53 protein-coding genes, 4 tRNA genes and 8 pseudogenes (2 of these 65 cut by a window edge) are annotated in these 55,861 nt (G+C 62.3%); 31 read left to right on the top strand and 34 right to left on the bottom strand.

Features of this window, described 5'->3' with window-relative positions; translation table 11 throughout:
* Positions 1-357 carry the beginning of a LysR substrate-binding domain-containing protein gene (locus ACIPR8_RS19140; protein ID WP_446542034.1) on the bottom strand. It extends 579 nt beyond the left edge of the window, so only the first 357 of its 936 coding nucleotides appear in the window; it begins with the start codon at positions 355-357; the stop codon falls past the left edge of the window.
* A gap of 85 nt (positions 358-442) precedes the next feature.
* Here ACIPR8_RS19140 and ACIPR8_RS19135 point away from each other — a divergent pair, with 85 nt between their 5' ends.
* Complete coding sequence (locus ACIPR8_RS19135) at positions 443-1,420, top strand: alpha/beta hydrolase (protein ID WP_446542033.1); 978 nt, start codon at positions 443-445, stop codon at positions 1,418-1,420.
* A gap of 398 nt (positions 1,421-1,818) precedes the next feature.
* On the opposite strand, the gene ACIPR8_RS19130 is transcribed toward ACIPR8_RS19135, so the two are convergent.
* Complete coding sequence (locus ACIPR8_RS19130; protein ID WP_446542032.1) at positions 1,819-2,118, bottom strand: PPC domain-containing protein; 300 nt, start codon at positions 2,116-2,118, stop codon at positions 1,819-1,821.
* A gap of 7 nt (positions 2,119-2,125) precedes the next feature.
* Here ACIPR8_RS19130 and ACIPR8_RS19125 point away from each other — a divergent pair, with 7 nt between their 5' ends.
* Both ACIPR8_RS19125 and ACIPR8_RS19120 read left to right on the top strand, forming a co-directional pair.
* Positions 2,126-2,746 carry a Mu transposase domain-containing protein gene (locus tag ACIPR8_RS19125; RefSeq protein ID WP_446542031.1) on the top strand — a complete coding sequence of 207 codons (621 nt, stop codon included), beginning with the start codon at positions 2,126-2,128 and terminating at the stop codon, positions 2,744-2,746.
* Positions 2,719-3,753 (top strand): fimbrial protein, encoded by a 1,035-nt coding sequence (locus ACIPR8_RS19120; RefSeq protein WP_446542030.1) that lies wholly within the window; start codon positions 2,719-2,721, stop codon positions 3,751-3,753. The genes ACIPR8_RS19125 and ACIPR8_RS19120 overlap by 28 nt, the downstream gene beginning before the upstream one ends.
* 97 nt (positions 3,754-3,850) lie before the next feature.
* On the opposite strand, the gene ACIPR8_RS19115 is transcribed toward ACIPR8_RS19120, so the two are convergent.
* From ACIPR8_RS19115 to ACIPR8_RS19085, 7 genes and pseudogenes are all read right to left on the bottom strand, one after another.
* Positions 3,851-6,433 (bottom strand): fimbria/pilus outer membrane usher protein, encoded by a 2,583-nt coding sequence (locus ACIPR8_RS19115; RefSeq protein ID WP_446542029.1) that lies wholly within the window; start codon positions 6,431-6,433, stop codon positions 3,851-3,853.
* 11 nt (positions 6,434-6,444) lie between these two features.
* Positions 6,445-7,239 carry a fimbrial biogenesis chaperone gene (locus tag ACIPR8_RS19110; protein ID WP_446542028.1) on the bottom strand — a complete coding sequence of 265 codons (795 nt, stop codon included), beginning with the start codon at positions 7,237-7,239 and terminating at the stop codon, positions 6,445-6,447.
* Between the two features lie 87 nt (positions 7,240-7,326).
* Complete coding sequence (locus tag ACIPR8_RS19105) at positions 7,327-7,863, bottom strand: fimbrial protein (RefSeq protein ID WP_446542027.1); 537 nt, start codon at positions 7,861-7,863, stop codon at positions 7,327-7,329.
* A gap of 478 nt (positions 7,864-8,341) precedes the next feature.
* A pseudogene (locus ACIPR8_RS19100) lies at positions 8,342-9,222 on the bottom strand (IS110 family transposase).
* Positions 9,223-9,288: 66 nt separating this feature from the next.
* Positions 9,289-9,534, bottom strand: coding sequence for a PsiF family protein (locus tag ACIPR8_RS19095; RefSeq protein ID WP_446542026.1), 246 nt, complete (start codon positions 9,532-9,534; stop codon positions 9,289-9,291).
* Between the two features lie 538 nt (positions 9,535-10,072).
* Positions 10,073-10,264: an ATP-binding protein gene (locus tag ACIPR8_RS19090; protein WP_446542025.1), complete on the bottom strand. Its 192-nt coding sequence runs from the start codon at positions 10,262-10,264 to the stop codon at positions 10,073-10,075.
* Positions 10,243-10,467, bottom strand: a complete 225-nt coding sequence (locus ACIPR8_RS19085) for a leucine zipper domain-containing protein (protein WP_446542024.1) — start codon at positions 10,465-10,467, stop codon at positions 10,243-10,245. The genes ACIPR8_RS19090 and ACIPR8_RS19085 overlap by 22 nt, the downstream gene beginning before the upstream one ends.
* 176 nt (positions 10,468-10,643) lie before the next feature.
* Between ACIPR8_RS19085 and ACIPR8_RS19080 the strand changes: the two genes are divergently transcribed.
* Positions 10,644-11,726, top strand: coding sequence for an IS630 family transposase (locus ACIPR8_RS19080; protein ID WP_446542023.1), 1,083 nt, complete (start codon positions 10,644-10,646; stop codon positions 11,724-11,726).
* Here ACIPR8_RS19080 and ACIPR8_RS19075 read toward each other — a convergent pair.
* The 3 genes from ACIPR8_RS19075 to ACIPR8_RS19065 form a co-directional block, all read right to left on the bottom strand.
* Positions 11,649-12,458: an FAD:protein FMN transferase gene (locus ACIPR8_RS19075; protein WP_446542071.1), complete on the bottom strand. Its 810-nt coding sequence runs from the start codon at positions 12,456-12,458 to the stop codon at positions 11,649-11,651. The two genes, ACIPR8_RS19080 and ACIPR8_RS19075, sit on opposite strands and share 78 nt — an antisense overlap.
* Before the next feature lie 323 nt (positions 12,459-12,781).
* A complete protein-coding gene (locus tag ACIPR8_RS19070; RefSeq protein ID WP_446542070.1) occupies positions 12,782-13,045 on the bottom strand; it encodes a Rap1a/Tai family immunity protein in 264 nt (87 codons plus the stop codon).
* 164 nt (positions 13,046-13,209) lie between these two features.
* Positions 13,210-13,467 (bottom strand): Rap1a/Tai family immunity protein, encoded by a 258-nt coding sequence (locus tag ACIPR8_RS19065; protein ID WP_446542069.1) that lies wholly within the window; start codon positions 13,465-13,467, stop codon positions 13,210-13,212.
* A gap of 429 nt (positions 13,468-13,896) precedes the next feature.
* Here ACIPR8_RS19065 and ACIPR8_RS19060 point away from each other — a divergent pair, with 429 nt between their 5' ends.
* On the top strand, positions 13,897-14,343 hold the full coding sequence (locus tag ACIPR8_RS19060) for a hypothetical protein (RefSeq protein ID WP_446542022.1): 447 nt from the start codon (positions 13,897-13,899) through the stop codon (positions 14,341-14,343).
* Between the two features lie 231 nt (positions 14,344-14,574).
* Entirely contained in the window at positions 14,575-14,754 is a 180-nt protein-coding gene (locus ACIPR8_RS19055; protein WP_446542021.1) for a hypothetical protein, read from the top strand.
* Positions 14,755-14,982: 228 nt separating this feature from the next.
* Here the strand turns inward: ACIPR8_RS19055 and ACIPR8_RS19050 are convergent.
* Positions 14,983-15,417: pseudogene (locus ACIPR8_RS19050) on the bottom strand (transposase); the annotation flags it as partial.
* Positions 15,418-15,969: 552 nt separating this feature from the next.
* Here ACIPR8_RS19050 and ACIPR8_RS19045 point away from each other — a divergent pair.
* Positions 15,970-16,767 (top strand): hypothetical protein, encoded by a 798-nt coding sequence (locus ACIPR8_RS19045; RefSeq protein WP_446542020.1) that lies wholly within the window; start codon positions 15,970-15,972, stop codon positions 16,765-16,767.
* Positions 16,768-17,401: 634 nt separating this feature from the next.
* Here the strand turns inward: ACIPR8_RS19045 and ACIPR8_RS19040 are convergent.
* On the bottom strand, positions 17,402-17,584 hold the full coding sequence (locus tag ACIPR8_RS19040) for an integrase core domain-containing protein (RefSeq protein ID WP_446542019.1): 183 nt from the start codon (positions 17,582-17,584) through the stop codon (positions 17,402-17,404).
* On the bottom strand, positions 17,569-17,712 hold the full coding sequence (locus tag ACIPR8_RS19035) for a hypothetical protein (RefSeq protein ID WP_446542018.1): 144 nt from the start codon (positions 17,710-17,712) through the stop codon (positions 17,569-17,571). Before ACIPR8_RS19035 ends, ACIPR8_RS19040 begins: the two co-directional genes overlap by 16 nt.
* 74 nt (positions 17,713-17,786) lie before the next feature.
* On the opposite strand from ACIPR8_RS19035, the pseudogene ACIPR8_RS19030 reads away from it, so the two are divergent.
* Together ACIPR8_RS19030 and ACIPR8_RS19025 are read left to right on the top strand one after the other, a co-directional pair.
* Positions 17,787-18,380: pseudogene (locus ACIPR8_RS19030) on the top strand (Ca2+-dependent phosphoinositide-specific phospholipase C).
* Positions 18,326-18,448, top strand: a pseudogene (locus tag ACIPR8_RS19025) (hypothetical protein); the annotation flags it as partial. The pseudogenes ACIPR8_RS19030 and ACIPR8_RS19025, both read left to right, overlap by 55 nt.
* A 36-nt stretch (positions 18,449-18,484) precedes the next feature.
* Here ACIPR8_RS19025 and ACIPR8_RS19020 read toward each other — a convergent pair.
* A pseudogene (locus ACIPR8_RS19020) lies at positions 18,485-19,300 on the bottom strand (IS3 family transposase); the annotation flags it as partial.
* Positions 19,301-19,753: 453 nt separating this feature from the next.
* Here ACIPR8_RS19020 and ACIPR8_RS19015 point away from each other — a divergent pair.
* From ACIPR8_RS19015 to ACIPR8_RS19005, 3 genes are all read left to right on the top strand, one after another.
* Positions 19,754-20,239 carry a hypothetical protein gene (locus ACIPR8_RS19015; RefSeq protein WP_446542017.1) on the top strand — a complete coding sequence of 162 codons (486 nt, stop codon included), beginning with the start codon at positions 19,754-19,756 and terminating at the stop codon, positions 20,237-20,239.
* An 82-nt stretch (positions 20,240-20,321) separates the two neighbouring features.
* The gene (locus ACIPR8_RS19010) at positions 20,322-21,893 is read left to right on the top strand and encodes a pre-peptidase C-terminal domain-containing protein (RefSeq protein ID WP_446542016.1); all 1,572 of its coding nucleotides are present in this window, start codon (positions 20,322-20,324) and stop codon (positions 21,891-21,893) included.
* Between the two features lie 467 nt (positions 21,894-22,360).
* The gene (locus ACIPR8_RS19005) at positions 22,361-23,278 is read left to right on the top strand and encodes an IS110 family transposase (RefSeq protein ID WP_446542015.1); all 918 of its coding nucleotides are present in this window, start codon (positions 22,361-22,363) and stop codon (positions 23,276-23,278) included.
* A 404-nt stretch (positions 23,279-23,682) separates the two neighbouring features.
* Here the strand turns inward: ACIPR8_RS19005 and ACIPR8_RS19000 are convergent.
* From ACIPR8_RS19000 to ACIPR8_RS18990, 3 genes and pseudogenes are all read right to left on the bottom strand, one after another.
* Positions 23,683-23,940 (bottom strand): annotated as a pseudogene (locus tag ACIPR8_RS19000) (transposase); the annotation flags it as partial.
* Positions 23,941-24,239: 299 nt separating this feature from the next.
* On the bottom strand, positions 24,240-24,992 hold the full coding sequence (locus tag ACIPR8_RS18995; protein WP_446542014.1) for a GntR family transcriptional regulator: 753 nt from the start codon (positions 24,990-24,992) through the stop codon (positions 24,240-24,242).
* 12 nt (positions 24,993-25,004) lie between these two features.
* Positions 25,005-26,693 (bottom strand): sigma 54-interacting transcriptional regulator, encoded by a 1,689-nt coding sequence (locus tag ACIPR8_RS18990; RefSeq protein WP_446542013.1) that lies wholly within the window; start codon positions 26,691-26,693, stop codon positions 25,005-25,007.
* A 320-nt stretch (positions 26,694-27,013) separates the two neighbouring features.
* Between ACIPR8_RS18990 and ACIPR8_RS18985 the strand changes: the two genes are divergently transcribed.
* From ACIPR8_RS18985 to ACIPR8_RS18895, 19 genes and pseudogenes are all read left to right on the top strand, one after another.
* A complete protein-coding gene (locus tag ACIPR8_RS18985; protein WP_446542012.1) occupies positions 27,014-27,229 on the top strand; it encodes a phenol hydroxylase subunit in 216 nt (71 codons plus the stop codon).
* A 36-nt stretch (positions 27,230-27,265) separates the two neighbouring features.
* Entirely contained in the window at positions 27,266-28,267 is a 1,002-nt protein-coding gene (locus ACIPR8_RS18980) for a phenol hydroxylase (RefSeq protein ID WP_446542011.1), read from the top strand.
* 13 nt (positions 28,268-28,280) lie between these two features.
* The gene (locus tag ACIPR8_RS18975; protein ID WP_446542010.1) at positions 28,281-28,577 is read left to right on the top strand and encodes an MmoB/DmpM family protein; all 297 of its coding nucleotides are present in this window, start codon (positions 28,281-28,283) and stop codon (positions 28,575-28,577) included.
* Between the two features lie 45 nt (positions 28,578-28,622).
* Positions 28,623-30,224 (top strand): aromatic/alkene/methane monooxygenase hydroxylase/oxygenase subunit alpha, encoded by a 1,602-nt coding sequence (locus ACIPR8_RS18970; protein ID WP_446542009.1) that lies wholly within the window; start codon positions 28,623-28,625, stop codon positions 30,222-30,224.
* On the top strand, positions 30,221-30,577 hold the full coding sequence (locus tag ACIPR8_RS18965) for a phenol hydroxylase subunit P4 (RefSeq protein WP_446542008.1): 357 nt from the start codon (positions 30,221-30,223) through the stop codon (positions 30,575-30,577). Before ACIPR8_RS18970 ends, ACIPR8_RS18965 begins: the two co-directional genes overlap by 4 nt.
* Positions 30,578-30,612: 35 nt before the next feature.
* Positions 30,613-31,731: a 2Fe-2S iron-sulfur cluster-binding protein gene (locus ACIPR8_RS18960; protein ID WP_446542007.1), complete on the top strand. Its 1,119-nt coding sequence runs from the start codon at positions 30,613-30,615 to the stop codon at positions 31,729-31,731.
* 7 nt (positions 31,732-31,738) lie between these two features.
* A complete protein-coding gene (locus ACIPR8_RS18955; protein WP_446542006.1) occupies positions 31,739-32,095 on the top strand; it encodes a 2Fe-2S iron-sulfur cluster-binding protein in 357 nt (118 codons plus the stop codon).
* Between the two features lie 11 nt (positions 32,096-32,106).
* Positions 32,107-33,051: a catechol 2,3-dioxygenase gene (locus ACIPR8_RS18950; RefSeq protein ID WP_446542005.1), complete on the top strand. Its 945-nt coding sequence runs from the start codon at positions 32,107-32,109 to the stop codon at positions 33,049-33,051.
* 25 nt (positions 33,052-33,076) lie between these two features.
* On the top strand, positions 33,077-33,988 hold the full coding sequence (locus ACIPR8_RS18945; RefSeq protein WP_446542004.1) for a SphA family protein: 912 nt from the start codon (positions 33,077-33,079) through the stop codon (positions 33,986-33,988).
* Between the two features lie 11 nt (positions 33,989-33,999).
* Positions 34,000-34,470, top strand: coding sequence for a GlcG/HbpS family heme-binding protein (locus tag ACIPR8_RS18940; RefSeq protein WP_446542003.1), 471 nt, complete (start codon positions 34,000-34,002; stop codon positions 34,468-34,470).
* Positions 34,467-35,921, top strand: coding sequence for a 2-hydroxymuconic semialdehyde dehydrogenase (locus ACIPR8_RS18935; protein ID WP_446542002.1), 1,455 nt, complete (start codon positions 34,467-34,469; stop codon positions 35,919-35,921). The genes ACIPR8_RS18940 and ACIPR8_RS18935 overlap by 4 nt, the downstream gene beginning before the upstream one ends.
* On the top strand, positions 35,902-36,774 hold the full coding sequence (locus tag ACIPR8_RS18930) for an alpha/beta fold hydrolase (RefSeq protein ID WP_446542001.1): 873 nt from the start codon (positions 35,902-35,904) through the stop codon (positions 36,772-36,774). Before ACIPR8_RS18935 ends, ACIPR8_RS18930 begins: the two co-directional genes overlap by 20 nt.
* Entirely contained in the window at positions 36,771-37,553 is a 783-nt protein-coding gene (dmpE, locus tag ACIPR8_RS18925) for a 2-oxopent-4-enoate hydratase (RefSeq protein ID WP_446542000.1), read from the top strand. The genes ACIPR8_RS18930 and dmpE overlap by 4 nt, the downstream gene beginning before the upstream one ends.
* Before the next feature lie 17 nt (positions 37,554-37,570).
* Positions 37,571-38,485: an acetaldehyde dehydrogenase (acetylating) gene (locus ACIPR8_RS18920; RefSeq protein WP_446541999.1), complete on the top strand. Its 915-nt coding sequence runs from the start codon at positions 37,571-37,573 to the stop codon at positions 38,483-38,485.
* 14 nt (positions 38,486-38,499) lie between these two features.
* Positions 38,500-39,534: a 4-hydroxy-2-oxovalerate aldolase gene (dmpG, locus tag ACIPR8_RS18915; RefSeq protein WP_446542068.1), complete on the top strand. Its 1,035-nt coding sequence runs from the start codon at positions 38,500-38,502 to the stop codon at positions 39,532-39,534.
* Positions 39,535-39,547: 13 nt separating this feature from the next.
* On the top strand, positions 39,548-40,336 hold the full coding sequence (gene dmpH, locus ACIPR8_RS18910; protein ID WP_446541998.1) for a 2-oxo-3-hexenedioate decarboxylase: 789 nt from the start codon (positions 39,548-39,550) through the stop codon (positions 40,334-40,336).
* A gap of 63 nt (positions 40,337-40,399) precedes the next feature.
* Positions 40,400-40,591 (top strand): 2-hydroxymuconate tautomerase, encoded by a 192-nt coding sequence (locus ACIPR8_RS18905; RefSeq protein ID WP_446541997.1) that lies wholly within the window; start codon positions 40,400-40,402, stop codon positions 40,589-40,591.
* A gap of 186 nt (positions 40,592-40,777) precedes the next feature.
* Positions 40,778-41,031 (top strand): annotated as a pseudogene (locus tag ACIPR8_RS18900) (IS256 family transposase); the annotation flags it as partial.
* Positions 41,032-41,089: 58 nt separating this feature from the next.
* Positions 41,090-42,016 (top strand): LysR family transcriptional regulator, encoded by a 927-nt coding sequence (locus ACIPR8_RS18895; RefSeq protein ID WP_446541996.1) that lies wholly within the window; start codon positions 41,090-41,092, stop codon positions 42,014-42,016.
* A 298-nt stretch (positions 42,017-42,314) separates the two neighbouring features.
* Here the strand turns inward: ACIPR8_RS18895 and ACIPR8_RS18890 are convergent, their stop codons facing one another.
* The 15 genes and pseudogenes from ACIPR8_RS18890 to ACIPR8_RS18820 form a co-directional block, all read right to left on the bottom strand.
* Positions 42,315-44,249 (bottom strand): tyrosine-type recombinase/integrase, encoded by a 1,935-nt coding sequence (locus ACIPR8_RS18890; RefSeq protein ID WP_446541995.1) that lies wholly within the window; start codon positions 44,247-44,249, stop codon positions 42,315-42,317.
* 226 nt (positions 44,250-44,475) lie between these two features.
* Positions 44,476-44,551, bottom strand: a tRNA-Gly gene (locus ACIPR8_RS18885).
* A 41-nt stretch (positions 44,552-44,592) separates the two neighbouring features.
* A tRNA-Cys gene (locus tag ACIPR8_RS18880) sits at positions 44,593-44,666 on the bottom strand.
* Positions 44,667-44,737: 71 nt separating this feature from the next.
* Positions 44,738-44,813: transfer RNA gene (locus tag ACIPR8_RS18875), tRNA-Gly, on the bottom strand.
* A gap of 170 nt (positions 44,814-44,983) precedes the next feature.
* Positions 44,984-45,059, bottom strand: a tRNA-Gly gene (locus ACIPR8_RS18870).
* 29 nt (positions 45,060-45,088) lie between these two features.
* Complete coding sequence (pgsA, locus tag ACIPR8_RS18865) at positions 45,089-45,715, bottom strand: CDP-diacylglycerol--glycerol-3-phosphate 3-phosphatidyltransferase (protein WP_446541994.1); 627 nt, start codon at positions 45,713-45,715, stop codon at positions 45,089-45,091.
* 7 nt (positions 45,716-45,722) lie between these two features.
* Entirely contained in the window at positions 45,723-47,570 is a 1,848-nt protein-coding gene (gene uvrC / locus ACIPR8_RS18860) for an excinuclease ABC subunit UvrC (protein ID WP_446541993.1), read from the bottom strand.
* Positions 47,567-48,988 carry a hypothetical protein gene (locus tag ACIPR8_RS18855; protein WP_446541992.1) on the bottom strand — a complete coding sequence of 474 codons (1,422 nt, stop codon included), beginning with the start codon at positions 48,986-48,988 and terminating at the stop codon, positions 47,567-47,569. The genes uvrC and ACIPR8_RS18855 overlap by 4 nt, the downstream gene beginning before the upstream one ends.
* Positions 48,985-49,470, bottom strand: coding sequence for a low molecular weight protein-tyrosine-phosphatase (locus ACIPR8_RS18850; RefSeq protein ID WP_446541991.1), 486 nt, complete (start codon positions 49,468-49,470; stop codon positions 48,985-48,987). Before ACIPR8_RS18850 ends, ACIPR8_RS18855 begins: the two co-directional genes overlap by 4 nt.
* Positions 49,467-50,240, bottom strand: a complete 774-nt coding sequence (gene kdsB / locus ACIPR8_RS18845) for a 3-deoxy-manno-octulosonate cytidylyltransferase (RefSeq protein ID WP_446541990.1) — start codon at positions 50,238-50,240, stop codon at positions 49,467-49,469. The genes ACIPR8_RS18850 and kdsB overlap by 4 nt, the downstream gene beginning before the upstream one ends.
* A 69-nt stretch (positions 50,241-50,309) precedes the next feature.
* On the bottom strand, positions 50,310-51,332 hold the full coding sequence (lpxK, locus tag ACIPR8_RS18840) for a tetraacyldisaccharide 4'-kinase (RefSeq protein WP_446541989.1): 1,023 nt from the start codon (positions 51,330-51,332) through the stop codon (positions 50,310-50,312).
* Complete coding sequence (gene msbA, locus ACIPR8_RS18835; RefSeq protein WP_446541988.1) at positions 51,332-53,077, bottom strand: lipid A export permease/ATP-binding protein MsbA; 1,746 nt, start codon at positions 53,075-53,077, stop codon at positions 51,332-51,334. Before msbA ends, lpxK begins: the two co-directional genes overlap by 1 nt.
* Positions 53,074-53,496 carry an ExbD/TolR family protein gene (locus tag ACIPR8_RS18830; protein ID WP_132864328.1) on the bottom strand — a complete coding sequence of 141 codons (423 nt, stop codon included), beginning with the start codon at positions 53,494-53,496 and terminating at the stop codon, positions 53,074-53,076. The genes msbA and ACIPR8_RS18830 overlap by 4 nt, the downstream gene beginning before the upstream one ends.
* Before the next feature lie 6 nt (positions 53,497-53,502).
* Positions 53,503-54,168, bottom strand: coding sequence for a MotA/TolQ/ExbB proton channel family protein (locus tag ACIPR8_RS18825; RefSeq protein ID WP_192286179.1), 666 nt, complete (start codon positions 54,166-54,168; stop codon positions 53,503-53,505).
* A pseudogene (locus ACIPR8_RS18820) lies at positions 54,062-55,861 on the bottom strand (DNA internalization-related competence protein ComEC/Rec2) (it continues 710 nt past the right edge of the window). The gene ACIPR8_RS18825 and the pseudogene ACIPR8_RS18820 overlap by 107 nt, the downstream one beginning before the upstream one ends.

Below are 55,861 nucleotides of genomic sequence, written 5' to 3'. Positions count from 1 at the left end.
AACCAAGGGCCTCAGAATCATCCGAACGGCCGCGTCGCTTGCATTGATTCGGACCGTGCCGCTCGGCGTATCGCGAAAATCATTCGCTTCCCCCAGGGCTTCGGCAATCGATGTCACGGCAGGACGGAGTTTCACCGCGAGCCGCTCTCCGGCTTCGGTCAGCGAGACGCTTCGCGTCGTTCGATGCAGCAGTCGGACGCCCAGCCTGCTTTCCAACCCCTTCACCGAATGGCTGACCGCCGAACGAGTCACGTTGAGCTCGACCGCGGCCGCCTGAAAGCTGCGATGGGTGGCCACCGCCAGAAACACGGACAGCGAGAAAAGGTCGCAGCCTTTCAATTGGTGAGCATTTTTCATCTTGGCGTCAAATATACGCCTTATTGTTGAGTTCTTCTAGGTACACTACAGTTCTAACTCCCTGTCTTGTATTGGAGCATTTGCGATGGCTAGCCACGGCAACTACACGGCGGAAAAGGTCGCCTTTCCCTCCCACGGCGAGACCCTGGTCGGCGTGGTCTATCGCCCCAAGGGCGACGGCCCGTTCCCGACAGCGGTTCTGTTGGGGCCCTATTCCTTCGAGAAGGAGCAGGCCCCAACCCATTACGCCACACGCTTGGCAGACGAAGGATTCCTTGCCTTGGCCTTTGACCCGCGCACGGTGGGCGAGAGCAGCGGCGAGCCGCGCCGGCTTGAGAACCCGAAGATGAAGAATGAAGACGCCGTTTCGGCGTTGGACTACCTGCTAACGCGGCCCGACGTTGATGCCGAGCGAGTGTTCGGCCTTGGCATCTGCCAAGGCGGCCCCGAGATGCTCGACATCGCGTCCTACGATGCCCGGATCAAGGCGGTCGCCGCAGTCACGGGCTACTACCGTGACCGCGAAACGGACCTGTTCATGATCGCCGCGGGCGTCTCGGAAAATCCGTTTGATGCGGCAACCGCACCGACGAGCGAAGAACTGGAAGCCTTGTTGGCGGCCAGACTTGAACGCGCACGGCAAGCCAAAGCGCTTTACGAAAAGACAGGCGAAGTCATCTACAAGCCCCTCGTGGATCCCAATCTGGGCGACCGGAAAACGGGGTCGGAAGCGGGACTGCCCGGTCCGTTGGTGTGGAGCTGGTATGGCTCCTGGACGCTCAAGGGCTGGGAAAACCGCTACGCGATTATGAGCGACCTGGATCATTTCGATTATACGACTGTGCCGGGGGTGGCCAGGCTGGACAAGCCGGCACTTGTCGTCCATTCCGATAGCTGCATGAATCCGGCAGCGGCGCGCCGGCATTTCGAGTCGATTCCGACCGCTGACAAGAAGCTGATCTGGGAGAATGGGACCAACCACTTCCAGTATTACGACCAGCCCGATGTCGTAGACCGTACAGTCGGGCATGCTGCAGATTGGTTCCGTCAGCACATAAGCTGAATCACTGCCACGCCGGCAGGCATCCTGGATGCGATTGAGCCGCCCAAGCCGCGATGCGGCAAGATGGGCCCGTTCCGTCCCTGCCAGCGTCGGCGACTCGAACCAGCGTCTCGTCTTGTCGCGAAGATCCCCCCATGGCCGTCTCAGACCTCTGTGGGTTGACATTGGGGTTTGAGGCGCAGTGGAACGGAAAGTGCAAATAGTCCTACGCGGCGGCCAATCGTTGCTGCAATGCACCGATCCCCAGCCTCATGCACATGACGCGACACATACCGCGCCGCGCCCAGGGTGCAGCCAGGCTTCAAGGGGCCCCTCTTGTTCTCAGCCGTCTGCAGTGAGCGCGCGTTTGGCGCAACAGGCGACCGAGCCTTTGGCTCGGTCGCCTCCTCAACGAATTGCTATTGCCCCAGATGTAAGCTGATTGACGCGTTCGCGAACGCCGCCGCGCCGACCACCGTCACGTAGTAGGTGTCTGCAGGCGGTGCCGGAATCTGGACCGTCTCGCTATTCCCTGGTCGAGTAGAGAATGCGCCATGGCGCGATTCGGTCGCGACTGCTCCCTTGCGCAGATAGAGCGAGAGATTGCCCGTTCCGCCATAGGGATGCTCTGAACAACTACTTCGGTAGTGCCGGCCGCTGGCCAGCAGCCTGAGAGACAATGGCGGCACACGTTGAGAAGCTATCGATGCAGCTGACATTTTGCTGGTGCAGCGCTGGGTCCTGGCTCGCCTGCGCAACCGGGTGTTCTTCTCCCTGGACGAGCTGAACCTGGCTATCGCCAGACTGGTCGAGCACCTGAATGACCGGCCGATGCGGGGCTGTGGCGGCAAATCCCGCCAGCAGTTGTTTGAAGAACTGGATGCCCCCGCCCTCTACGAGTACGCCGAGTGGAAGCTGAAGGTGCCGGTGGGGCAGGACTATCACGTCGCTTGGGAAGGCCATTTCTACTCCGTCCCGCATCGACTGGTAGGGAGCAAGATCAGCCTGAAGGCCACCCGGGACGGCGTACTCGCCTTCCATCGTGACAAGCGCGTTACACTTCATGTGCGTAAGCAGGAAGTGAGCGGCTGCAGTATGCTTCCCGAACATCAGCCGCCGGCCCATCGGGCCTACTCGCAAGACACGATGGAACACCTGATGGAGTGGGCCAAGCAACAGGCCGACGCGCTCTTTGTAATCGCCGTTGAAGAGTTGCCACATACCGCCACCGGCAAGTTGCTCAAAACCGCGACTCGCCAGATCATCCTTGATGAATATGCCCGACGAATGCTCGAGGGAGATCGATCTGCGCAACGTCGATGCGTTCGATCCTCGAAGACAGGATGATCCATTTTGGAAGCCACATGCGAATGCAACAGAGCCAAAAATGGCGCTCACTACTGCGCACCCGATGTGCACTCGCATGCGGGTGGGGATTTGTCGCGATTTCCCTGTCGTTTCATGTGCATGCCGCCGATTGTGATGGCAATAGGACGCTCATTACGCTGCCGCCCATTGCTATCGCATCTGACGCGCCAATAGGAACGGTATTGTGGAGCCAAAAAGGAATTCCTTTTAATTCCTATTGTTATATGCCGACTTTGTTGCATACCCGTCAGATTTACCTATGGCGCGCAGATTTGAGTTCGGCATTGCGTAAATATGGGTTGACGTTCTGGCTAGTCTATGCGGGAAATGGCGGCAACACCCCGTCGCAGATCAAAAATCCGATAGTACTTGATATTCCATGGAATCAGTCGAGCGGCTATGCAAGCGGCGTGGTGGACCTGGAACTGCGCAAGATCAGCGACACACCAGAGGCAGGCTCGCTGGTAGGCGTAGCGGATGTTACCGCCTTCTACCTGGACGGCAATACGAACTACCAAAAGGGGGCGCAATATATTCGGGGGCTGCGCGACATTTCGTTCATTTCCTACACGTGCGATATTGACACGGGCTCACGCGACATGACGGTACCTCTGGGTAAGGTGCGCGTAGACCGATTTTCCGGGTACGGCTCCACATTGGCAGAGCAGAGCTTCAATCTCAACTTGAGTTGCTCGCAACCCGCAGGAGCCTACACTGTTGCTGTGACATTTTCCGCAATGGCCGACAGCTCCAGGGCACCGGGTGTACTGGCGTTGGCGCCGGGGCCCAATACTGCCGCGGGTGTTGGCATCCAACTGCTGAAGGATGGTTCACCTGTCGCATTTGAGCGCGAACTCGCCGTGGGCTCCGCGACGGGAAGCGTGGCGCTCGCCATTCCCATGACCGTGCGCTACTACCAAACTGGTCACACCGTGGTTCCCGGAGAGGCGAACGGCATCGCCACATTCGTTCTCACCTATAAGTGACAGGGCAGAGCGTGTGCCGGTTTGCTGGTAAATGACGCGGGCATACTCGTCGGTCAGCATGAGGAACTGGCCCGTGTGGATTGAGGCGAGGACATGATTACCTGCACACTGCCTCCACGTAGGGATACACATCATCTGGGTCGCTCAGCAGCAGCGCGTAATGGACCCGGCAACGCTGTTCGTCCGCCCCCCCCCAGCGCACCAGAAAGCTACCGGGGGATTTTTGCAGCCCTCCCACGAATGCCAGACCACCCGTACCGACCACGCCCAATACTTGGCCTTCATCGTTTTCCGCCATGGCGCCCAGCGGCAACGGGGCGCCATGGGCATCGATCAGCGCAAACGCAGCCTGAACGCCGACGATGGCATCGAAATCTGCGCGCACGACCGCCCCTCGGGTCGGGACGACCTCTGTCACCGGGTTGCGGATTTCAACGCCCCTAGGCAGCCGACCCGTTTCGATGGCAATTCGGTTGATGCGATACGGATTGAGATGCGGAATGACCGCCTTGCCGTCACGATTGGTACTGACGCCCGGGTACCGCTCGAAGTGCACACCCTTGGCGTCAGGCACCGTTGCCACGGCCACGGTTTCCCCCATGGGCTGGGTAAGGAGCAGTCCATCGCCACTCCACAGGACCCCGCCGGCAGCCGCCAGTGTTGTCTGTGTATAGCCTGGGCCGGTAGCCGCCGAGGCATCGAAGCGCCCGGATGAGGCCAGATAGCTGAGCGAGGCCGACCGGCTTGCGCTGCCCTGATTGGCATGCGTCGCGTTCATGCTGTAGCTGAGCAGCCCATCCGAGCCTGCGCTGCCCGAGACGCCCATTTGCTGGTTGAGTCGGTTTTCATGGTCGCGGCTGAGGAAATAGGTCAGATTGGTGGGAGCTGCCTTGCGCCCCGAGCCTGAACTGCCACCCCATAGCGCCTCCAGCGGTACGGAGATGCTGAGTGATACATTCCATCGAGAAGGCACCCCGCCGCCCGGAGTGTAATTGCCGTAAAGGCCGACGTTGGCCGTTCCCACTCTGCTTGAATATCCGATCTGGTACAGCCTGTTGACGTTCGCCGTCCAGTGGGTTTGAACGCCAACCGTGGCATACAGCGAGCTTCCCTCTCCCAGACGCTGGCTGATCGTGCCTTCGATCCGGTTACGCCCAGCACCCAGTACAAGCGACTCGGCGCCTTGACGCACGCGCGCGGCATCGTCAAAGCTCCGGTAGTTTCGCGAAAAATGGTGTTCGCCCGATATCCTGAGGTCCGTGCCCGTGTCCGGCAGGGATTTGGCATAAAGCACCCGCACGGCCCGGCCACTCACGATCTGGTCATCGGCCAGGTGGGTGCGGCTGCGTGAGTGCGACACATCGACAGCGACGCCGCCCAGGCGCCCTAGGTTTTTCCCTATACCCAGCCGGGCGGACTGGTACGTGTCCGCAGCAATGGTGCCACCGTACAGAGACAGTTCACCGGGAAACCCGCGCGCAACGCTCGCCATGCCGAAGGTCGGATTCGGATCGGACAAGCCGTTGCGGTACTGTCCGAGGGTCACGTTGTAGCGCCACACGCCTTCTCGCAACAGCGCCGGTACGGCCGCATAGGGCTGGATAAAGCGGGTTTCATGCCCATCGGCTTCCGTGATAGTGACTTCCAGGTCGCCGGACGATGCGGTGGGATACAGATCGTCGAGGGTAAACGGCCCGGGTGGCACAAAGGTGTTGTAGATGGCAAAGCCATTTTGGCGGATGGTGATCTGAGCGTTAGTCTGCGCGACCCCATGGATCACGGGGGCATAACCCCGCAGGCTGTCGGGCAGCATACTTTCGTCGCTGCCAAGCTGAATGCCCCGAAATGGGAAGCCATCGAAGATGTCAGACGGTGTGGTGCCCTCGCCAAGCAACAGGCGGCTCTTCCAAGGCACGATGTCGCGCTGTGCAAACGCATCAATGACTTGGAAACGGTCACGGCCGTTGAGGCCACGCAAGAATGATGCGGCATGAGAGAGCCGCCAGCTTCCAAGGCTGGCGCTGCCACGCAGGCTCGCGTAAAGCGTGTTACGCGTCTGTGCCTGACCGAAGTCGCTACCGCCGTGGCGCGTGGCACTGAACTGGTAGCCCAGCCTCGCTGTGTTGATGCCACGCTCCCAGTACTGCGGATCGACCGCGCCACGAGCGCGGCGTTTCATGGCCGCTTGGGGCACATTGACAGCAAGCAGATGTCGGTAGCTGTCGAACGCAACCCGCGCCTCGGCGATGGCGGCCGGCAGATTCACGCAAGCATCTGGTTCCCCGGCCAGCACCAGTGCGGGAAAAGCGAGGGTATGTACGCCCCATTCTTCCAGCATGGGAAGAGTGAGACATGGAAGGGCATCGCTACCCCGCTCACCATCGGACGTGGCATCGAAACGCATCTCGCGCTTCTCGACGAAAACGTCGTTGACAAACACGTCAACGACATAACGTCCCGGCAGCAGCCGGTTGGAGGTGGCAAAAACAGACAGATCAGCGCCACCGTGCCCCCCGCCGAGCTCCAAAAATGCCAGATCGAATTCCAGCGGTGGCTGCGCATGCGTTACCGTTGCTGCCTGTATCAACAACACCGCTAGCCCCCATTGCAGAAGGCCTTCCTCGAGCGGCCGCGCCAAACCATCGGGCTGCCGGCCACCGACGTCCCTGCAACGGACCATATTGGCAGACCTTATTGCGCCGGCAGCTCCCGTGAGGTCGTCGCAGCGGTCACGGCGCTTGGAGAAGACTGCGCGCTCACGCTGATAGCCGGGGTCACGGCGCCATGATCATTGATCGTGGTATAGGTGAACTGGATTGGTCCACTCGACGGCGCAGAGCGGACAGGAATCACCAGCTCGCTGCGCGGCGCCACCATGTCGGCATTTATGGCCTCGCCTGACGAGCCGGAAATATCGATGCGTGAAAAGGTGACATAGTAGGGTGTGGGATTGCTCACCTTCAGCGCACGACCACGCCCCATCGGCCCCGGGACCACCGACCATCGCAACTGTGCGGGCGCATCGGTTGCGCTGCCAACAAGTCCGGCAGGACGGTAGAACAGCTTGATGCGCGTGAGCACGGCAATCTGCAAGGTATTGTTGTCACCCTCGGCGCGTGCCTTAGGGGGAATCTCCTTGATGTTGAGCCAGTACACCGATTCGCGGTCCTCGGGCGGCCTCACTTGAGTGGCAACGTTGCGCACCTGCACGAGCTGCTCCTTTCCACCATCCAATCGGAAAACCCCCGGTGTGACGACAAACGGCGTCCTGGCCCCGCCGTGTACACCATCATCGGCGAATGCTTGGATAACATAGGGCGTTTCCCCTTTATTGCGCACCGGCAATGAAGTCTCGCGCTTGTCCTGACTGGCATCGAAAATCACGCGGGTACCACCGACTTGGATGCCGGCATGGGCGATACCGAACAGTGCCCCATAGGACAATAGGCCAACCACTGTCAGGGAGAAAATGGAAGCGCATCGCATGATCACCCCCTCCCTACCCACATCAACACCGCACATCGCAGCGGCCTCTCATGAACTTGGACCAAGTTCGTATTGATCAGAACGGGATCACTTGTAGGTCAGCGCGAATAGCGCCTGAGCATTTGCACCGCCACCCTGGACGACTGCAGCAGTCGCGATATAGCGCGCCTGGAAGTTGAACGTGTTGTTGCCTTCACTGATGACATAGACCTTGGAGTCCGATCCGATGTCGATAGGCGTACCGGTATCATCCACCAGTTGCAATGCGACTCCGCCGGCCGCGTTGCCGGCTTCCGCCGTCACTTGAAGCGCTTCCGGTCTGGACGTATCGGTCACGCCGGTGAACCTGACTGTGGCGCCATCGGTGGAGGAGCCGCACCCTTTGAGGGCAATCTTGAAATTGGTCGCGCCAGCCACCGACCCCACTCCGCCAAAATCGTTGGCAAAGACCTTTCCCATGGGGACATTGCTGCTCGTTGCTGCCGAGTCTATCTCGCAGGGCACGTCAATGATTGACCCCGTGAAACGAATAGTACCCGTGGTCGAAGTCTGCGCTTGCGCAAAACCAGCGGCCAGACTGACGACCACCGCGCTCAAGCCTGAGAGGCTGAAAAGTGTTTGCATGGCGCGCCTCCATCGTCACTAAGAGCCTCAGTGACCTGAATTTAATCTGGCGGGAGTATAACAATTGAAGTGTAAAAACCACATGAAAGACCATTCCTTGGCCATGGTCTTCGATGTCTGGAGCTATGACTCTCTGCTCATCTCCCAATTAGCTATTTGCGCCCAACGCCGATAGTGTAATATAGATGCTGCAACTATTTGAATATGAGAATCGCGCTGCCATCAGTGGCGCATCTTCTTGACCGGGGTGGTTCGCTGGACCATGCATTTCAAGTTCGCCGTCACGAATTCCGCCACCGCCAGTAGACCAGCCACCTACACGGCGGCCATGAGGTGCTGCACTTGATTGATCGCATCTAGCGAGGGTGCAGTGCCTCCAAAGCAACTGTGTTGCAGGAGGAGCTTCGGCCACTCCTGCAGATGGACACGGTAGTGCCGGCCGCTAGCCGCCAGCTCTGGATGTATGCACGCACTGACTTCAGGCGGGGTTCGGCCCGCTCTGAGCGTCGCGTACGCGGGCGTTGAGGATCGCCAGCATCTTCCGCATCACCGCCACGATGGCCACTTTGCCTTCCTTGCCGCGAGCGCGCAGCGATTGGTAGAAGTCCCGCAGTCGAGGCTCATGTCGCATGACCGACATGCCGGCCATGTAAAGCGCTTGGCGGATCTCGGCTCTACCGCCATGGATGCTTCGTTTCCCGCGCATTGTCCCGCTGTCGTGGAACATCGGCGCTACTCCGACCAGGCTGACAATGGCCTTGCCGCTGATCCTGCCCAGCTCCGGCAGGTAGCGACTGCCCGGAGCATCGGCCCCACGCCTTTCATCGATTTCAGTACAGCCAGTTGAGGCTGCTGGGAAACCTGCTCGGCAATCCGCTTTCCCAGGCGTTCAACCAGCCTCTGCAAGCTGGCGATGTTGATCTGAAGCAGCCGGCGCAACTCACAATTCCCCACCATTTCCTGCTGCTGCCGCGCGACGGTCGGCGCGTGCATCGCCTGTCGACGTGCCCGCACGAACTCACGCATTTCCTGCTGCCAAGGCTCCAGTGGCTGATAAGAATGCAGCTTCACCAGCGCGGCCATCTTCGCCAATGCATAGGCGTCCAAGCGGTCGGTCTTGGCCATCCGGCCCAGTCCCTGGCCCTGGGCCAGCTTCCGGGCCCGCAGCGCATTGGCGCGGACCACCGGATGACCAGCTTTGTGCAGGAAATCCAGCACAGGCTGTTCATAGCCGCAAGTGGCCTCCAGCATGATCTGGGCGACCGGATGCTCTTGCAGCCAAAGGTCCAATTCAGCAAAGCCAGAGCGAGGGGTAGGGGCAGCGTACGCAGACTCCCCATAGAGTTGAGTGCTACTTATCGCATGGCCGGGCCCCTTCCATATTCCCACGGGACCCGGCCCCGCTATCGGCGATGAGTGGCTGCGTTAGCGTGCTTTCAGGCAGTTGGCCACTAGTTTCTTGCGTGCATCAGGGGACGGTTTCTTCGCGTCCGCCTCGGCATTGCACTTGCGTGCGCGATCCTTCTCCGCGTTGACGGAGGCGGCGCGCGGCTGAGGGGTGGCTGCAGAGGTGTCAGGTGGTCGGCGAGGGGTGGCGCTTGCGGCCAGCGGCAGGTTTGTGAGCAGGGTGACAGCCAGCATGATGGCAGCCGGCAAGAAGGAGACTTTCATGAGTAACTCCTAGTAGTGAGGGAAGTGCAAAGAAGTGATGATATGAAGCAGCGATGCTGGATGCGGTCCTCAGAGGGAAGCCCCAAGTAAGGTCTTGAGCCGGTGGTTGTGGGGCGCCGCACCACCAACCTGCGGGGAGTACAAAATCAACTTCGCCGTGTGCGCGTAGGGCTGCAGACCCCACAGCCCCCACTGTCCACCTGCCCTCCCTATTGTTCAATGCAAGCTTTGTGACGGATTGATACGCTTTGTGACGGCAAGTTGTGCATCTGCCGTATCTGAGAGATTTCCCGTAAGAGTGATTGCGCTGCTGCATCGTTCAATGCGAGTGCTGGGCTCGTCCAAGAGGGCGGAGGCATCCGGCTACGCCGACCCGGGGTCGCGGGTGGCTGAACCCGGAGGCGCCTGAGCAACCGCGCCCGGCGTTAGGGCACATTGGGATGGGGGCCATCCGGGCGCACGAAAGGCACACGACATGGCGCGAGCCCCTGTGCCGCAAGGGGATTCGGTTCCGACAAGGGCGCTGAATCGTTCAAGTTCATGCGCCTCGTGCCCACAGGCAAGGGCGCGGCGTCAAGAAGAACAGGTGGGCGGCGTTCGGCTCGAACTGCAGATAGCCCAGTTCGTCGATGACCAGTAGCTTGGGCTTGACGAAGTGCAGCAGCTTCTCCTCCAGCCGTCCTTCGGCGTGCGCCCGCGCCAGCTGTGTCACCAGGCCCGTCGCCGGCACGAACAGCGCGCTGTCCTAGAAGACGGATCGGCCAGGGCGGGTTCGCCGCCACTCAGATACCAGCCCAACCACTTCCTGGCTGCCTGCGCTGTGACACCTTGGGCAAGACCTACCTGAGCGGCATCCAAGCCATGAATGATCATCTGTCTAACCATCTCAAGTCGGCGGTCAAAGGCAAGTCGGACATGCTTATGGGCGTTCATCCGATTGGGGTTCCTGAGTGGATTGGGCGTTTGGCGACTGCCAGCCTCCCAAGCCCAATCCAGATGAACACTGGGCACAACCTATTGAAGCTTCACAACTAGTGTCGTGTCCCAAATGAAACTAAGTTATTCATTGGCTGTCAAACCGCTATCTTTGGCAGATGGCGAGCAGGCAGATGGGGCGTCCGCAACTGGAACTGGGAGTGAGCGCGCAAGAGCGTGCCGAGCTTGAAGCGATTGCCGGCTCCCGCAGTCTTCCGCATGCTCTGGTGCGGCGGGCACAGATGATCTTGTGGAGTGACGATGGCTTGACGGTCCGCGAGATTGCACGCCGAACCAAGGTAACGCCGGCGGCGGTGTCGAACTGGCGCAAGCGTTTCCGGGAAGCGCGTATCTGGGGACTTCATGACGCGTTCAAGCCGGGACGCCCCCGGTCGCACGACGATGATCGCATCGCCGAGTTGCTCAACGCGGCGTTGCTGCGCAAGCCGGAAGCGGGAACGCACTGGACGATCCGTGGGCTGGCTGGTGAGACGGGTGTTTCCAAGAGTTCGGTGCAGCGGTACCTGAAACTGTTCGGCGTGCAGCCACACAGAAGCCGGACGTTCAAGTTATCCAATGATCCGTTCTTCATCGAGAAGATTCGCGACATCGTGGGCTTGTATCTGAACCCTCCGGACCATGCGCTGGTGCTGTGCGTGGATGAAAAGAGCCAGGTGCAAGCGCTGGAGCGAACACAGCCCTTGCTGCCGATGGGACTGGGTTACGTGGAAGGCGTGACCCACGATTACGTTCGCCATGGCACGACAACCCTATTCGCTGCCTTGGACGTGGCCAATGGCACGGTCTTGACGCAATGCAAGCCCAAGCATCGACACCAGGAGTTCCTGTCCTTCCTGCGGCATATCGAGGCCAATGTGCCGGAAGCTCTGGACGTGCATCTGATCGTGGACAACTACGCTACGCACAAGCATCCGAAGGTGCGGGCATGGCTGGCCCGCAGGCCAAGATTCCATCTGCACTTCACGCCGACCTATAGCTCATGGCTCAATCAGGTCGAGCGTTGGTTCGGCATCATCACGCAGCGTGCCATCCGCCGGGGATCTTTCACTTCGGTCTCGGATCTACGACAACGCATCCAGAAGTTCGTCGATCATTGGAATCAGCATCCGAAGCCATTCTCATGGTCGGCAACGGCCGACTCGATCCTGGAAAAGCTCGCCCGTCTTGGCAAAGTTATCTCTGGGACACGACACTAGGCTCACGCGTACCGGCTGCCCGTCAGCAAAGCACCCAACGCCCACGGTTCGCAGTGCTTCGCCGTCGCGCACCACCAAGAGTGCATCAAGGCCACGCTGCTGCGCGTAGTCCCGCCCGGCATGTTCGCCGAGGACCATCAGCGCCGTCGCATAGGCATCTGCATCTGCGCACGTGCGTGCCACCACCGTGACCGAGGCCACACCGTTTGCCAGTGGCGTACCGGCCCTGGGGGCCATTGTGTGAGAGATGCGCGCGCCGTCGATTTCGGTCCAGCGACGGTAGTCGCCGGACGTCGCGATGGCAGCGTCGGTCAGCTCGATGACGCCCATCGTGGCACGCTGGTCATAGTCCGGTGCTTCCAGTGCGATTGACCACGGCGATCCATCAGGTTTGCCGCCATGTGCACACATCTCGCCATCGATACCAACCAGCCAAGCGCTGATGCCGTAGTCGCTCAACACACGCCCCAGTTCGTCCACGCCGAACCCTTTGGCGATTCCACACAGATCGAGGACAGTGGGACCACGCTTGCGCACGCGGCATCGATGCTCATCCACCTCGATCAGATCATCCACCGGCCGGCGGGAAGCTGTACCGAGGCAGTTGCCAGTGCTCAGGTGCGACGACACCCCGCTCGAAGGCCCGAATCCCCACTGATTGACCAAATCGCCGACGCCGATGTTGAATGCATTATGCGTCTCACGGCCGATCTGCTGCGCCCGCATGAGCAGCGCCGCGAGCCAGACCCCGTAAACGTAAAACCCTTAACCTAAATGCGATGCCGCAAGGGCGATAACTTAAAAGCGATAGCCACTGACGCCAAATCAATCCCTTACGTGTCATAGTTGGCTAAAAAATGCTCCTAACGTACAAAAATGTCCGATATCCAAACTGCCCCCATAACCATTGTGCGTATGTACATAGCCCCTTACTTCCTCGACCTAAAAATATAGATGAGCTGTTGAATCGTAGCGGGATTTGGTCCTTGTGCAACAAGTCCCTCGGCTCACCAAATGCCGACAGGTTACATGGCTGTTGGGTTTCCCTGCACAAGTCAACGTCGGGGAAAGTCCTGCTGGCAGGAAAAAGATCGCCGTAACGCATCACTAACTAATGGTCCCGCATTCTCGTTCAGACGGGCTTTGGGCAACTCCGACAAGTAGGTGTACACCCTGTCGCTCAGTTCATGAGGGAGGTGACCGGTTCGGGTACACCATCGTGAGCCTTGTGTTTGATCTGCGATCCCGAGAATATACGCCTGCCCATAGGAAGAGGAGAACAGTCGGCGAAGCGACGGATCATGAACCTGGGAAGGCATCCTACCTTCAAGCGCCTCAACCAGCTCGGCTCCCGTGAAAGACCAGGTCCTGGCCACTTCAGCCTGGCAGGTCGCCGGGACAGCCAGCATGATACCCAGTACTGTGAGTGTCATCGACACGTTTATCCTGTGGCCTGCCCGGCTATCTTGTTCATGTTTTTCTGTCACCGGCATGGATAATCCTTGCTCAGCGCCTCGGCGACCACGACTGCCGCGTTTTCGGCATACCGCTTCCTGGGAAGATCGGCCAGATAGTCCAGCACCCCACCGGACAGTGACCCCATGTCGGGAAGTTCTTTCGGGCACCACAGGCGATTTCTGGAACTGTCGGCCACGCCGACGATATAGGATATGGCCATGGATGTGGAAAGCATTGTACGCTGCGCCGGATCCTGAACCCACGATGCCAGCCCACCTTCCATAGTGCCGGCATAGAGTTCTCCGGCGGTCACAGGACGATAGCTCTCAGGCTGTTGAGGCTGTTGAGGCTGTTGAGGCTGTTGAGGCTGTTGGGCTGCCGTGGGTAAAGCTGCCAGCATCAGAGCAAGAACGACAAGCTGTCGATGACATGTCGGGAAATTTCTATGCAGCACCACAGGCCCCTTCAATTCTCAGCGAATACTGTTGATACTAGCACCGTCACGCTATGTTGCAAGCGATGCTCACTGAACACGACGTGGGAAGGCCGAATAACGCCGGAATATGTTACGTACCACTGGCTATTGGCTACGGGACATATTGCGCTACGGGGTGGCATAGTTATCGCGAGTCCGGTTGCGATAACCATGCCACCAGTGTAAATCCTGCGGACTCCAGGATTAATACATTGAGCGGTAAGTTTTGGGAAGAGTATGAAAAACATCACACTGCTGTTTTTGTGCGCCCTGGTTAACGGCTGTGCAACTGAGACTTATGAAACAGCCTCTCGCCCTGAGGTTTTGGTTGATGTTGAGGGCTATGCGATCGCCAGTTGCCTGACTATGCAGACCAGTCCCTATCTGAAGGATCAAGGCGATGGTTGGGCATCGTTGATCATACAACGGACGGAAGTCGACCTGGATAACCTTATCAGCATTGCTCAGGCGGTAAAGCATGAAAACAGTGCGGGTAAGATGGCAATAATTCGTGTAGATGATGCAGAGAGCGGCTCTACACGAAGTAAAGCGCTTCCTGCACTCTACTGCAATGAGATGATCAATACGCCTACTGTTCGACTGGCAATTCAAAATACCGTTACAGCCGTTTTAAAGAAGCACGTAATCTGGGATCAGAGCTTTCCAGCGGTCACAGAGCAATGACGCCGGAAGATTCTTATGGACTCATGCCACTGAGCTACGCCCATATCAATCCCTATGACCAGTTTGAACCTCGAACTGGACACCCGGATAGATTTCGGCAAAATGGCAATGCGAGTATCACTGCAATAAAGCTCGTTGCAAAAAATCAGGATCATAAGTCCAGTTTTGGGATATCTTGCGATACTGACGTTTCGCTTCTGAAACCGACGTTCAGTCGGAAAGGATGTCTGCATGGGACAGATTTTGAGTTTTCGCGAGATGTTAAGTACCTACCGGCTTAATGATCGCACGCTTCTCGCGCTTGTCGAAAAGAAAAATATCATCGCACTCCGTTTCGATCTCTACCATAACGACGACCCGGGCCGATGCAGGGACGAAATGGAGTACCTCCTCGACGTAGGGATGCCCTGAACAATCGTCGCTGAGTGCTGGATTTCAGGCGCCGAAGTGGTCCGGAGCCGCCAGAGGCAGAGGATTGTTGTTTCTCATCGCTCTGGAGGTGCCGCACTGGCCCCTCAAGGTGGATTTATCCCTATGCCGACAGCAACTGCCGGCGCACCATCCACAGATTGGACAGCGCAAACAATGTCAGCACCTGTGCAGTGTTCTCAGCCAGGCAGCGGTAGCGCACCTTGGTGTAACCGTGGCATCCGCGATCGTGCCCGCGCGCAGGCTCTGGCCTTTGCGCGCAAGATGTGCATTCACCGCCTCCAGCATCTTCGCCGCCAAGCCATGCTTCTCCAGCAGACGACGGAAGTTGAGGATCGTGCCCTCATCCGGGATCACATCGAGCCCGCTGAGCCGGGCGAACAGCCGCATCGAAGCGATCTCGTGCAGCGCTTCCTCCATGCCCGGATCGCTCAATGCGTACCACTGCTGCAGCGGATGGATGCGCAGCATCGTCTCCATCGAATACGGCGGCCGACCCACGCGGCCTGAGCGCGGGTAGTGCGGCTCGATCTGAGTCAGCAGCGCGTTCCACGGCACTATCTGCTCCATCTCCGCAAGGAAGATCTCGCGCCGGGTCTGCTTGCGCTTGCCCAGGCCCTCGGCATCACCAAATGTCAGCTGCATGGATAGCTTCTCAATGTGTGCCGCCATTGTCTCTCAGGCTGCCGGCCAGCGGCCGGCACTACCGAATCAGTTGTTCAGAGCATCCCCAATTAGGAAAAAATAAGTCACAAACAGTCACAAACAGTCACAAACAGTCGAGCGCAATCAAGAGTTCGCACAGACACACCTGCACGGCCAGTGATAAGTAAGGATCCCATGAACAGTTCCGTCATTGCCATGAACGCAGTGCCTATATGTGGAATTGTTCAGAAGCATCCCTCGCCCCCCCCACCGCCGAAGCAGGCATCAGTATCATAACTATAATCAGCATCAATACTCAATCGACAATGGGAGGGGAAATGGATTCAAGCTATGCGCGCCAGCATATCGATCACAACCTGCAAATTGGAGATAGCTATGCAAAACCATCACTTCCTGCGGCCCCTTGCTCGACAGGTACGTCCATTAGTTTTAGCGAGCGTGATTAGCGCCGTTCTAGCCACCACTTGCACTTGCATGGCGTCTGTTCAACGTGCCCCCCCATCTATGCATGCTCCCCCGCCGAAGGCCTACGTGGCCGCCGCAGCCCATGTCGCAAGCAGCGATCATCGCCTCTCATTCAAAAAAACAGAAGCTGCTGGATTCGACCTCATGGCCGCACAGCACCTCCCTGACGGCCAGATTCAGGATATTTACCCGCCACTATTAAACAGAGCGCAATCCGGCGACCTTGAAGCAAAGCGCCTGCTATTCCTCGTTCTGAACCAGTGCCACACAATCGCAAAATTCGATGTAGCATCCGTCGATCCAAAAAACATAATCGATCCACAGTTGCCAGATACTGAGGAGAACAAACCACATAGAGGCGAAGCGCGTGCAAAACTCTTGGCCGACTTTGAAAGCCGCGCACTACTCTCGGCTGAAAGCACACTCAGACAATGCGAGCAACTACCAAAGGGCGCAATAAGTGATGCAGCCAGGTGGCTAACAGAAGCCGCCGAGGGTGGGGATATCTACGCCCAGCTGGCATTTGGCAGCTACATCGATCTAGTTGTCGGCCCCCCAGAAGAGCAACTTAAGAATCCCGAAAAAGTTAGAAAATTTAATACTGATACGATGAAATATCTGCAAGGCCTCGCAGCCCGCAGGATTCCAGATGCTCTTTATTCGCTTAGTGGAATCTACGAATCAGGGATTATTACAAAAAAAGATATGGTTCGCGCCTATGCTTATAAAACAGCATACGACAATATTGCCCCGATAGATGCAAATCCTAGAGCATTGCAAGCTATGTCCAAAGACATGACAGGCGAGCAGATCTCGGAAGCCAAAGCCCTCGCACAATCTCTGCTTGCGAGGCGCACACCATGAATGCGAAGCCGATTCAGAATTTCGCTTTAATCCTATTATTAATAACACCCATATCAGCATTGGCGCGCCTACCAATACAACATGATCGAGAACCAACACCGCGACCGGAACCAGCATCACCGCCGCCACCCCGTCTAATCGGCCCTTACGATTGCATCAATGGATGCACCGTCGGATTTCCGCGCCCGGACCCACTGACGATAAAGACCATCCTCGATAAAATCGACTCATTCAATAGAGGGAGATTTAATAGAGAATGGGTGCGCATAGGAGACGTCATAGTTATCTGCAATGGAGCAGCCTGCGTCCATTACAGAGTTACCCAAGGAGGCGAAACCCAATATCTTGGCGAAAAAATCGAACATCAAAGAAACACGCCACCCGCAAGAGGCGGTGGAGGCGGTGGAGGCGGAGGGGCGCGAATAGGCGGCGGATCACCTGGCGGTTCGCCCGGTTTCGGACGTGGAGGGGGAAGAGGCGGCGGGGGGCGTGTTACGATAGGCCCTATAACAAATCCACGGATTCGATGACGCAACGACCGCTGGAGCAGCTGCCCATCAAAGGTCACCACCTGCAGCATCAGATTTCAGGCCACCTACAGCGCCGTGTAATGACCCACCGATTCCTGCTCAGGTCATGCGGTTAATGTAGCGGCATAGGCCGCGTCGGGGGTCATCATTTTCAGCGTCTGGTGCGGGCGCTGTTGGTTGTAGAAGGCGATCCAGTCAGCAATCACCCGCAGGGCATGGGTCTGGCTTTCGAAGCGGTACCGATGCACGCATTGCTCCTTCAATGTCCGGATCACGCGCTCCACCATCCCGTTCTGCTGTGGGCAGTGTGGGTGATGAACTCCTGCTTCAGGCCGTAGCTGCGCACCAGGCGGGTGTAGTCGCGGCTGGTGAAGACCAGTCCATTGTCCGAGCGCAGCAGAAGCGACTCGGGCACGCGGCCCAGCGTGCCGTAGCGACTGATCAGGGCCTATTCCAGCGCGGCCGAGGCCGTGCTGGCTTTCCCGGTCCGTGACAGATGCCAGGACGAACACCCTAACCCGCTGGCCTCCAATCTGGGAGCTGGGCAGGAATACCGGTTCCCCCTCGCTGGACACCCAGTTGCGCGCCGGATTGCGCAGCCTGGAGTTGGACTTGAACGTCGATCATGATGGCGGCCGTTTTCTCGACCCGCTGCCCTATCGATTACTCAGCAAGAAAGGCAGCAAGGATCTGGCGCCTCTGTATACCGATGCCTTGCGCGAGCCAGGTCTGAAGGTGCTGCATATGGCAGACGTCGACTTCCGCAGCAGTAGCCCCACTTTCCGCCTATGCTTTCAACAACTGCGCGCATGGTCCGATGACAATCCGGGACACACGCCTGTTTTTATCCTGCTGGAACCCTAGTTCTCCAACTTGGCCGCCTCGTTGCCGGATTCCACACCTGTCGCCCCCTTCGATGCGCGCTCCTTTTCCGAAATGGATCAATCCATCACAGAAATCCTCGGTCGGGAACGGCTGGTCACTCCCGACGATGTCCGTGGCAGCCAACAGACGCTGGAGGCGGCGCCCTGGCCGGGAATTGGCCCCGTTTGTCGCAGGCAAAAGGCAAGTTCCTGTTCCTGATGATCGTTCCGGGCATGAACCTGGCCACCTTTGCCCCCTATCTGGAGGGCCATCCCAACCTCGAAGGCCGGGTTGCCTTTGACCCACCCCCGATTGCCGGGCCATCAGCCGGTAGAGATTTCGCCCTCTTTTGGCGCCAGGGAATTCGCTTGGGACCCGTATTCTCGGGCGAATTCCGCAGGGGTTTTCCACGCCAGTGCACTGTGGGGGCGCTCCTCGTTATAGAATCGCCGCCACGCTTCGATTTTGCTCCTTGCATCGGCCAGCGACAAGAACCAATGCTCGTTCAGACATTCCTGCCGCAGTCGGCCATTGAAGCTTTCCACCATCGCATTGTCCGTCGGCGTACCACGCCGGGAAAAATCCAGCTCCACGCCGTTCTCATAAGCCCAGCGGTCCATCACCTTGCCGGCAAATTCACTGCCGTTGTCCACCTTGATCGCGTCCGGCCTGCCCCGTTGAGCGACCAGCCGTGCCACCGCTTCGGCCACATCGTCTGCACGCAACGAATGATCCACAACGATCTCCAGGCACTCGTGCGTGAAGTGATCCAGCACCGGTAGCAACCGGAAGCGACGTCCATCGAACAGCGCGTCACTGACAAAGTCCATGCCCCACAGGGCATTGGGGGCCGTGGCCACCTTGATCGGTTGCCGGCGACGGCTGCGGCGCGGCCGGCAATGCCGCAAAGACAGGCCTTCTTCCTTGTAGATGCGATGCACACGCTTCTGGTTATCCCGCCAGCCCTCCCGGCGCAGCATCACCAGCACGCGCTCACAACCGTAGTGAATCCGTGCCTGAGTAATCTCATGCATCCGCCGGCGGATAGCATTACTGTCACGCACCTTGGACGTGTAGGAAAATGCCGAGCGCGACATCGACACGATCCGCGGCGCACGCCGCTCACTGCTGCCAAATTGCATACAGCCAAGCACTTGGACACGGCCGCCAAATGAACTGGACACCGCGACCAAACAAACTGGACAGTAGCGCCAGACTGGACACCCTCCGTCAGACTGGACGTTGGTGGGGACGAGTTGGACACTAACCTCTGAGGTTGACTGTCTTGGGGATGACGTATGTGGCCCAAAGAGGTTCGAGCATGCCGGGTGTTTCTGGCGGACGGGGCCGTCGCTTACCACCTGCATCACGATAGCGCTCCACTTATCGCGCAGCCTGTCGCCGGTGCGCTGTCCTGCCGAATCGCGCAGCTGGTGCACCAGCTCTTTTTGGGTCGGCGTCCACAAATTTAGGATTTTCATCCGGAAACTGGAATCCTGAATGGGCGTCAGTCGGTGAAAGCCGTGCTAGAACGCTCCTATTCCTTGGGGGGAAGCCCGAAGGGTGATAGCCGACTCAAAGGGAAGCCGCCCATGAACACACCGCACGATCTGGCGCTGGCGGATGCGCTGCACGCGATGGCCGGTGCCATTCGGGGTGGGGAGAGCATTTCGGTGGAGACTGTGTTCGCCGTCGTGGGAAGCCTGCTTGCCGGGACGGCGGCTCCTACGGAGGAGATCGCGCTCGTTCCGATGGAGGCGCTGCGTCGACGCGTACTGGGCGAGTTGCTGTCTTGCCAATTGGAGCTTGCCCGATTCGCTGCGTTGCCGTGCGATGCGGCGCAGTTCGAGACGGTGCAAACGCGGCGCAACGAGGAGGGTGAGGCGGGTTCGATCTATTGGGCTCGGATGGCCAACCTGCGCCGCGCGTTCAGCGAGCTGGTGTCGTTGCTGACCTACGACGAGCGGCCGCACTGGCCGATCGACCCGGACGGCGGATTCGAAATCCAGCACTCGACGGGCTACGTCAGTGTGCAGCTTTTTGGGAGTCCACAGGAGAAGGATTCCTCGCGGCCGTGAGCCGCCACGGTGTCTTGCCAATCATGGCAGACCGCAGTCGTGAGGGGACGACTGCTTAACGGAAGTTCAAGGAGGAAGAACGATGAAGCACTATCCGTATGCCCTGCTCAGCGTTGCATTGATGGCGTGGTGGTCTGACGCAGAGGCCGCACGATCGCATAGCGCGGCAACGGCGATCACCGAGGCCGCCCAGGCGGATGCCTCGTACGCCTACTCACGGAAGATGGTGGCGGAAAGGCCGGAGCTGGGCGTCATCCTTCAGCACTTTGGTTACCGGTCGCTGAGCGAACTGGATTCACGTTTCGTCTACAGCTACAACATCGACACGGGCAAAGTATCCGCTAGGCCGATTCCGAAATCCTCGGCGGCGAACCACGAGGTCTCGCCGCAAGCCTTCCTTGGCATCGCCAACAACACCGGCGGCATCACCGACAACGGAACGGACATCGTCGGGTACGCGCGGACCTCGGTGTATTGCATCCTTGGAGGGGCGGCAACGAACGTGGGCGGCTATATGGCCAACAGCCATTCGCGCGACCCCTCCAATCCCAGTGTCTTGAAATGGGGGACACAGGACGCGGGAGGTTCGACGACGGTCAACTTCGCGGTGCTGATGGCGGCTGGGGGCGCCAAGAACCTCAGCAACCGCACCGTGATGGAAACGACCCATATCGCGGAATGTGGTGGTGAGGTCCAAACGGTCAACAAATTCCGGAACTGGCCGCCGATCCGCTATTCGATGGTCATTGACGACACCGGCTCGATGGAGGCGCAACTTGCGGGTGTGAAGGGCGGGCTGCAGTCCTTCATTGCCACGCAGGAACAACAGGGCGACGAAGGGCGCCCGAAAGCCTATCAGTTGATCACTTTCAAAGACGATTTCCAGCAGGTTCTGCCCCCGACCAGCGATGCGGCGCAGGCGCTGGCGGCCGTGCAGGGGCTAACTCCCAGCGGTGGCGGAGCATGTCCGGAGAACTCGATCGGAGCGGTCAACTTGGCCTTAGACGGCATCGAATCGGACGAAAGCTCAATGCGCACGATCATCCTGGCGACCGATGCCTCGCCGCATGATGGGTCCGACATCAATGGCGTGATTGCTAGGGCCACCCAGAATGGTGTCAGGGTCAACGTAATGCTTTCGGGCGACTGCGCGACGACGGCGGGTGCCGCGGCCAGCAGCAATTCCGGCGCCGGAGCAACGCCTTCGCAGATTTCTTCGCGCGTGGAACTGAAGCGATTGGCGGAGGAGACCGGAGGGATCTATTTCTACAGCCCGAACGCCACAGCGCAAGAGTACGCCGAGCAGTTCGAGAAGATCCTTGTGGAGTCGGAAAATCCGGTGGACGAACTCAAGCCGGATGAGCCGGTGTCGTGGCTCAGCGGGGACGCCGGGTCCAAGAAGACCCTCCGCATCGAGGTGCCGGCGGGGACGCCGCTGTTGCGTGTGATCGCCTATGGCGGCACGGGCAATCTCTCGCTCTATTTGCGCAAGGGAGCGGTCGCGACCGAATCACTCCATGACGCATCCTCTACTCGACCGGGGAATAGCGAGACGGTCCAGATTCCGGCACCGCCTGCAGACACCTACTACGTGACGGTGGTCGGCGCGGGGGCGTTTGCGGACGCGACGATCAGTCTGCATCTGGGGCAATAGCCATTCGTGCAGGAGGCGGCCGAGTCGAAGGGCTCGGTCGCCTGTTGTGCCAAACGCGCGCTTGCTGCCGACGGCCGGGGACAAGAGGGGCACCGAGATGTTGCCTCAGTATGCTAGATACTGGGAGTCACCACCGACGAATTCCCGCGGATTGTCGATGCCGTTTTTCTTGCGAGAGGTTGTTGCGGACGGCGGTCCGCCACTATGCGGCGTGTCTGTCCAGCCTGACGGAGGTGTCCAAGCTGGAGCTGGTGTCCAGATCATTGGGCGGCAGTGTCCAATTCATTTGGCGTCACTGTCCAGTGTGTTTGGCGCTGAGCGTCCAGTTGATTGGAGTTTCGTAGCCAAATCGCTCCTGCAGCCGCCCCACCCAGGCACGCTTCTGGGCAGGCCTCAGAGCTAATGAGATGGCCCGCCCCCTCCTCTTCGGCGAGATACTTGCCACGTCACCCATCGGAGGATCGACCATGCGCCATACATCTCAAGCCCAGTCAGTAAGCGTGTACGGCATCGACATCGGCAAGAGCCTGTTTCATGTTGCGGGTTTGGACAGGAGCGGCCATGTGTTACTGCGCACCAAATTTCGGCGCAATGCACTGCTGCAGTTTTTTTCCAATGTTCCGGTTTCGATCATCGCCATGGAAGCCTGCCCAGGATCGCAATGGCTGGCTCGCAAACTGGCTGGATATGGGCACAACGCCAAGATCGTGCCAGCTCAGTTCGTAAAGCCTTATGTCAAATCCAATAAGAACGACACCGTCGATGCCGAAGCCATCGCCGAGGCCGCAACGCGGCCCACTATGCGTTTTGTCGCCCCGAAGCGGGCTGACCAAACTGACCTGCAGGCATTACATCGGGCTCGAGATGGATTGGTGTATCAGCGCACGGCCATGATCAGTCAGATGCGAGGTTTGCTACTTGAATACGGAATCGCATGTCGCAAGGGCGTGGGTGCTTTCAAGTTGGATATGGCTGAAGCACTGGGAGATGCTGAGAACGACCTGACGCCTGCTTTTAGAAAGCTGCTTGCCTCGTTGCGCGTCTACCTGACAGAGCTGGAAGCGCATATTGAACAGTTCAGTCAGGAGATTGAAGCCATTGCCGATCTGGATGACACCACACGGCGGCTGATGACGATTCCAGGCATCGGCCCACTCGCCGCCACAGCGTTGGTTGCTGCCGTCGGAGATGGAAAGCAGTTCAAGCGCGGGCGCGACCTGTCAGCCTGGCTCGGACTGGTCCCAGCACAATATTCGACAGGCGGAAAATCCACGCTGCTAGGCATCAGCAAGTGCGGAAATAGCTACGTCCGACGACTTCTGATCCATGGCGCTCGTTCGTGCGTCATCCATACGGACCGCACCCGACATCGCTGGGGCACATGACTCAACGCGCTTGCGGAACGAGTTCATGCCAACAAACTCACAGTGGCGCTAGCCAACAAGATCGCCCGCATGGCGTGGGTCATCCTGACTAGGCCCGGTGCCACCTATCAACGACAGGACCCCAGATTCGCTGCCTAAGTCCCTCGTACCTCAGACCACAATTCACTGCTCAACTGCGTTTGCGATGCCCGTAGGGAGATGACACCACCGTCGATCGACGCGCCGTAAATCCGACCAAAAAAGCGGGCCAGCAGCCCGGTCAAGTTTGATGGAAACGGCACGTGCGAATCTCATCATGGCCTGGTGGCCAAAAGCTGCCGACTTGCAAGAGGCCGGATACATTTGTGCAAACGGATTGGGTCATCCAACTGCGGTCCTTGCAGACCGGGGGCGGACCATACATTTTTTGTGACCACCTCCTGCAGCATCGCCTTGTCCAGGCTCAGGTCGGCCACCAGCTGCTTGAGCTTGCGGTTTTCCTCCTCCAGCAACTGCAGCCGCTTGAGTTCGGACGGACCCAACCCGCCGTACTTCTTGCGCCACACGTAGAACGTCGCCTCCGCAATGCCCAGCTTGCGGCACACCTCACCGACCGCCATCCCCAGCTCGACCTGCTTGAGCGCGTAGGCAATCTGCTCCTCGGTAAAACGGGACTTCTTCATCGCCTGATTCCTCGTGATCCACGGGGGCCCATGCAGGGCGAAGTCTCTACTTTACGCTGGCCCGGTTTTTCGGGGGTGGGTCAAGTGCTTTTCATTGCGGACATCAAGCGCACGGATATCCTGTGCAACAGCGCACAAGTCCGCTCGGATGCGCTCAATGGCCTGAACGTCCACGCAGACCTTACTGCGTTCGCGCCACAGCTCTGCGGTCAAGATCGCTCGCTTGAAAACCATATTGTTCAGGACCAACTATTTACATGAGGGTTCCAGCCCTCCAATACGGAGAGCACTCTAGGCCTTCATTGTTCTAGATCAGCTGCAGTGCCTACCCAGTGCATGCGTCCGTCTCGCATTGCTTTGAGTAATTGGAGTGGTGTGGCCCAGATATGCGCTTCTAGTGCAAGGGCAGCGCGCGCCTCTTGGCCGTCCATGGCCAGTTCGAAGATCTCCGTGTGCTCGGCATGTACGTCGCGCGTCATCCCAGGCAGTTCCATGGCGTAGCGGCGGTAGCGCTCGCCATGGCGCGCCAGCAGGCGCAGCACCTTTTGCGTCCAGGGCGAGGGCTGACCAGCCAGCAGGGTTTCGTGGAAGCGCAGGTTCAGCACTTCCCAGGAGCGTCGCTGGTTGCACGACAACGGCTGCTCGAACGAAGACAACGCTTCGTAGCTGGCACGCAGCTGCGTGCGCCACGCCTCGTCACCGTGACGTATGGACTCGCGTAGCGCATGGGTTTCTATGTGCACGCGCAGCCGCGTGAGGTCCACCAGATCGTCAATGGCAATGGGCGCGACACGAAAACCCCGCTGTCCCTCGGCCGTGACCAGTGCGTCGCTGACCAGACGCGTTAGCGCCTCGCGCAACGTGCCCGCCCCCACGCCGTAGGCTTGGCGCAGGTGCTCGATGCGCAGCTTGCTGCCCGGATCCAGCCGACCCTCAATGATGTCCGTGCGAAGGTCAGCATAGGTTCGCTCGATCAGGGTGCGCGAGGTGTCCCCTCCCGAGGCTTGCGCATCAGCCATCAGCAGGTGCTGTACGAAAGACTTCTTGACCAAGGGTTGATTCCTTCATGATATGTGAGACAGTCGGTAGCTGAGTTGGGGCCGCGTCATCCCCAGTGCGCGTGCTGCGGCCGCGAGGTTGCCACCAGCGCGTCGCACCGCCTCCTGCAGCAAACTGTGCTCCAGTGCCTCCAAGGACAGCCCCTGACTCTGCATGACGTCATAGAGGCTCGCTGCGCGACTGTCACCCTCGCGATTCTTCGCGGAGCTGCCTTGCGCGAGGTAGCCCTGCGCATTGATGGAGACCTGTCCGGCATCGCTCCACTGCGGGAACAAGGCGCCCACGTCGATCTGCTCGCCGGCTGGCGTCAGAATCAGGCCACGCTCCACGAGATTCTCCAGTTCGCGCACATTGCCGGGCCAGCGATGGCTGCGCAGCGCGGCCAGCGCGCGATCACTGAGGCCTGCGACAGACTTGCCATGCAAGGCTGTGTACTTTTGCAACAGGTGCATGGCCAGCAGCGCGATGTCATCGGCACGCTCGCGCAGCGCGGGCACGCGGATCGGGTAGACATTCAGGCGATAGAACAGGTCGCGACGGAAGCGCCCTTCCTCGACGGCCTGCTCAAGGTCGACGTTGGTGGCGGCGACCACGCGCACGTCGACCCTGCGCGCCTGGAGACCTCCCAGACGCTCGACCTCGCCACTTTGCAACACACGCAGCAGCTTCGCTTGCGCCGGCAGTGACAGCTCTCCGAGTTCATCGAGCATCAGTGTGCCACCGTCGGCGCGCTCGAAGCGACCGATGCGCGTGGCGCCTGCTCCCGTATAGGCGCCTTTCTCGGCGCCGAACAGCTCGCTCTCGATCAGCTCGGCCGGCAATGCTGCACAGTTGACCGCCACGAAGGGTCTGTCGGCGCGCGGACTCATGGCATGCAGGGCACACGCAAAGCGCTCCTTACCCACACCGGTCTCGCCCGTCAGCAGCACCGTGACCTGAGTAGGCGCGGCTTTGCGCAGCAGCTCCACGGCGTCGAGGAAGGCGCGCGAGTGGCCCAGCAGTGGCCCTTGGTTGTCGCTGGCCTGAAGCCCCGTGCGCAGTGCCTCAACCTGTGAATGCAACTCGTCCAGGCGTACCAGCATCGAGTCGGGGGCGTAATCGCGCGCGAGCTGCTCGCCATCGGGCCATTCGTGATGGAACCGGCCCTCGATCAGGCAATGGGAGTGGCCACAGGCAGCGCACTGTACCTCCTTGAACAGCGCCGGGCGTCGAAAAAAGGCGCTGGTGTAGCCGGAGGCATAGCCCAGCAGCATCCAGCACACAGGCTCCTCCTGTGGGCCCCACTCACTGACATGCATCTCTGCCTCCCAGCTGTGCTCCCAGCGCACCACACAGCGAAAGCGGCCAGCCACCTCGTCAATCTCGAAGATCTCGGGCGTGGCGCGCACGGCGCCTTCGAGCCGGTGCAGCTGGGGGCCCACAGCGAACATGTCGAACAGGCTGGCATCGGGCCGAATCTGGCGCGCCAGCAGCGCATCACGTTCGCCCGAGGCATAGCCTGCGCGCATCAGCATGCGGCGCGCGTGGGCCGGACCTACGGTATCCATGATCTCGCGACGCAGCGCGTTCAGCGATGCCATGTGCAGCAGCAACATACGCTGGCCCGACAACCAGATCAGGCCGTCTTCGGTGGAAAAGCGCACGAGACTGCGCAGATCCGCATCGGAGGGCAAGGGGGGCGCGGACGAGGACATGTCAATATTATCGATAAAAAATCATCTCGCGTCCAGTCCAATTAACCCGCATGGATACCGGCACGGACATTGATCAATTGCGCATCTAGCGTCGCGCGGGTTCACCATTTGATCATGCTGCGCCGCAAAATGGCCATCAGGGATCGCTGTGCAAGGCATGAATTAGCCCTTGGCGGCGTGGTTTCGAGGCAATGCCGAGGCTAGGCGGAGACGGGTCCTAGCCTACGGATCACTGGGGCTAACCCCTATTTATCGATATTCCCACCAAAGCTGGCACGGGACTTGCGAGTTGGAACACATAGCCCCGCCAGGAGTCCGCCATGGATAGAACGAGCCATTCTGCGACGTCCTTCGAATTGCCCACCTGCGATCTCTCGCGCCGCTCGGTGCGCGTGAAGCAGCGTCGCGACAACGGGTTCGTGGAGTTCGAGTTCTCCGTGGGCTGGCCCGAACTGGTCGTGGAACTGGCCATGACCGAGCCGGACTTCCAAGACTTCGTACGCAGGCAAGGCGCCACCTTGCTGCCGGCGCGCTGACCGGAACCCTTGATACCCCCATCGGGAGCAAAACCCATGAGCATCGAGCTACAGACACGCGTGATACAGCCACTGCGTCACACCTTCGACCGCGTCGCCGCGCTCGCAGGCGACAAGCCCGCATCGCGCTATCTGGAGGCCACCCTGGGCACGCAGCCCACGGAGCACTTCCAGTATCGTCCGACCTGGGAGCAAGGTTTGGAGTTGTTTGACACGGGCAGGACAGTCATTCGCATGACGGACTGGTATGCGCTACGTGATCCGCGCCAGTTCTATTACGCCACTTGGACCATGGCTCGCGCACGCCAACAGGACGCATTGGAGGCCAACTACCAGTTTGTCGAGTCGCGCGGTTTGGCCGACAAGATGCCTGAGGCGCTGCGTGCCCATGCCTGCGCCGTGCTGATGCCACTGCGCCACGTGGCCTGGTGCGGGAACATGAATAACTGCTGCATATGCTCGCGCGGCTATGGCACGGCGTTCACGGCGCCCGCCATGTTCCATGCCATGGACCAGTTGGGCGTGGCGCAGTACCTGACGCGCTTGGGGCTGGCGATGGACGTCATGGATGCGCCCGGCGTACTTGAGGCCGGCAAGAACGACTGGCTGCGGGCCGATGTCTGGCAATCGCTGCGTCGCTTGGTCGAGAACTCGCTGGTGCTGCAGGATCCCATCGAACTGTTCGTCGCCCAGAACCTGGCGCTGGACGGCCTGCTGTACCCGCTGGTTTATGGCCACTTCGTGGACGATCACCTGGTGCTGCACGGCGGCACTGCGGTGTCCATGCTCACGGCCTTCATGCCCGCGTGGCATGCCGAATCGGCGCGCTGGATCGATGCGGTGATCAAGGTTGCCGCGGCCGAGTCGGCCCACAACCGTGCACAGCTGTCGCGCTGGTACCTGGCCCATGTGGATCAAGCGCAGACGGCGCTTGTGCCCGTGGCGGCCCTGGCCTTGGGCGACAGTGGCGCGACGACCCTCGCTGAAGTGCGCCAGGCCTTGGACGACCGTGCCCGCAAGGCCGGCCTGGACCTCTAGCGGGGAGAACACCATGACGACACATGCCACGGCAACGCCTGCATCCAAGGTCTTTATCGCCTTTCAGGACAATGAGGAATCGCGTCCTGTGATCGAGGCCGTGCTGGCTGATAACCCTGAAGCCATCGCCGCCCACACGCCGGGCCTTGTGAAGATCGACTGCCCGGAGCGTCTGGTCATCCGCCGCGCCACCATCGAGGCCCTGACGGGCCAGCCCTTCGACCTGCAGCAGCTCCAGATCAACCTGGTGACGCTGTCGGGTCACGTCAGCGAGGACGACGACGAATTCTCACTGAGTTGGGGCCATTAAGCAGCGCTCAGGCCTCCAAGCATTACGACAAGACAAGGAGACATCATGGACACACCCGCGATCATGAAGAAGCTGGGCCTCAAGGAGCGCTACACCGCCATGACGCGCGGCTTGGCTTGGAACACGACCTACCAGCCCATGGAAAAGGTCTTTCCCTACGACCGCTATGAGGGCATCAAGATTCACGATTGGGACAAGTGGGAGGATCCGTTTCGCCTGACCATGGAGGCCTATTGGAAGTACCAGGGCGAAAAAGAGAAAAAGCTCTACGCCGTCATCGAGGCCTTCGCCCAGAACAACGGCCAGTTGGGTGTGACTGATGCGCGCTATGTCAATGCGCTCAAGCTCTTCATCCAAGGTGTAACACCGCTGGAGTACGGCGCGCACCGCGGCTTCGCCCACGTAGGTCGGCACTTCACGGGGGCTGGCGCGCGCGTGGCCGCGCAGATGCAGTCCATCGACGAACTGCGCCATTACCAGACCGAGACCCATGCGCTGAGCCACTACAACAAGTACTTCAATGGCATGCACAATGCCACGCAATGGTATGACCGGGTCTGGTATCTGTCTGTGCCCAAGTCCTTCTTTGAGGACGCGATGACCGCCGGGCCCTTTGAGTTCCTCACGGCCGTAAGCTTTTCGTTTGAATACGTGCTTACCAATCTGCTGTTCGTCCCCTTCATGTCGGGCGCGGCGCACAACGGCGACCTGTCCACGGTAACCTTCGGCTTCTCGGCGCAGAGCGATGAGTCGCGCCACATGACCTTGGGCATCGAATGCATCAAGTTCATGCTGGAGCAGGATCCCGGCAATGTACCCATCGTGCAGCGCTGGATCGACAAGTGGTTCTGGCGTGGCTACCGCCTGTTGACTCTGGTGGCGATGATGCAGGACTACATGCTGCCCAAGCGCGTGATGAGCTGGAGACAGGCCTGGGAGATGTACGCCGAGGAGAACGGCGGTGCGCTGTTTCGTGACCTTGCGCGCTACGGCATCCGCGAGCCCCTGGGCTGGAAGGAAGCCTGCGAGGGCAAGCACCACATCAGCCACCAAGCCTGGAACATCTTCTACAACTACAGCGCCGCCGCGACCTTCCACACTTGGGTGCCCGAGCCGCAGGAGATGGACTGGTTGGCCGCGCAGTACCCCGACAGCTTCGACCGCCTTTACCGCCCGCGCCTGGAGCACTACCGCCGCGAGCAGCAGGCCGGCCGGCGCTTTTACAACAAGACGCTGCCCATGCTATGCACGACCTGCCAGATCCCCATGGGCTTCACCGAGCCCGGTGACCCCACGCGCATTTGCTACCGCGAGTCTGACTACAAGGGCGACACCTACCACTTTTGCAGCGACGGTTGCAAAAGTATTTTCGACCACGAACCCGAGAAGTACATACAGTCCTGGCTGCCTGTGCATCAGATCTACCAGGGTCACTGCTTCAAGCCCGGCACCGACTCCGGCAGCCCAGGGTTTGATCCACTGGCCGCCGTGCTCGACTGGTATGGCCTGAACGCGGGACGCGACAACTTCGATTTTGAGGGCTCCGAGGACCAGCGCAACTTCGCGGCCTGGCGCGGCGATGCGTCATCCGGGCCGCATCGTCCTCCGCAGGTCTCGGCTACGGACAGCGAAGGAGGTGCCGCATGAGCGTGACTGCCCTGTATCCCTACGCGTTCGAGGCCGCCGACCGGCGCGAGAACTTTCCTGCGCCGCTTTTGTACATCGGTTGGGACGAACACCTGATGTTCTGCTCGCCGGTGTGCCTGCCGCTGGCCGCCGACACGCCCTTCGAAGCGGTGGTTCGCAAGGTGCTGCCCACCGTCTACGGGGCCCATCCGGACTTCGGTCGCATCGACTGGAAGGTGGTGCAGTGGCTCAAGTCAGGCCAGTCCTGGACGCCCGACCCGGCGCTGAGTCTGGCCGCCAACGGCCTGGGCCACAAGGACGTGATCCGTTTTCGCACACCGGGCCTGACAGGCATTGAGGGATCTTGTAGTTAGCTATCCAAAAACGTGCAGGCCGTGGAGCCCGAATGATGAGTTACTACCTGACGCTGGAACCGCTAGGCACCACCATTACGGTGGAGAGCGGCCAGACCCTGCTCGACGCTGCGCTGCGCCAGGGGATCTATATCCCGCATGCCTGCGGCCACGGTCTGTGCGGCACCTGCAAGGTGCAGGTCTGCGACGGCGAGGTTGACCACGGCGCCGCCAACCCCTTCGCGCTGATGGACATGGAGCGAGAGGAAGGCAAGACGCTGGCCTGCTGTGCCACGCTGCAGTCCGATGCCACCATCGAGGCTGACATTGAGGACGAGCCGGATGCGCGGATTATCCCCGTGCGCGACTTCGTCGCCACGGTCGCGCGCATTGTGCCGCTTACGCCCACCATCAAGGCCTTCTACCTGCGGCTGGACCAGCCCATCTCCTACCAGGCTGGCCAGTACGTGCAGGTGCAGATACCGGGGCTGAGGCCGGAGGCGGGGCAGTCGCGGGCCTTCTCGATCGCCAACGCCCCCGACGCCGACGGTTCGGCCTGGGAGATCGAAGTCAACGTGCGTCTGGTACCCGGCGGTGCCGGTACGACCTGGCTGCACGAGTCGCTGAGCGAGGGCGACACATTGCAATTATCCGGGCCCTACGGACGCTTCTTTGTGCGGCACTCCGCGCACCAACCCATGATCTTCATGGCTGGGGGTTCAGGGTTGTCGAGCCCGCGCGCCATGATCCACGAATTGCTGGCCAGCGGTTGTGATCAGCCGATCACCCTGGTCTATGGCCAGCGCAGCCGCGCCGAGCTCTACTATGACGAAGAGTTCCGCGCGCTGGCGCAGCAGCATCCGCACTTCACCTACATCCCTGCGATCTCGGGCGATAGTGACGGTAGCGGTAATAGCAATAGCGGCGATGCTAATGGGCAGGGACCGGACAGCTGGGACGGCGCGCGTGGCTTCGTGCACGAGGCTGCCCTCGCGCACTTTGGCGGTAACTTCGCGGGTCACAAGGCCTATTTGTGCGGGCCGCCGCTCATGGTCGAGGCCTGCATCGCCACACTGATGCAGGGGCGCTTGTTCGAGCGTGACATTTACACCGAGAAGTTCTTCTCGGCCACCGATGCGCAGGGTGTGCGCAGTCCGCTATTCAAGCGCGTGTGAGGCCGCCATGGACCGCGTGCAAGTACGCATCGCGCAGACTGGCGATAGCTACGCCTGCAGTACCAGCGAAAGCCTGCTGTCTGGCATGTTGCGACTGGGGCGCAAGGGCATTCCCGCAGGCTGCGTCAACGGCGGCTGCGGCGTGTGCAAGGTGCGCGTGCTCGAAGGCGCGGTGCGCACGCTCGGCCCCATCAGCTGCGCCCACGTCAGCGCGCAGGAGCAGGCTCAAGGTTACACGCTGGCCTGTCGCGTGGCCCCGCTGGAGGCGGTGTGCCTGCAGGTCACGCAACGCCTGCGCAAACCGTTTTTCCTGGGAGTGACCGCATGCACTCCCGCAACCCACGACACACTGACAAACAAGTGAAGGAGACAGACATGGGTGTAATGCGAATTGGCCACGCCAGTCTGCGCGTGATGGACATGGAGGCCGCACTCAGGCACTACGAGAACGTGCTTGGCATGAAAGTTACGCTGCGCGATGCGCAGGGCAACGTCTACCTCAAATGCTGGGACGAGTGGGACAAATATTCGGTCATCCTCACGCAAAGCGATCGCGCAGGCCTGAATCACGTGGCCTACAAGGTTCAGCGCGACGAGGACCTCGATGGCCTGCAGGCACGCATCGAGGCCTGGGGCGTGAAGACCACCATGCTGCCCGAGGGTACGCTGCCTGCGGTGGGTCGCATGCTGCAGTTCAACCTACCCAGTGGCCACGACTTGCGGTTGTATGCCATGAAGGAATGCGTGGGCACAGATGTCGGCAGCATCAATCCCGACCCCTGGCCCGATGGCCTCAAGGGCGCAGGCGCGCACTGGATCGATCACTGCCTGCTGATGTGCGAGATGAACCCCGAGGCCGGCATCAACACGGTGGAACAGAACACCCGCTTCATGGCCGAATGCCTAGATTTCTTCCTGACCGAGCAGATCTTGGTCGGTCCCGAGGGCAAGATGCAGGCGGCCACTTGGATGGCGCGTTCCACCACGCCGCACGACATCGCCTTCGTCGGTGGCCCCAGCTCGGGCTTGCACCACATCGCCTTCTTCCTCGACTCCTGGCACGACGTGCTCAAGGCCGCCGACGTAATGGCCAAGAACAAGGTGCGCATCGACGTGGCGCCCACGCGCCACGGCATTACCCGCGGTGAGACCATCTACTTTTTCGATCCCAGCGGCAACCGCAACGAGACTTTCGCCGGTCTGGGCTACCTGGCTCAGCCCGACCGGCCCGTGACCACCTGGAGCGAAGATCGCCTGGGCAGCGGCATCTTCTACCACACGGGCGAGTTGGTCTCGTCCTTCACCGACGTTTACACCTGAGCCGTATCGTCCCAGGGAGCGCACCATGAGAAAGCTCACCGCATCCGCCGCGCAGCCGGCGCTAACGACCCTGTTGGGCGTGCTGTCCGTACTGTGCGCGCCTGACGCGCGCGCTGATGGCCACTACGTGCCCGGCGTTGAAGGCATGCAGGCGGCCAGCGTGCCGCCGCCCGGCACCTACTACCTTGGCTACCTCGTCAACTATCACATCGACGACTTCCGTGCCCCTGGCACCAGCGACAACCTACCGGGCCACAACCGCGGCACCGTCACGGCGCTGGCCAACCGCGTCGTCTGGGTCTCGCAGTACAAGCTGTTGGGCGCCGACTACGGCATGGAGACCATCGTGCCGGTGATGCGCACCTCCCTCACCCTCAACGCGGCCGGCATCTCGGATACGCGCTCGGGCATGGGCGATGTCTACCTGGGCCCGCTGGTGCTGGGCTGGCACGGCTCGCGGTGGGACGCGGTGGCCGCAGCCGGCGTTTGGCTGGATTCGGGCAGCAGCGGGCAGCCGGCCTCGCCGGGCAAGGGCTTCAAGAGCACCATGCTCTCGGGTGGCCTGACCTGGTACTTCGACGCGGCCAAGTCTGTCTCGGGTTCGGCGCTCGCGCGCTTCGAGCGCAACGGCAGTAGCGACGCCGGCATGCGTCCCGGCAACCAGGTCACGCTCGAATGGGGGTTGGGCAAGTCCTTCGGCGCCTGGCAAGCCGGTTTAGTCGGCTACAGCCAGTGGCAGGTCAGTGACGACCGTGGCGGTGGCGCCAGCACGCACCGCGCCTCGCGCCATGCACTGGGCGCCGAGTTGGCCTACCCGGTGCCGGGCGCGGGCCTGGTCCTCAAGGGGGCCTTCTACAAGGAGCTGGACGCCAAGGCGGGCACGGCAGCGCAGCCCAAGGGCTCGCTGCTGCGCTTCACGCTGGTCAAGGCCTTCTGATGGAGCCGCGCATGCACTCAACCGCGCCTCTCGCACTGGCCGTGGCCCAGCCTGTCATCGACGCGCCGGCCGCGCTGTGCGCCGTCGAGGCGGCCGTACGTTGCGCCGAGGCGCTGGGCGTACGCGTCAACGTCGCCGTGGTCGATGCGGCCGGCCTGCTCGTGGGGTTCGCGCGCATGGCCGGCGCACCGCTGCACTCCATCGACATCGCCATCGACAAGGCTTACACGGCGGCCAGCTTCGGCTTGGCTACGGGCGACTGGACTGAGGCCCTGGCCTCGCACTCCGAGGCCGTGCGCCAAGGTTTGGTACGGCGTCCGCGTTTCGTGGCCTTTGGCGGCGGGCTGCCAATCGAGGACGGCGGCGCGCGCATTGGCGCCATCGGCGTATCCGGGGGCAGCGAGGCCCAGGACGAAACCATCGCCCGAGCGGGACTACAAGCGCTCGGGCTCGAATCCATCACTGCGGACGAACGACCATGAAAGACATCCTGAACTTCATCCACGGGGAATACGTGGCCTCGGCCCGCACCTTCGACAAGTGCTCCCCGCTGACCGGCCAGCCGCTGGTGCGCGTGCACGAGGCCGATCGCAGCCAAGTCGATGCCGCGGTAGCGGCCGCACGCGCCGCGCTGCTCGGCCCCTGGGGCCGCATGTCCGTGGACGAGCGCGTGGAGCGGCTGTACGCCGTGGCCGACGGCATCAACCGCCGCTTCGAGCAGTTCCTGACCGCCGAATGCGCCGACACCGGCAAGCCGCGCGGCGTCGCCAGCCACATCGACATCCCGCGCGGGGCAGCCAACTTCAAGGTCTTCGCCGACGTGGCCAAGAACGTGCCCACCGAGTGCTTCGAGATGGCCACGCCCGATGAGCGCGGCGCCATCAACTACGGCCACCGCGGCCCCGTGGGCGTGGTCGGCGTGATCTGCCCCTGGAATCTGCCGCTGCTGCTCATGACCTGGAAGGTCGGCCCGGCCCTGGCCTGCGGCAACACGGTCGTTGTCAAGCCCTCGGAGGAGTCACCGCAGACCGCCGCACTGCTCGGCGAAGTCATGAACGAGGCCGGCATCCCGCCAGGCGTCTACAACGTGGTGCACGGTTTCGGTCCCGATTCGGCGGGCGAATTCGTCACCACGCACCCGGGCGTGGATGCCATCACCTTCACCGGCGAGACGCGCACGGGCGAGGCCATCATGAAGGCTGCGGCCCAGGGCGCACGTCCCGTCAGCCTGGAGATGGGCGGCAAGAACGCGGCTATCGTCTTCGCCGACTGCGACTTCGAGGCGGCCATCGAGGGCACGCTGCGCTCGGCCTTCGTCAACAGCGGCCAGGTCTGCCTGGGCACCGAGCGCGTCTATGTCGAACGCCCGATCTTCGAGCGCTTCGTGACTGAACTCGCTCGCCAGGTGGAGGACTGGAAGATCGGCCTGCCCGAGGATGCCGATACCAAGCTGGGCCCGCTCATCAGCCGGGAGCACCAGAACAAGGTGCTCTCGTACTACGAGCTTGCCGTGCAGGAAGGCGCCACCGTTGTCACCGGAGGCGGCCTGCCTGACCTCGGCGCGCCATACGCGGGTGGTGCCTGGGTGCAGCCCACCATCTGGACCGGCCTGCCCGAGACGGCGCGCGTCATCAAGGAGGAGATCTTCGGCCCCTGCTGCCATATAGCTCCCTTCGACAGCGAGGACGAGGTGCTGGCCCTGGCCAACGACAACGCCTATGGCCTGGCTTGCGCCGTCTGGACGAAAGACCTGGCGCGCGCGCACCGCGTGGCCCAGCGCATGCAGGTGGGCATCTGCTGGGTCAACAGCTGGTTCCTGCGCGACCTGCGTACACCCTTTGGCGGCGCCAAGCAGTCGGGCATCGGCCGCGAGGGCGGCGTGCACTCGCTGGAGTTCTACACGGAGCTAAAGAATGTCTGCATCAAGCTCTGACAACCCGGAAGTTGCGCACGCCATCACCGCCTCGGGCATCCTCACCAACTACCACGACCTGGGTAGCGGCCCGGCGGTGCTGCTGATCCACGGCTCGGGCCCTGGTGTCTCGGCCTGGGCCAACTGGCGGCCGGTCATGCCTGCGCTGGCGCAGCAGCGGCGCGTGCTTGCCCCCGACATGGCGGGCTTTGGCTACAGCGAGCGGCCCGAAGCTTTTGCCTACGGCGATGCCTGGGTAGCCCAGGCGGTGGGCTTGCTCGACGCGCTGGACATCGAGCGCGCTGACCTCGTCGGCAACTCCTTCGGTGGCGGCCTGGCGCTCGCGCTGGCCATACGCCACCCTGAACGTGTGCGCCGCTTGGTACTCATGGGCAGCGTGGGCGTGCCGTTCGAGCTCACGGCAGGACTCGACGCCGTCTGGGGCTACGAGCCATCATTCGAGGCCATGCGCGGGCTGCTCGACATCTTCGCCTTCGATCGCGGCCTGGTAAACGACGAGTTGGCACGTCTGCGCTATCAGGCCAGCATCCGCCCAGGCGTGCAGGAATCCTTCGCGGCCATGTTCCCGGCGCCACGCCAGCGCTGGGTCGATGCGCTCGCCAGCCCCGAGGAAGATATCCGCCGCATCCCGCACGAGACGCTGATCGTCCACGGTCGCGAGGACCGCGTGATCCCGCTGGCCAACGCAATCACCCTGTCCACCTGGATCGCCCGCTCGCAACTGCACGTCTATGGCCGGTGTGGGCACTGGACGCAGATTGAGCATGCGGCGCGCTTCGCGCGCCTGGTTATCGACTTCCTCGCCGAAGCCTCTCCCGACGAACCCCTTCCTCTGACGAGCCCACCCTTATGAACACCGAACTACAGGAAACACTGGGCGACGAGCTGTATGTGGCCCTGCGCGATCGCCAGGTCGTCGAGCCGCTGACCGCGCGCCATCCCGACATCACCATCGAACACGCCTATGCGATCCAGCAGCGCATGCTCGCGCGGCGCTTGACTGCGGGCGAGCGCGTGGTGGGCAAGAAGATCGGCGTGACCTCCCAGGCTGTGATGGACATGCTGGGCGTCTTCCAGCCCGACTTCGGCTGGCTCACCGACGGTATGATCTTCAACGAAGGCGAGGCCATCGCGGCCGACTCGCTGATTCAGCCCAAGGCCGAGGGCGAAATCGCCTTCGTGCTCAAACGCACCCTCAAGGGGCCCGGCGTCACCGCTGCCGAGGTGCTGGCCGCTACCGAAGGCGTGATGGCCTGCTTCGAGATCGTCGACTCGCGCATCCGCGACTGGAAGATCCGCATCCAGGACACCGTGGCCGACAACGCAAGTTGCGGCGTCTTCGTGCTCGGCGACCGCCTCGTCGATCCGCGCGACGTCGACTTGGCTACCTGCGGCATGGTGCTGGAGAAAAACGGCGAGATCGTCGCTACCGGCGCGGGCGCCGCGGCGCTCGGCCACCCCGCCAACGCTGTCGCCTGGCTGGCCAACACGCTGGGCGCACTCGGCATTGCGCTGGAGGCTGGCGAGGTCGTGCTCTCGGGCTCGCTAGCGGCCATGGTGCCCGTGAAGGCCGGCGACAACCTGCGCGTGACCATCGGCGGCATCGGCGGCTGTGGCGTGCGTTTCATCTGACTCCAGGAGACAAGGCAATGAGCCAGAAAATAAAATGCGCCCTGATCGGGCCCGGCAACATCGGCACCGACCTGCTCGCCAAGCTACAGCGCAGCGCGGTGCTGGAGCCCGTGTGGATGGTGGGCATCGATCCCGAATCCGAGGGACTTAAGCGTGCCCGCGACATGGGCATCAAGACCACCGCCGAGGGCGTGGACGGCCTGGTGCCGCACATGCAGGCAGACTGCGTGCAGATAGTCTTCGACGCCACCAGCGCCTATGTGCATGCCGAGAACTCACGCAAGGTCAACGCCCAGGGCGCGCTGATGATCGATCTTACGCCCGCGGCCATCGGCCCGTTCTGCGTGCCACCGGTCAACCTGCAGGAGCACCTGGGTCGCGGCGAAATGAACGTCAACATGGTCACCTGCGGCGGCCAGGCCACCATCCCCATGGTCGCGGCCGTCAGCCGCGTGCAGCCCGTCGCCTATGGCGAGATCGTCGCAACAGTCTCCTCCAAATCCGTGGGCCCAGGCACGCGCAAGAACATCGACGAGTTCACGCGTACCACTGCCGGGGCCGTCGAGAAAGTGGGCGGCGCGAAAGAGGGCAAAGCCATCATCGTCATCAACCCCGCCGAGCCGCCGCTGATCATGCGCGACACCGTGCACTGCCTGACCGAGGGCGAACCGGACCAAGCCGCCATTACTGCCTCGGTGCACGACATGCTGCGCGAAGTGCAGCAATACGTGCCCGGCTACCGATTGGTCAACGGCCCGGTGTTCGACGGCAACCGCGTCTCTATCTTCCTCGAAGTCGAGGGCCTGGGCGACTACCTGCCCAAGTACGCCGGCAACCTCGACATCATGACCGCCGCCGCTGCGCGCACCGCCGAAATGTTTGCCGAAGAAATCCTCAAGGGCGAACTCGTCCTCGAACCCGTCCCCGCATGAAGGAGCACCGCACCATGACTCTCCAAGGCAAGACCATCACCGTGCACGATATGACGCTGCGCGACGGCATGCACCCCAAGCGCCACCTGATGACGCTCGATGAGATGAAAAGCGTGGCCCAGGGCCTGGATGCGGCCGGCGTACCACTCATCGAGGTCACCCATGGCGACGGCCTGGGCGGCGCCTCGGTCAACTATGGCTTTCCGGCGCACAGCGACGAGGAATATCTGAGCGCCGTCATCCCGCTCATGAAGCAGGCCCGCGTCTCGGCCCTGCTGCTACCCGGTATCGGCACCGTGGATCACCTGAAGATGGCGCACGAACTGGGCGTAGCCACCATCCGCGTGGCCACGCACTGCACCGAGGCCGACGTCAGCGAGCAACACATCACCATGGCCCGCAAGCTCGGCCTGGACACCGTGGGCTTTCTGATGATGGCGCATATGAACAGTCCCGAAGGACTCGTGCAGCAGGCCAGGCTCATGGAAGGCTACGGCGCCAACTGCATCTACGTCACCGACTCGGCCGGCTACCTGCTGCCCGACCAAGTCAGCGCGCGCATTGCCGCCGTGCGCGATGCGCTCAAGCCCGAGACCGAGCTGGGCTTTCATGGCCATCACAACCTAGCTATGGGCGTGGCCAATTCCATCGCCGCCGTCCAGGCCGGAGCCAACCGCATCGACGCGGCGGCCGCTGGCCTGGGCGCGGGTGCGGGTAACACGCCCATGGAAGTACTCGTGGCCGTCTGCGAGCGCATGGGCATACAGACTGGCGTGGATGTCTGGAAGATCCAGGACGTGGCCGAGGACCTCGTCGTGCCACTGATGGACTTCCCCATCCGTATCGACCGCGACGCGCTCACCCTCGGCTACGCGGGCGTGTACGGCAGTTTCTTGTTATTCGCCAAGCGCGCGGAGAAGAAATATGGCGTGCCCGCCCGCGACCTGCTCGTCGAGCTGGGCCGGCGCGGCATGGTGGGTGGCCAGGAAGACATGATCGAAGATACGGCGCTCACCATGGCGCGCGAACGCAACACGCTTGCAGTCTAGTCGGAGGCAAAACGTGACACTCACAAAGGACACCATCGCCCTGTTGGCCGAGCACCTCGAAACCTGCCAATTGCAGGCCCAAGACACACCTAAACTCACCGACGACCATCCGGACATGGACTGGAATGATGCTTACGGCATCCAAGACGCCATCCTTGCGCGCAAGCTCTCGCGCGGTGCGCGCCTCATCGGGCTCAAGGCCGGGCTGACCTCGCATGCCAAGATGCAGCAAATGGACGTGCAATCGCCTGTCTTCGGCTTCCTCGTCGACGACTTCAGCGTACCCGAAGGTGGCACGGTGCAGACGCGCGAGCTCATCCACCCCAAGGTCGAACCCGAGATTGCCTTCGTACTCAAGCAGACCCTCAAGGGCCCGGGTTGCCACATCGGCGCGGTGCTGGCCGCCACCGACTTCGTACTGCCAGGCATCGAAGTCATCGATAGCCGCTACCGCGATTTCAAGTTCGATCTCAAGAGCGTCGTGGCCGACAACACCTCGGCCGCGCGTTTCGTTGTGGGCGGTCGCGCGCTACGTCCCGAGGCCATCGACCTGCGCACGGTGGGCCTCGTACTCGAAAAGAACGGCCAGCCCGTAGCCCTTGGCGCGGGGGCGGCCGTGCTCGGACATCCCGCAGCGGCCATCGCCATGCTGGCCAATCACTTGGCCGAGCGTGGGCAGGAAATCCCGGCCGGCAGCCTGATCCTCTCGGGCGGCGCCACCGAAGCCATTGCCGTGGAGGCGGGCGACCACGTCTGCTTGCGCGTGCAGGACATGGGTAGCGTGTCACTGCGCTTTGTCTGATTAAGAATCCCGGAAACCCTGTTGTCTCTCACTCCAAATCTGTTTTCATAAGGAAGACCAATCATGCCATTTGCACATATCCATATGCTCGAAGGTCGCACAGAGCTGCAGAAGAAGGCGGTAATTGAAAAGGTGACCGATGCGCTTCATGAAGCCGTGGGAGCCCCTAAAGAGAGTATTCGCGTCTGGATCAACGAGTTGCCGAAGGAGAACTGGGGGATTGCGGGTGTCACCGCAAAGGACCTGGGCCGGTAGACCAACCTTGCCAAATAGGCAGGTTCTCCCGCGCATGGAAAGCGCGTCTATACGGTGCCTCAAGACACGAATAAACCGGCACTGCTGGGGTTGTGTTAGCCCGCTGAGCTGCTGGCGGACGCAAAACGGAGATTCCTTTGCAAGCAGAAGCCCATCCAAACTTTGTGTGCGAACGCAAAAGAAGAAGTGATGATCGAACCGGGTAATGGCTTGAATCTGGACCCGAAACTGATCATGCAACGGGTCCTCAGGATACGGGACCGGGCGATGATCAGCGAGTCGCTCGCCGCATGACGAAGGCAATTTTCCAGCGTGCGCTGGGCGGCAAGCTGATCCACCATCTCAGCTACGCAGAGGGTGAGGCCATGCCAGCCGGCAGCATGAACCGCAAGCGCATCACAACTGACGACGACACATTCGGCGTCAAGATCCCACGCGACTGGCCCTTGGCTACACGAGCGTTTCATTGTTTTGCAAAGTGCCAAGTGGTGACAAAGGTTGAACGCGTTGATGGAGCTACGACATTTACGCTATTTTGTGGCCTTGGCCGAAGAGCTACACTTCGCCCGGGCTGCAGAGCGGCTACATATTGAGCAGCCGCCCCTATCGCGCGCCATCAAGGAGTTGGAAGAGCGAATCGGCATACGCTTGTTCGATCGAAACCGGCGTGGCACACACCTGACACGCGCCGGGGAGGTATTTTTGCGGGATGTGCGTCGTGTCTACGCGACACTCGAACAGGCAATAGAGGATGCCAAGGCCGCTGCTGCCGGGCAATTTGGCGTGATTCGCGTTGCCATCTCAGATGGCATTACCCAATCCCGACTTGCGTCGCTACTGGCAGTATGCCGGGAAGAAGACCCGGAGACCATTATTCGCCTCTCAGAGGTTGGATTGGCTGAACAACTGCGGGGCCTGCGCGACGGCACCTTCGATATCGGCATCGCACGTACTGATCAAGTTGGGCATGATTTCATCGCAATGCCCTTATGGCGGGAAACTCTGATGGTGGCGGTTCCCAAGCGGCATTCTTTGCTCGCCTATCCGGTGATTCCTCTCAACGAACTATTGCACCACCCCTTGATAATGTGCCATCCCGAAGTATGCGAGGGCTATCACCGTAGCGTCGAGCGCATCCTCCGCACCTCCCACACCGAGCCAAATATTGTCGAACGGGCGACATCGCTGGGCATGCTACTGACACTGGTCGCTGCAGGGTACGGTGCGGGATTTGTCACGACAGCGCAGATCGACGCACTCCGCATTCCTGACGTGGTTTTCCGACCGCTGTTTGTGAAGACTCCGGAACTTACGACCTACCTGCTGCGGAAGGATGGAGACGTTTCAGAAGCACTGGCAACATTCATTGATCAAGCAATCCGCGAAATGAGCGACAGCCTGCCCACAAGACTGGAGGGCGGGTAGGAATTGTTGTGAAGCCTCGGTCCCTCGAGAGAACCCGCCGTCTGGCACGAGCTTGCCTGACCTACGCCGCTGCAGGAGCCGCTCGGCCAGGGAGATTCTGATCAATTTCTCTGTCAAGCCGGCAATCTGAACGACAATGTCGCCCCGCGCTGAGGATCGATCATATAGCTGACAATTGGCGATGCCGAGGACCTGGGCCACAGGGCGCTGCGGGGTTGCCAGGACTGGCATCACCTAATCACGCCCCACGCCCAACAGCCAAGGCAGTCCCACCTAGCCGTCCGGTCGCGGTAAGGCGTCAGCCCCCTTCGAGCATTGTGGCCTCATCCACCAGCCGGCGAACGCTCTCGCGCACGTGCTCGGGAATAGACTGCGGCGAGAAGGCTTCGGGAGCATCCGCTTGCTGCTGGCGGCTCGCGATGACCTGCACAACTGCGCTCAGGTTGCTCGGAGTCACCATATCGACGGCCGCGCGATCGCCCAGGTCCGTGTGCGACTGGGTCAGCATGCGGTACAGGTCCCACGAATCCGCGTGCGGGCATTGGTTCATGAGCACTTGGGCCAGCTTGTGCTTGAGTGGCACCAGTTGCCAGTCAGGGACACGCTGTCCCCGATTGCCCAAGCTGATGGACAGCAGCTTGCCTGCCTTTAGCTCGCGATTGATCTGATCCTTGGACTTCCCAGCCAGCTTGCCGAACAGCGGCACCGGCAGACAGCTCGGCGACTCGTACATGGCCAGCATTTCCTCGCGTTCGCGCTGGATTGCGGACACTTCCGGTTCCGGCGCCCTCGTGGGTGGCGGAGGCACCTGCGACAGCCGCTGGAACATAATTCCGGCGTCGTTCGGCGTCACGATGATGGGAGTAGCCACTACAGGCGGCACAGAGGCTTCAGGAGACACAACGACGGTGGTGGCAGGCCTTTCCTCTTCTGCCATCGCCGGCACCCCCTCAATACGAATAGTGAGGTGAGCGCTGGCGGCTTCCACCTGGCCCTGTTCGAGCAGATCGAGCCGGTCGGCCCAATCCTGCATCATCCGGCGGCGCGGCTCCACGTACTTGGCGTGGTTGTAGGCCGAACTTACCTTGTTCGGGTCCGAGTGCGAAAGCTGCGCGTCTACCCATATCTTGGGGTAGCCGATCTCATTGAGCGCTGTTGAAATCGTTCCGCGAATACCGTGGCCGGTCAGCTGGTCCTCGTAGCCCATGCGCTTCAAGGCGGCATTGAGGGTGTTCTCGCTGATGCGCTTCTTGAGTTCGCTGCGGTGCGCCAGCAGGTGGCGTTGGGCCGGCCGCATCACCCCCAGCAGGTAGCGCACGATCTCGATGGCTTGAAGGGACAGCGGCACGATGTAGGGCGGCACGTCCTGGGGGCGCTTGCCGGCTTTGCGCATCTCGTCCTGAAGTTGCTTGACGATCTGCGGCGGGATGATCCACAGGCCGCGGTCCAGGTCGAACTGATCCGGAGTCGCCAGCCGCAGTTCGCCGGTGCGGACCCCGGTCAGGAACAGCAGCCGGATGCCGAGCTGGGTCTGCCAGCCACGCGGGTTGTAGAGCCTGAGCTTCTGGAGGAATTCGGGCAACTCGGGCAGATGCAGGTAGGGGTTGTGGGTCACCGGAGGCTTGGGCTCCGCCACCACATCCAGGTCAGAAGCCGGATTGGCCTCCAGCCCCTCGACGATCACGAGGGCATAGCGGAACAACTGGCTCAACCAGGTGCGAACCTTTTCTGCTGTGGTAAAGGCCTTGCGTTCCTCGATCCTTGCCAGGACACCCAGAAGCTGGGGCCGGCGAATGTCATAGATCGACATCTTCCCGAGGATCGGCAGCACGTCCTTGCCGAAAATCCGCAGGATCTGCGAGAGGGTGCTTTGACGGCCTTCCTTGAGTTCCTTGCGCCGATGCTCGACCCAGGCATCGAAGACCGCCTTGAAGGTGTAATCGGCCGCCAGCTTGACCGCGTGCCGCTTCTGCTTGCGGTCGGTGTGGGGGTTGATGCCTTTGGCCAGGAGTGCCCGCGCTTCGTCGCGCAAGGTACGCGCTTCTCGCAGGCCGATCTCGGGGTAGTTGCCCAGGGAGATGCGCTTTTGCTTGCCGAGCCAGTAGTAGCGCAAGTGCCACGATTTGCCGCCGGTAGGGGCGACCACCAGGCCGAGGCCATCGGTATCGGGGAGGCTGTAGGTCTTGTCAGCGGCCTTGGCTTGCCGCACAGTCAGATCAGAGAGTGCCATCATCGAAGCTCCTAAGTCTTGGACTTAGGCCCGATGCTGCTGGTCATCCCGATCCAACCCCCAGCAACAAACCGGAACCGGCATCGCCCGCATTCTTTGGCCTTGATTTTGGCCTCAAAAACGCTGGCTGTCGGTGGATTCCAGTGGCTTTTGCTGGAATGAAAAAAGGAGCCGAAGCTCCTTTTTTCAACGACTTACAGACGCCAGTGGAAGTCTGTAGATCATAAATTGGAGCGGGAAACGAGACTCGAACTCGCGACCTCAACCTTGGCAAGGTTGCGCTCTACCAACTGAGCTATTCCCGCATGTTTTTCTACAACTCGTCACGATTGCTCGGGACGTTGAATGGAGGCCTGGGTCGGAATCGAACCGGCGTACGCGGATTTGCAATCCGCTGCATAACCACTCTGCTACCAGGCCAAACTCTTTACAGGCTGACCAGAAGAACCTTCTGACCATTAAAAAACCCCGCCAGGGGTTTTTCGGAATTTTGGAGCGGGAAACGAGACTCGAACTCGCGACCTCAACCTTGGCAAGGTTGCGCTCTACCAACTGAGCTATTCCCGCTTGGGATGCCGTGCATTCTACAGACTTCGTAACAATTGCACCAGCTTTTTAACAAATTTCTTCACAGCGACCGGAGGGCTATCGCACTCCGCAAGGACCCCGGACGGGCTTGCCAGCACCTCCGGAAAACCCCTCACGCATCCTGTCGAAAACAACGCTCTTCTCGACATTGGAGCGGGAAACGAGACTCGAACTCGCGACCTCAACCTTGGCAAGGTTGCGCTCTACCAACTGAGCTATTCCCGCTTGGGAGGCGAAATTCTACATGCATTCGCCTACCTGTCAACCACCTTTTTCCGGGTCTGTTCGCGTGCCACCCGCTCGTCTTCGCGCAGGCTGGGCCAGGCGGCATGCAGGTACTGCACGCCGGAAACCAGCGTCAGCAACGCGGCGATCGCCAGCATCCAATCCCCGATATGGAAAATGGGCGCCCCCATCCAGATCGTGGTGAATGGCGTGTTCGGCGACACCGAATACAGCAGGCACAACAAGGCAATCATCTGCGCGGTGGTCTTGACCTTGCCGATCATCGCCACCCGCACCTTGGCACGCTGGCCAATCTCGGCCATCCACTCGCGCAGCGCAGACACCGCGATCTCCCGGCCGACGATCACCGCCGCCCAGAACGCCATCCACGGCGTGGGATGTCCCTGCACGATCAGGAACAGCGCCACGGCCACCATCAGCTTGTCAGCCACCGGATCCAGGAAGGCGCCGAACGCGGAATGCTGTTCGTAGCGCCGGGCCCACCAGCCATCCAGCCAGTCGGTGATGGCCGCCAGGCCGAAGATCGCCGCCGAGGCGAAATTGGTCCAGGCGTACGGGAGATAGAACACCAGGACCAACACCGGGATCATCAGGATCCGCAGCAGCGTCAGCCAGGTGGGGATGGTCAATTTCATTGAAACGTTACTCCGCTGCCGGGTCAGGCACCGACAGACCATGAAGGTTAGCGTAGATACGCGCGGCCAGGGCGTCGTTGATGCCTTCCACCCGTGCGATCTCGGCCTCACCGGCGGCCTTGAGCCCGGCCATGCCGCCGAAATGCTTGAGCAGGTTGGCGCGACGGCGCGGACCGATGCCCGGGATATCCTCCAGCTTGCTGGTCATGCGCGCCTTTTGCCGCCGTCCGCGATGGCCGGTGATGGCGAAGCGGTGCGCTTCATCGCGCACCTGCTGAATGAACTGCAACGCCGGCGAGGCCGCACCCGGGCGGATCTCGCGCCCGTCCGGCAGCACCAATGCCTCGTGGCCGGCCCGGCGTTCCACGCCCTTGGCCACGCCCACCAGCATCACCCCCTCCACGCCGAGGTCGGCCAGGGCGGCCTGCGCCTGCGCCAACTGGCCGGCACCACCATCGATCAGCAGCACGTCGGGCAGCACGCCGCCCTCCTCCACCGCGCGCCGGAAACGGCGATCGATGGCCTGGTGCATGGCGGCGTAGTCGTCACCGGGTTCGATGCCGGTGATGTTGTAGCGCCGGTACTGCGCACGCACGGGGCCAGCCGCGTCGAACACCACGCACGAGGCCACCGTTGCTTCGCCCATCGTATGGCTGATGTCGAAACACTCCACGCGCTTGACCGGCTCGGGCAGCCCCAGCATGTCCCGCACTGCCTCGCTGCGTGCGTGCTGGGCGCCACGGCTGTCCATCTCCGCGACCAGGGTGATCTGCGCGTTGCGGCTGGCCAGCTCGACATAGCCGGCACGCTCACCGCGCACGTTCCATTTCAATGCCACCTTGCGCTCGGCGGAGGCACTGAGCGCGGCCTCGATCATCTGCGCATCGGGGATCTCACGGTCCAGCAGCACTTCCGGCGGCGGGCCGTGCTCGATGTAGTACTGCGAGACGAATGCCGCCAGCACTTCCTCCGCACTGTCCTCGCCATTGGTGCGCGGAAAGAACGCGCGTGTCCCCAGGTTGCGGCCATCGCGGAAGGCCAGCAGCATCACGCAGGCACTAGCGCCCTGGGTCGCACAGGCCAGCACGTCCAGGTCCGCCGCACGCCCGTCCACGTACTGGCGGTTCTGCATGCTGCGCAGCGACGCCACCAGGTCACGCAGGCGCGCGGCACGCTCGAACTGCAGGGCATCACTGGCCTGCTGCATGGACTGCACCAGCTCGTCGGCCAGCTGGTCGCTCTTGCCCTCCAGGAACATCGCGGCCTGGCGCACCGATTCGTCGTAGTCCTGCTGCGGCACCAGTTCCACGCAGGGCGCGCTGCAGCGGCCGATCTGGTACTGCAGGCACGGCCGCGAACGGTTGCGGAACACGCTGTCCTCGCAACTGCGCAGCTTGAACAGCTTGTGCATGAGGTTCAGCGTCTCGCGGACCGCACCCACGCCCGGATAGGGGCCGTAGTAGCGCCCGGGGATCGCCCGGGGGCCACGGTGCAGGGCGATGCGCGGCCACTGCTCGCGCGTCAGCAGCACCTGCGGGTAGGTCTTGTCGTCGCGCAGGGACACGTTGTAGCGCGGCGTCAGCGACTTGATCAGCTGGTTTTCCAGCAGCAGCGCCTCGGCCTCGGTGCGGGTGACGGTGACGTCCATCCGCGCGACCTGCGAGAGCATCATCATGATGCGCGTGCTCTTGGGCGAGCCGTTGAAGTAGCTGCCCACGCGCTTGCGCAGCGCGCCGGCCTTGCCGACGTACAGCAGGGTGTCGTCGGCGGCGTACATCCGATACACGCCGGGCGCGGTACTCAGCGCCGCCGCAAAGGCCTTGCCATCGAACGCGGGGAGGCTTTCCTGCTTCATCCTTCGATCGGCACGTCGCTCAGCTCGCCACTGAGCGGGTCGAAACGCAGCACCGAATGCGCATCGGTCTCGGCGATCCAGATCGCGCCGGCCGCCAGGCCCAGCGCGCATGGCCCGTGCAGGCGCCGTGGCAGGTTGACCGTGGCCAAATCGCCGCCGCCCAGGCGCAGGGTACGCAAGGTACCGTTGCCGGAATCGGCGATCCACAGCATTGGCGAGTCCGGTCCCTTGGCGATCGCCATCGGGAACTGCAGGCGGGCGTTCAGGCGCGGGCCGTCGACGTTGCCCGATTCCCAGGGGCCCTGCCCGACCAAGGTCTGCACCAGGTCGTTGCGCAGTTGCACCGAGCGGATCGCCGAGCCCAGCGAATCACACACGTACAGGGTCTGCTGCACCGCCACCACGCTGGTCGGCTGCGCGAACGCGGCCAGGTGACCGCTGCCATCACGCACTTCGACCGAGCCTGCGCCCGAGCGCCAGCGCAGCTCGCGGGTGCCCAGGTCATAACTCCAGATATGGTTGTCGCCAGCCATGGCGATGTGGACCTGGTTGTCGGCGACGGCCACGTCGGCCGGGTGGTTGAGCGGGCTGTCCCATGGCTGCGCCAGCACCCCGGCGCGCGGGTCGCCCACGCGTCCGGTGCCGCACAGGGTGTCGACCTGGCCACTGCTCAGGTTGATCCGACGCAGGGCGTGGTTGCCGGTGTCGGCCACGTACAGTACGTCACGCACCAGCGCCAGGCCCTGCGGCCGGTTGAAGGCCGCCTCACCCACGCCGCCGTTGATCAGGTCGGCGCTGCCAAGGCCGAACTGGCGCAGCACGCGACCAGCGTGATTGCACTCCAGGATGCGATGGTTGCCGGTATCAGCCACATACAGGCGCTCTTCGGCGACCGCCAGGCCGGCCGGGAAGCGCAGCGGCAGGCGCGGCTCCGGGTTGATCTCGCGGGCGCCGTAGGCCTCGTCGTCCAACGGTTGCGCCACGCCATCACAGAGCGCGTTCAACACGCGTTCCGTGTCGCCGCCGGCACCACCGCCCACCAGACGCTCACGTTCCACGCCGTATGCATCAAGCAGCACCAGCGTCGGCCATGACTGCACGTCGAACGCACGCCAGGCATCCCATTGCGCATCCAGCACGATCGGGGCCGAGATGCCCTGCCGGCGCAGCAGCTTCAACGCCTGCTGCGGCTCACGTTCAAACTCGAAACGCGGCACCTGCACCACCACCAGCTGCAGCCGACCCGGATTGCGCGCCTGCCAGCCGGTCACCTCGGCCAGGCGTTGCATCGACCATATCGACGCGCCGTTGACGAAGGCGAGCGCCACAGGACAACCCCGCAGTTCCTGCAGGGTAGCGGGGGCGGCGTTGAGCCAGATGCCGGTCTTGGGCAGTTCCAGTAGGCGTTTTTCGTTCATGTCGGGATTATGCCGGAGTCGTCTCGCCGCAACAGGCGCTGGACGGTTGCCCGTGCGGCGGCATCGACCAGCGCCCAGCTCTGTTCAAAATCCTCCTGCCCACCGTAATACGGATCGGGCACCACCGTGGCCCCGGCAATACCGGCCCAGGGCAGCCACAACACCGCGCGTTCACGCGCATGCTCGGGGGCCAGCGTCCGGGCCTCGGCCAGATTGTCATGATCGGCGCAGAGGATGTAGTCGAAATCGAAGAAATCCTCGCGGCGCAGCTGGCGACCACGCAAGCTCGAAATGTCCACGCCGTGACGCTGCGCACAGGCTACCGCGCGTCGATCCGGCGGCTCGCCGGCGTGCCAGCCGGAGGTTCCCGCCGAGTCCACGCTGATCCAGTCCAGTCGCGCCTGCGCGATGCGGGCGCGCAGGGCCCCTTCGCCCATCGGCGAACGGCAGATGTTGCCCAGGCAGACCACCAACAGCCTCAAGGCGCTCCTCGCATCAGGGCATCGGCACGGGCCAGGTCCTCGGCAGTATCGATGCCGGGCGGGAACGGTGCAGGTGACAACGCCACCGCGATCCGGAAACCGGCCTCCAGCACCCGCAACTGCTCCAGCGATTCGACCTGTTCCAGCATGCCCGGCGGCATCGCCGCGAACTGCTGCAGGAAGCCGGCACGATAGCCATAGATGCCGATATGGCGCAGCCAGCTGCCGGCCGGCAGCTCGTCCCGCGAGCGCGCGAACGCATCCCGATGCCACGGGATCGGTGCCCGGCTGAAATACAACGCGTCGCCGCCGGCAGTCCGCACCAGCTTGACCACGTTCGGATCGAACAGGGTCGGCGCGTCCTCGACCGGGGTGGCCAGCGTCGACATCGGCGCGCCACTGTCGGCCAGCACGCTGGCGACGGCCTGGATACCCACCGCCGGGGCGAACGGCTCGTCGCCCTGCAGGTTGACCACGATCACGTCGTCCGCCCACCCGGCCTGCCGCGCACATTCGGCCAGACGATCAGTACCGGAGGCGTGGCCGGGATCGGTCATCGCGACATGGATGCCGTCCAGCCCAGCGACGGCATCGGCGATGCGCGCATCGTCGGTTGCCACCCAGACCTCGCGAGCACCGGCATCCAGCGCCCGTCGCGCGACATGCAGCACCATCGGCTCGCCGTGGATCAGCGCCAGCGGTTTGCCGGGCAGACGGGTGGAGGCATAACGGGCCGGGATGGCCACGACGAACTCGGGAAGCTGCTTCATTTGAACTCCTTGCATGCGGCGACCAACGCGCCAGCGCGTACACCGTCGGTGCCCTCGGGCACCTGCCCTTCACCCGCGTGCCAGCTTGCCCAGGCGGTCCAGCAACGCCACCCAGAACGCGGCCGGCAGCTCGGCCTGCAGCGGTACCGCATAGTGCCAGCGATTGGCGAAGCGCTGGCACTTCACCGCATCCTTCTCGGTCATCAGCACCGGCAACTCGCTGCCGAAGGACAGGTCACCGGCCTGGTAACGATGGTGGTCGGCGAAGGCATGCGGCACCACACCGATGCCACGCGCACGCAGCATCTGGAAGAACCGCTGCGGATTGGCAATACCGGCCACGGCATGCACGCGCTGGCCGGCGAAGGCCTGCAGCGGCTGGTCCCGTCCACCATTGAGCGGATGGGCGGTATCGATGCGCAGGCGCATGGTCCATTCACCGAAGCCGGAGGCCACCGCCTGCTCCGGCGCATCACTGGCCTGGCCCAGGTTGACCACGCGGAAGTCGCAATCGCGCGCGCGCGCGGCCGATTCGCGCAGGGGCCCGGCCGGCATCATGCGGCCGTTGCCGTAGCGGCGCGCCGCGTCCACCACTTCGATCTCGATATCGCGCGCCAACCGGTAGTGCTGCAGGCCGTCATCACAGACAACCACATCACAACCGGCCTCCAGCAAAGCCTTGGCCGCCGCGACCCGATCACGGTCCACGCGCACCGGCACGCCGGTCTTCCAGGCAATCAGCACCGGCTCATCGCCACCCAATGCCGGCTCCATGTCCGGGGTGATCCAGCGTGCCGTGCCTGCGTCATCGCGGCCATAGCCGCGGCTGGCCACGCCAGGTTTCCAGCCGGCTTCACGCAGGCGCGTGACCAGTTCGATGGTCAACGGCGTCTTGCCCGTACCGCCAGCAGTGATGTTGCCGACCACGATCACCGGCACCGGCACCTGCCGGCGCCGCAACCAGCCGCGCTGGTACAACCACCGACGCAGGCCAGAGACCGCGCCATACAAGGGAGCAACCACACGGGCCGCCAGCGGTACCGGAGCGTCGTCGTACCACCAGCCCGGGGTCTGCGGGCCTCGCTTCTCCATCAGTCCTGGCTCTCCCGGAACTGCATGCGGTACAGGTGCTCATACAGCCCACCCAGCGCCAGCAACTGCTGGTGGGTGCCACGCTCCACGATGCGCCCCTGGTCCATCACCAGCACCTGGTCGGCATGCTCGATGGTGGACAGCCGGTGCGCGATCACCAGCGTGGTGCGGTCGGGCATCAGCTTCTGCAAGGCGTCCTGGACCAGTCGCTCGGACTCGTTGTCCAGCGCTGCGGTGGCTTCGTCCAGGATCAGGATCGGGGCATCCTTGAGCATGGCGCGGGCAATGGCCAGACGCTGGCGCTGGCCGCCGGAGAGCTTGCCGCCCTTGGCGCCCACCTGCGCCTGCAGGCCCTCGGGCAACTGCTCGACGAACTCCATTGCATTGGCACCGGCAACCGCATCATCCACCTGTTCGGCGCTGCGCTTGTGCAGTTCGCCGTAGGCAACGTTCTGCGCGATGCTGCCGTTGAAGAGGGTGACCTGCTGGCCGACCAGAGCGATCTGCCGGCGCAGGTCGGCCAGCCTGTAGTCCTGCAACGGATGACCATCCAACAGGATCTGACCGGCCTCGACCTCGTAGAAGCGCGGGATCAGCTTGATCAGCGTGGACTTGCCGCTGCCGGACCGGCCGACGATGGCGGTCACGGTGCCGGGTTTGGCGATGAAGCTGATGTCTTCCAGTGCGGGTCGCGGCTGCCCCGGATACCGGGCGGTGACATCACGGAACTCCAACAGCCCCTGTGCGCGTTGCAACGGCACGGTTCCGCTGTCGGGCTCGTCCTGCGCATCCAGCACGGTGAACAGGCGCTGCGCCGAGGCGATGCCACGCTGGGTCATGTTCTGCACGTTGGTCAGCTGCTTGAGCGCGGGGATGATGGCCATCATCGCCATCATCAGGCCTACGAAGTCACCCACGGTCAGGCGTCCGGCCGCCGCTTCATGGCTGGCGATCAGCAGCAATGCCGCCAATCCGACCGAGCCCATCAGCTGCACCATCGCCGAGGAGATGCTGCGCGTGGCCTCCACCTTCATTGCCAGGCGCAGGTTGGTGTTGGCCAGGTTCTCGTAGCGTTCCAACTCGTTCTGCTGGGCACCGTAGATCTTCACTTCCTGGTTGGCCGACAGCGTCTGGTCCGCGGCCTGCAGCAGCTCGGCACCGCTTTCCTGGATACGGTGGCTGATGCGCCGGTAGCGCTTGGCGACCTTGTTCATCACCCATGCCAGGGGCGGGGCGAGCACGAAGATGGCCAGCGTCACCTGCCAGCTCAGCCATAGCATCACGATCAACGAGCCCAGGGCCTGCAGCGACTGCTGCAGTACGACCTTCATCGCGTCCACCGCAGCCTGGGCGACCTGGTCGCTGTCCGAGCCCAGCCGCACCAGCATCGAAGGCACCGGTTCGTTGTCAAAGCGCTGGCCCGGCAGCCGCAGGTACTTGCCCAGCACCTTCACCCGCAGGTCGCGGGCGATGCTGCGCGCTGCCTTGCCCATGCCGATATCGGTCAGGTAGCCAGCGATGCCGCGCACCATGAACAGGCCCACGATCGCCAGCGGCATCCAGATATTGATCTCGGTCGGGTTCACTAGGCTGTTGGTGACCGGCTTCATCATCAGGACGAAGTAGCTGCCCGCGCCTGCCTCCACGAGCATGCCCAGGCCGGCCAGCAACAGCAGCCCACGATACGGCGTGGCGAAGCCCAGCAGACGCCGATAGGTATGCCAGGCGGAGTCTTCGACGCTCACTGCTTCACTTCCGGCGCGGTGGCGATGGCGATGCGGCGGAAGCCCAGCTGGCCCAGTGCGTCCTGCGCGGTCACCACGGCCTGGTACGGCGTGCGCGCGTCGGCGCGCAGCAGCACGGTCTGCTCGCGGTCATCGCCGCCGGCCTGGGCCAGCACCTGCTTGAGCGACTCCACGTCGGTGCGCAGCACTTCCTGGTCGTTGACGAAGTAACGGCCGTCGGCATTGACCAGCACGCTCAGCGAGCGCGGCGGCGCACTGTTCTTCTGGTCGCTGGCGGTCGGCAGCTGCACCTGCAGCGTCGAACGCGCATCGAACGTGGTGGTGACCACGAAGAAGATGATCAACACCAGGATCACGTCGATCAGGGGAACCAGATCGATATGCGGTTCATCCGAGTGGCGGTTTTCGCGGATGCGCATCGGGGCTCAGGCCTTTGCAGTCGCGGCAGGCTTCTGTGCGGCCACGCCCTTGGCCGCCGCCATCACCGCCGGTCGGCCATCAAGCGAATCCAGCAAGGCGCTGGCTTCCTGCTCCATCTCGATCACGTAGCCGTCGATGCGGCCACGGAAGTAGCGGTGGAACATCAATGCCGGGATCGCCACGATCATGCCGGTCGCGGTGCACACCAGTGCCTTGCCGATGCCGCCGGCGAGCTGGTTCACGTCACCCACGCCATGGTCGAGGATGCCCAGGAACATCTGGATCATGCCGACCACCGTGCCGAGCAGGCCCAGCAGCGGACCGGCCGAGGCAATGGTGCCCAGGGCATTGAGGAAGCGGCCCATCCGATGCACCAGGTGACGGCCGGTGTCCTCGATGCGCTCACGGATCTGCTCACGCGGCCGGTTGCGCGCTTCCAGCGCGGCCGCCAACAGGGCACCCAGCGGGGAATTGGCGCGCAGCGAGGCGATGTGCGAGGCGTCGAGCTTGCCGCGCGCGGCCCAGTTGCGGACCTCCTCGCCCAGGCCCGGCGGCAGCACTTCGTTACGCCGCAGGCTCCAGAAACGCTCCAGGACTATCGCCAAAGCCAGCACACCCAACAGCAGCAGCGGCAGCATCGGCCAGCCGCCAGCCTTGACCAGTTCCCACACGTTTCAACCCTCCGGCTCGATGGCCGCCTGTTTGCTGGTCGATAGGATAGCAGCCGCCCGCGCCCGCTCCGCGGCATCCCAGCCACGTGAGCGCCAGATCCGCCTTTCACGAAGCTGGATACCCCCTTTCCCCAGCCACACCCGCACCGCGCCACTGCCTGCGGTTTCCAGCAGTTCAGCCCCGCTGCGTTGCCAGCGCTCGCGCACGTCCGCACGTGGATGACCGAACCGGTTGGCGTGCCCGGCCGATACCACGGCCAAGCGCGCGCCGGTGGCGGCAATGAACGCCCGCGTCGACGACCCGCCACTGCCGTGGTGCGGCACCAGCACCACATCGGCCCGCACCGCGCGCGGCGAGCGCCTGACCAGCCCCTGTTCGATCACCGCACCGATGTCGCCGGTCAGCAGGGCCACGCCGTAGGGACCGCCAACGCGCAACACGCAGCTGGACTCGTTGCGCAGGTAGGGGAAGCCGGCGGCAGGATGCAGGAACTCGAACTGCACCCCGTCCCACCACCACTGCCGCCCTGCCTCGCAAGCTGCTGCTTCCGCCCCGGGCATGCCCGGCGGCCCCAGCAACGGCACTCCTGGCATCTCCGCCTGCACCGCCGCCGCCCCGCCGGCATGGTCATGATCACCATGGCTGAGCACCAACCGGTCCAGCCGACGCACACCCAATGCACGCAATGCTGGCACCACCACCCGCTCGCCGGCGTCGAAGCCATCGCGCACGGCCGGCCCGGCGTCGTACAGCAGGGCATGCGCACGGCTGCGCACCAGCACCGACAGCCCTTGGCCGACATCCAGCACCACGATCTCGAACTCACCGTCGCCGGGCAGCTCACGCCACGGCAGCAACAGGGGCAACCACAGCAGCAGTGCCAGTCCACGCCCCGGCACGCCGCGCGGCAACAGCATCCAGAGTGCCCCCAACAACGCCAGCGGCAGTGCGAACCACGCCGGCTCCGGCAGCCACCATAGCGACAGGCGGCTATCGGCCAGGGTTTCGAACAACGGCCACGACAGATCAAAACACCACGCCGACGCCCGCCACGGCAGCGCACCGGCCCCGGTCCAGAGCGCCTCGGCCGCCGTTCCCAGCAGTGCCAACGGCACCACGACCAGGCTCCACCACGGGATGGCGACCAGATTGGCCAATGGCCCCACGGCCGAGGCCTGGCCGAACAGCAGGACAGTCAACGGCAACAACCCCAGCGTCGCCACCCATTGCGCCGACAAAAATCCCCGCAGCCAATGCAGCCGCTCCGGCAGGCATGCGGCCAACAGCGCCACGCCGGCGAAGCTCAGCCAGAATCCGGCCACCAGTACCGACAAGGGATCCACCGACAGCACGGCCAACGCGGCCAGCCCCAGGCTTCCGGTCACACTGACCGGACGACGCCACAGCCGGGCCAGCACGATCACCCCGATCATCAGCACCGTACGTACCGTCGGCAACGCGAAGCCCGCTGCCGCTGCATAGACCAGTGCCACGAGGAAGGCTCCGATGGCCGCCGCCTGCAGCCGCGGCAACCAGCGTCCCAGGCCAGGCAGCAACCACCACATCCCGGCGACCAGCCATGCGCCGCAGACCGCGACCATGCCGACGTGGAATCCGGAGATCGCGATCAAGTGGGTCAAGCCGGTCGCGCGCAGGCGCTGCCAATCCAGTTCACCCAGGCCGCGTGTATCA

This window comes from Stenotrophomonas sp. LARHCG68, from assembly GCF_052871705.1.
This window is presented reverse-complemented; position numbering and strand designations above follow the sequence as displayed.

Excerpts from the sequence above, each read along its gene's own strand:
- ACIPR8_RS18970 (WP_446542009.1), top strand. The coding sequence starts at position 28,623 with ATGGACACACCCGCGATCATGAAGAAGCTGGGCCTCAAGGAGCGCTAC.
- ACIPR8_RS18945 (WP_446542004.1), top strand. The coding sequence starts at position 33,077 with ATGAGAAAGCTCACCGCATCCGCCGCGCAGCCGGCGCTAACGACCCTG.
- ACIPR8_RS18920 (WP_446541999.1), top strand. The coding sequence starts at position 37,571 with ATGAGCCAGAAAATAAAATGCGCCCTGATCGGGCCCGGCAACATCGGC.
- ACIPR8_RS19060 (WP_446542022.1), top strand. The coding sequence starts at position 13,897 with ATGAAAAACATCACACTGCTGTTTTTGTGCGCCCTGGTTAACGGCTGT.
- ACIPR8_RS19120 (WP_446542030.1), top strand. The coding sequence starts at position 2,719 with ATGCGTTCGATCCTCGAAGACAGGATGATCCATTTTGGAAGCCACATG.
- ACIPR8_RS19065 (WP_446542069.1), bottom strand. The coding sequence starts at position 13,467 with ATGGAAGGTGGGCTGGCATCGTGGGTTCAGGATCCGGCGCAGCGTACA.
- ACIPR8_RS18935 (WP_446542002.1), top strand. The coding sequence starts at position 34,467 with ATGAAAGACATCCTGAACTTCATCCACGGGGAATACGTGGCCTCGGCC.
- ACIPR8_RS19015 (WP_446542017.1), top strand. The coding sequence starts at position 19,754 with ATGAACACACCGCACGATCTGGCGCTGGCGGATGCGCTGCACGCGATG.
- lpxK (WP_446541989.1), bottom strand. The coding sequence starts at position 51,332 with ATGGAGAAGCGAGGCCCGCAGACCCCGGGCTGGTGGTACGACGACGCT.
- ACIPR8_RS19055 (WP_446542021.1), top strand. The coding sequence starts at position 14,575 with ATGGGACAGATTTTGAGTTTTCGCGAGATGTTAAGTACCTACCGGCTT.
- ACIPR8_RS18940 (WP_446542003.1), top strand. The coding sequence starts at position 34,000 with ATGCACTCAACCGCGCCTCTCGCACTGGCCGTGGCCCAGCCTGTCATC.
- ACIPR8_RS19005 (WP_446542015.1), top strand. The coding sequence starts at position 22,361 with ATGCGCCATACATCTCAAGCCCAGTCAGTAAGCGTGTACGGCATCGAC.
- ACIPR8_RS19105 (WP_446542027.1), bottom strand. The coding sequence starts at position 7,863 with ATGCAAACACTTTTCAGCCTCTCAGGCTTGAGCGCGGTGGTCGTCAGT.
- ACIPR8_RS18830 (WP_132864328.1), bottom strand. The coding sequence starts at position 53,496 with ATGCGCATCCGCGAAAACCGCCACTCGGATGAACCGCATATCGATCTG.
- ACIPR8_RS18905 (WP_446541997.1), top strand. The coding sequence starts at position 40,400 with ATGCCATTTGCACATATCCATATGCTCGAAGGTCGCACAGAGCTGCAG.
- ACIPR8_RS18930 (WP_446542001.1), top strand. The coding sequence starts at position 35,902 with ATGTCTGCATCAAGCTCTGACAACCCGGAAGTTGCGCACGCCATCACC.
- ACIPR8_RS19080 (WP_446542023.1), top strand. The coding sequence starts at position 10,644 with ATGGGGCGTCCGCAACTGGAACTGGGAGTGAGCGCGCAAGAGCGTGCC.
- ACIPR8_RS19085 (WP_446542024.1), bottom strand. The coding sequence starts at position 10,467 with ATGAACGCCCATAAGCATGTCCGACTTGCCTTTGACCGCCGACTTGAG.
- kdsB (WP_446541990.1), bottom strand. The coding sequence starts at position 50,240 with ATGAAGCAGCTTCCCGAGTTCGTCGTGGCCATCCCGGCCCGTTATGCC.
- dmpG (WP_446542068.1), top strand. The coding sequence starts at position 38,500 with ATGACTCTCCAAGGCAAGACCATCACCGTGCACGATATGACGCTGCGC.
- ACIPR8_RS19040 (WP_446542019.1), bottom strand. The coding sequence starts at position 17,584 with ATGGTGGAGCGCGTGATCCGGACATTGAAGGAGCAATGCGTGCATCGG.
- ACIPR8_RS18890 (WP_446541995.1), bottom strand. The coding sequence starts at position 44,249 with ATGATGGCACTCTCTGATCTGACTGTGCGGCAAGCCAAGGCCGCTGAC.
- ACIPR8_RS19130 (WP_446542032.1), bottom strand. The coding sequence starts at position 2,118 with ATGTCAGCTGCATCGATAGCTTCTCAACGTGTGCCGCCATTGTCTCTC.
- ACIPR8_RS18960 (WP_446542007.1), top strand. The coding sequence starts at position 30,613 with ATGAGTTACTACCTGACGCTGGAACCGCTAGGCACCACCATTACGGTG.
- ACIPR8_RS18980 (WP_446542011.1), top strand. The coding sequence starts at position 27,266 with ATGAGCATCGAGCTACAGACACGCGTGATACAGCCACTGCGTCACACC.
- ACIPR8_RS18975 (WP_446542010.1), top strand. The coding sequence starts at position 28,281 with ATGACGACACATGCCACGGCAACGCCTGCATCCAAGGTCTTTATCGCC.
- ACIPR8_RS19110 (WP_446542028.1), bottom strand. The coding sequence starts at position 7,239 with ATGCGATGCGCTTCCATTTTCTCCCTGACAGTGGTTGGCCTATTGTCC.
- ACIPR8_RS19135 (WP_446542033.1), top strand. The coding sequence starts at position 443 with ATGGCTAGCCACGGCAACTACACGGCGGAAAAGGTCGCCTTTCCCTCC.
- ACIPR8_RS19010 (WP_446542016.1), top strand. The coding sequence starts at position 20,322 with ATGAAGCACTATCCGTATGCCCTGCTCAGCGTTGCATTGATGGCGTGG.
- ACIPR8_RS18950 (WP_446542005.1), top strand. The coding sequence starts at position 32,107 with ATGGGTGTAATGCGAATTGGCCACGCCAGTCTGCGCGTGATGGACATG.
- dmpE (WP_446542000.1), top strand. The coding sequence starts at position 36,771 with ATGAACACCGAACTACAGGAAACACTGGGCGACGAGCTGTATGTGGCC.
- ACIPR8_RS18985 (WP_446542012.1), top strand. The coding sequence starts at position 27,014 with ATGGATAGAACGAGCCATTCTGCGACGTCCTTCGAATTGCCCACCTGC.
- ACIPR8_RS18965 (WP_446542008.1), top strand. The coding sequence starts at position 30,221 with ATGAGCGTGACTGCCCTGTATCCCTACGCGTTCGAGGCCGCCGACCGG.
- ACIPR8_RS19095 (WP_446542026.1), bottom strand. The coding sequence starts at position 9,534 with ATGAAAGTCTCCTTCTTGCCGGCTGCCATCATGCTGGCTGTCACCCTG.
- ACIPR8_RS19115 (WP_446542029.1), bottom strand. The coding sequence starts at position 6,433 with ATGGTCCGTTGCAGGGACGTCGGTGGCCGGCAGCCCGATGGTTTGGCG.
- pgsA (WP_446541994.1), bottom strand. The coding sequence starts at position 45,715 with ATGAAATTGACCATCCCCACCTGGCTGACGCTGCTGCGGATCCTGATG.
- ACIPR8_RS18955 (WP_446542006.1), top strand. The coding sequence starts at position 31,739 with ATGGACCGCGTGCAAGTACGCATCGCGCAGACTGGCGATAGCTACGCC.
- ACIPR8_RS19070 (WP_446542070.1), bottom strand. The coding sequence starts at position 13,045 with ATGCCTTCCCAGGTTCATGATCCGTCGCTTCGCCGACTGTTCTCCTCT.
- ACIPR8_RS18855 (WP_446541992.1), bottom strand. The coding sequence starts at position 48,988 with ATGAACGAAAAACGCCTACTGGAACTGCCCAAGACCGGCATCTGGCTC.
- uvrC (WP_446541993.1), bottom strand. The coding sequence starts at position 47,570 with ATGAAGCAGGAAAGCCTCCCCGCGTTCGATGGCAAGGCCTTTGCGGCG.
- ACIPR8_RS18990 (WP_446542013.1), bottom strand. The coding sequence starts at position 26,693 with ATGTCCTCGTCCGCGCCCCCCTTGCCCTCCGATGCGGATCTGCGCAGT.